The organism is Lysinibacillus sp. SGAir0095 (assembly GCF_005491425.1).
Taxonomy (GTDB): domain Bacteria; phylum Bacillota; class Bacilli; order Bacillales_A; family Planococcaceae; genus Ureibacillus.
Map to the genome: position 1 here is coordinate 3318529 of NZ_CP028083.1, position 57671 is coordinate 3376199.

Here is a 57671-nt window from a genome sequence, read left to right on the forward strand (position 1 = left end):
CGATATGACTAAAGATTACGCCTCCTAAAGGACGTATAAAGAAGGCTAAAGCTAACGAAGCGTAAGCTAGCAATAGTCCAACTGTAGGGTCTTCAGTTACAAAGAAAACCTGATTGAATACTAAAGCTGCCACTGTTCCATAAAGAAAATAATCAAACCACTCAATCGAACTACCTACTAAACTAGCTATCCAGACCTTCGTCATTTGACTTCTACTCATAAATTTTCCTCCTTTTCATTATTAAAGCACCACTTAAATTTATAAGTAAAAGATAATTGCCTTGAAAATAATTTAAGTGACACTTAAATTTAATAAATAAATTATTGCATACTTTGGAATTTTCAGTCAACAACTTTATTTCTTTGAGCATCTTCCTTTTCTAGAGTATAATTTTGGTAGCTTAGTATGAGGACGTGTTGCACATGAGCATTGGTGAACAACTGCGGAGAATAAGAAAAACAAAGAAGCTGACACTAAAAACCCTCTCTGAAAAGACCGGTGTTTCAATTAGTTTTTTATCTCAAGTTGAACGGGATAAATGTAATGTCACGCTCGAATCATTGAGGAAAATTAGTGATGCATTAAATGTTAATCCAAGTATATTTTTTTCTGATTCTAATAATGAAGCCTACGATGACAAAATTTTCCCATTCTATTATGAAGATCTTTCTAACAATATAAATCAAGCTTCCTTTCATCCCATTCTTGTTACATTAAAACCAAAGGAAAACCTGGGAAGTGAATTTTCTCATTACGGTCATGAATTTATCTATATCTTAAAAGGTACATTAACGATTTCACTGGAGGGGAAAACCTCTGAACTAAGTGTAAACGATTCCATGATGCTCGACTCTACCCGGAATCATTATTGGTGGAATAATAGTGATGAAGAGGTTCAGTTTCTGCTAGTTTCTACTATATAAAAAGAAAGGAGTACCAGAGCTAAATCTTTTGCTCTAGTACTCCTATTTTAGTATTCAGTCGAGGGATCCTTTGTCATCTGGAAGGTTATTTCACTTATTACAATAATCATAATGCCGGTTACAAAGAACATTGGTTGTCCCATGGAACAAAGCATTACGATGATAGCTTGAACTACCATAAAGAGACGCAATACTTTTCTTACGGCATTTTTTCTTTGTGAACTGTCAACCGGGTAAAGTCGATCCATACGGAAATCACCGGATGATAATAAAGCATATTTTAATTGAATGGTTGTAGCAAACGCCAAGGCAGCAGCAACAACCCATGTAACAATTGGTATATTAACGAATAGTGCGATTAAGCCAGAAATGGCCGTTAATCGTACCCATAAATAAAAATGATCATCTGTCCGTACAAATGTACGATACACTAAGTAGCTTTGTGTACTTTTTTGACTGTAAGGCACAATTGAATAGAGAGAATTCAACCAGCCTCTTCTTCTGATGGAACCATGTAAATGCGGTACATCTGTAAAATAATTAGCAAAACGATAAAAGCCCATCATTCGATTTTGTTCAACCTTAACAAAATGCTCATAAGGGATAGGCTGAGTCTTCACTCTTTTCGCTAATGTACGATTATAAACAAACAACAAAACAATAAAAATAATCACATAAGAATAGCCCTCTGTAAGAGCCGATTGAACAGTTAAGATTGAAAGAATCCCTCTTGTCATTTTATCAATAATCAAGCTAGCCCCACGATTTGCATAACGATAATTATACTCAATATGAACATTTAAATATTTTAAAGCAACAATGACCGCCAATGTTAACCAAATCTGTGCAGAAGTTAGTTCTGTTACAGCCTTCAGTAACGGAATCCCTACTATATAAATAATAGTAACAAGTCCAATCTGTGACCAGAATGTCCATTTGAGCGCCCTACTAAAATAGGTAGGCATCTTTGACTCTAATGGTAGTAAGTACACTTGATCGGGTTCTCTAAGTAAAGTAACTGGACGGCTAAGAGCTAAAATAATCCCTGTTACAATTGCTACAATCCACTCTGCAGGAAAAGTATTAGCTACTACTTTTAACCACTCGCTATACTGGTAACCCACAGCACCAACCACGAACACCAGCACCAAAGCCAAATGCCCTGTGAATACAAAGCGCATATATTTTTGCACTTCAGTCATATAGTGATTAAATCGTTTAGACCATACCTCCTGCAAATTATTCATTGTCTTGCTCCTTTGTCATGGCGATGTAGAGGTCATCCAAAGTAGCATTCGGCATTTGAAAGGCACGTCGAAGATCATTCATTGTCCCCTGAGCCCGTACTCTTCCTTCGTGCAGCAAAATAATCCGGTCACAATGTTTTTCCGCCGTTGATAGGATATGAGTAGACATAAGGATAGAGGCCCCCTCCCTTTTCTTCTCATCCATTTGGTCAAGCAATGATTGAATCCCTAATGGATCCAAACCGACAAAAGGTTCATCAATAATATATAATTGTGGATTTACTAAAAAGGCACACATAATCATTACCTTTTGACGCATGCCTTTAGAGAAATGAGAAGGAAACCAATTTAAACGCTTTTCCATGCGGAATTCCTTAAGTAGTCTTTGTGAGCGTTCTTCCAATGTATGTTGATCAATACCATAAGCCATTGCCGTTAATTCCAGGTGTTCTTTTAATGTAAGTTCGTCATATAAAACGGGTGTCTCTGGAATATAGGAAAATGAAGATCGATATTTATCAAGATTTTCATTTAAAGTCACACCATTTAAACGAATTTCCCCTTTTTGAGGCAGCAGTGTCCCGATAATGTGTTTAATCGTCGTACTTTTCCCAGCACCATTCAATCCGATTAACCCCACCAGTTCTCCTTCACCGATTGTAAAAGATAATTCTTTAATTACTGGTTTTCTTGTATACCCGCCTGTAATGTCTGTTAGTTGTAACACTGTCATAATTTTTTGTCACTCCTATTCTTTTTCCAGTTTACCAAAAAATGCGAATAGAATCAGTTCTCATATGTTAAAATGACTATAAAATGTTTTTCAATTCATTTTTGAAAGGATGATAATAATGAGCGATTGCATTTTCTGTAAAATTATTGATGGTTCCATTCCAAGTACAAAAGTATATGAAGATGAAAATGTTTATGCATTCATGGATGTTTTTCCACTTACAAAAGGCCATACATTACTTATTCCAAAGCAGCATGTAAAGGATTTATTTGAGATGCCGGAGGAAGTAGCAAAAAATCTTTACGCTGCTGCACCTAAAATTGCAAATGCCATTAAAGCTGCTTTTCAACCACAAGGTCTAAATACAGTAAACAATAATGGATCATTTGCTGGGCAAACGGTATTCCACTATCACTTACATTTTATCCCTCGTTATGATGAAACAGATGGTCTAAAGTTAAACTGGGAAACAAAGCAAAACGAATTCACACCAGAAGTACTTCAATCTGTTGCAACGCAAATTAAAGAGAATTTGAATCTATAAGCAATTAATAGATTGCAGCTTATATTTAGTATTCTATTATATGAGGTTGCAAAATATTTATATTGCATTTAAAATCAATGTAAGTTTCGCTAACGGCAATGAGTGCACGTTAGGAATCTAAGAGTATAGAATTGTAGAGGAGAGTTTAGAAATGAATACGAAAAATTTAGTTTTAATGGCGCTTTTAGTTGGTGTAGGTGCAGTACTTTATCTGGTGATTCCCGGCTTTGTGGAAGGCATGAAACCAGACTTTATGCTAACAATGATGTTTATAGGGATCTTGCTATTCCCTACATTTAAAGAAACATTTTTATTAGCAATAACAACAGGAGTTCTTTCAGGTTTATTTTCAACATTCCCTGGTGGGTTTTTCCCGAATATCATTGATAAATTGATTACAGGTTTTGTGTTCTTAGGCATTGTATTAGCGGTTGGGCACTTAATTCAAAAGGTGGCAACAGGAACAATTCTAGTAGCAATTTGTACAATTATTTCAGGAACAGTATTCCTATCAATGGCATTATTGTTAGTAGGCTTACCTGGTGGAGCTGCATTTGGTTTCTTATTCGTAACGGTCGTACTACCAGCTGTTGCACTCAATGCAATTGCCTTTATCATCATCTACCCAATCATTACGAACCTATTAAAACGAGCGAATTTCAACACATCTGTGTCACAGGCATAATTATTTAGTGTAGGCAAGGTTTCAACTAACTTTGTCTACACTTTTTTATTTTCTTTTTGAGCTATTCTTTGTGCGATGAATTCTTTTTTTAATGTTGAATTCATGGTTTAATATGGGTAAGAAAAGGAAAATTTATATAGAAGGACAAGCGACATACTATAAGGAGTGAAAAAAATGCGTACAAAACCATTTTTAATCGGACTATCTGCTGGAGTAATTGGAGGACTTACAACAATTATCTTCACAACCCCTCAATCTGGAAAACAAGTAAGATCTAGTATCTTACAAAATTCTAAAATTGCTAAATCGAATCTGGGGGAGATTAAACACCAATCAATTAGTGTAAAAGATTCAATTATTACATTAAAAAATGAAGTGAAAAATAATATCCCAGAAATAATGAATCAATTAAAACAGTCTATTTCTAAATTCACCCAGGAAATTGAGCCAGATACAGTGAAGTTAAAAGAAGAAATAGATGGTTTACAGAAATCTATTATAGAAATCGAGAATAATTTATCAGATTTAAAGAAAAACAAGAAGAATGATGATGCAACGGAGTAATCCTTTGTCCCTAAATATTGGGTATTATTTGAGTATTTATCAATGTTTATCTACTAATTTATAACATTTTTTCACCGTAATTCAATTATTTAATTTTTCTAACTTTAAACTTTTTTCTTTTACTGCTATAATAATTTCATAATGTAAATGAAAGAAGGTGTTTGCTTTGTCAGAAGATTCATACACAATGAAAGAGGCAATGCTTTATAGCCAACGAATTGCACAATTGTCAAAAGCATTATGGAAAGCAGTAGAAAAAGATTGGCAGCAATGGATTAAGCCTTACGATTTAAACATCAATGAACACCACATTCTATGGATTGCATTTCACTTAAAAGGCGCATCAATATCAGATGTTGCTAGATTTGGCGTTATGCACGTATCTACAGCTTTTAACTTCTCTAAAAAACTTGAGGAGCGAGGCTATTTAGAGTTCTCCAAACGTGATGACGACAAACGTAATACGTATGTTGAGCTTACTGAAAAAGGCTCTGATTTAATCTTGGAAATGTACGATCATTATTACGATACACATCATTCAATCCTTGAAGGATCTCTAGCATTAAAAGAATTATATGGTAGATTCCCAGAGTTCCTAGATGTCATGGCTGTTATTCGTAACATCTATGGTGAAGATTTTATCGAAATATTCGAACGCTCATTTAAAAATTTCAAAGACTCGATTGTTGAAAACGAAGATCAACAATTGATTGTCAAAAGATAAAATTTAAACAATTACGTATTGCTGTAAGTATGAATACAAAATTGAATGTCAAGGATTACTATGAGTGTAGCGATACACTCTTTTTCTTTTTCGAAATTTTCTAAAAAAGTATTATTTCATTAGGTTTTTCATAAATAGAGTAGCAATTCCCTTTCATATCATTTACAATATTTTCACTCACAATAGTAAAGTAAAAATTTGATTAGTCGTTCAAAATAAAACATATCCATTTTTACTTGCGAAAAATTGACTAAAACTTTTAAATAAATTCTGTACAAAAAAGGGGTCGTCCATCTTGCATTGTTGGAAAACAATTAACATAAAAAAAGAATATGGCTCAACATGGCTGACAATTATGGCTATTTCTTTATTTATTATTGTTTTTGCTCTATCGTTTATCCTATTTGGTCGTGTTCATCCAACTTTTTATCGAGATGATTATTTCTGGCTTTTTACACTTTGCTTCGTAATAATTTATCCAGTTCATAAACTTTTGCACTACTTTACATTATTTGAATATAGAAGATCAGTGAAATTAAGAGTAAAAATTGATTATAAATTTATTCCCATTATCAGACTGCGCATAAAATCAATTATTCCAAAGAACCGCTATGTGTTCACGCTTTTAATGCCGTTTATTGTCATTAATGGACTGCTCATATTTTTTGCTGCTTCTTATGAAGAATACGTTCATTACTTCTCTTTATTATTGGGATATCACTGCAGTATTTGCCTTATCGACTTTTTGTATATTAAAAATTTAATCCGTGCACCAAAAAACTCTGTTATTGAAGAAACACCTAAAGGATGCGAAATTTTAGTTCAATCAATTATTTAACCTGCGAGTTTGTGTTTTAGCATTCCAATTACTTGTTTTACATTGACATTTTTTGTATCCTTAAAGGAAGTGAAAGAGGGGAGGAATAGACTTGCTACTATTCATTGTAGTGCTATTCTCAGTATTTTATTTATTCCAAATTAATCGGATGACATATGCACTTGTCACACAGAAAGAAATACCAGAGGAAAAACACGAAAAGATTTTCCGAACTATAAATATATTAATCACAATTTTATTAGTGTCATTTTATGTAGAAGTATATGTGGCATTGTAAAAAGGAAGCTTAGTGGTTTGTTCCCTATTTGGTATGGGACACAAGGTACCGGAAAAGAACAATAAGGTTAAAAAAGAGCTAAAGGCCATTCACAGCCTTTAGCTCCCTATCTGTTTTGTTATATTGTTTTCATTATTAGTAGATAAACGCAGCACCTACAATAATTAATAGGATGAACAATACAACTAATAAAGCGAAACCATTTCCATATCCGCCACCGTAGCTATTTCCCATTACGACACCCCCTTTCAAGAACTATACTATGCTTGCCTGCAGACGCTGCTTAGGCAAACGAACATGCAACCATTTTGTTTTTGTAACGTTTATGATATAGTTACTATTGATTTCAATCGAAGTTAGGAGAGTAAATACACATGAAAAAACCATTTTTAGCACTTACACTAGCTACTTCTGTTTTTGCTTTAGCAGCTTGTAGTAACTCTGGCGATGAAGTAGTAGTATCCTCAACATATGGTGATATTACAAAAGATCAATTTTATGAAGAAATTAAATCACTTGCTGGTAAAGCATTACTTGAGCAAGTTGTAGTTGAACAAGTTTTAGAAAACAATTACAAAGTGACTGATGAAGAAATTGATGAACAATTTAATTCTGTAAAAGAACAATATGGTGAATCTTTTGAGGCGATCTTAGCTCAAAATGGTTTAACTGAAGATGCATTTAGAGAAAATGTACGTTTCCAACTTTTACAAGAGAAAGCTACAAAAGATGTTGAAGTAACGGACGAAGAAATCGAAGAATATTACAACCAAGCTAAATATGAACTAAATGCTCGCCACATTTTAGTTGCAGACGAAGAAACTGCGTTTACTGTAGTTGAAAAATTAAAATCTGGCGGTGACTTTGCTGCTTTAGCAAAAGAGTACTCTTCAGATAGCTCTGCTTCAAATGGTGGAGAACTAGGATGGTTTACAGTAGGAACAATGGTTCCTGAATTCAATGATACTGCTTATGCACTAGAATTAAACCAAGTTAGCGAACCAGTTAAAAGTGAATTTGGTTACCATATTATCGAAGTTACGGACAAGCGTGAAGTTGAAGACTATGGTACTTTAGAAGAGAAAAAAGAAGAAATTAAAGAAGCAATTGCTGCGACAAAAGGTGATTTTGCAACAAAGATTTCATCTTTACTAAAAGAAGCAAAAGTTGATATTAAAGACGAAGATTTAAAAGCTGCTTTAGATACTTACTTAACAACTGAAACAGATGCTGATACTAAAGAAGCAACTGAAGAATAATAGGCAGGAACGCGTAAACAAATAGTTTACGCGTTTTTTGTTGATTAACTTAGGGCAGCTCTAAACAGATACTTACTTAGTTGGTTTTTCGACTAGATTTTTTTAACAAATTCCGATTTTAATTTCATCGCACCAAATCCATCAATCTTACAATCAATATTATGGTCGCCTTCAACAAGGCGGATATTTTTTACCTTGGTGCCAATTTTCAGGGTAGATGAACTCCCCTTTACCTTTAAATCTTTGATAATCGTTACCGTATCCCCATCCGTTAGACTATTTCCATTTGAATCCTTCACAACGAACGTATCATCTTCAATCTGTTCTTCCCTCCCTGTCCATTCGTGGGCACATACAGGGCACACGAATAAACCGCCATCTTCATATGTATATTCCGAATTACATTTTGGGCAATTTGGCAATTTCATCTCTTTTCCTCCACTCTACTTAGGTCAAGTGTTAAGTATATAGAATTATCGCTCTTACATCCATGATTTTTCTATATCATGGAATGAATTCGTTTTAAGGGACAAAATTTGCTGATTTTTGTACAATCTAAACTATAAAAATGAAAGTGAGTTTGTTATGAAAAAAATAAGATTTAATTGTGCATTTTTAGTTTTTATACTCATCCTTTCCGGATGTTCTTCTAGTGAATTTGAACCAGAACTCGATTTAAAAGTAATGGATTTCGAATACACAAATCAGCGGAATGAAGTAATATCATTAGAGAAGCTAAAGGGAACTCCGTGGCTCGCAATGTTTATTTATACGCGTTGTAATACAGTTTGCCCGCCCATGACTTCCAATATGGCGGATGTACATGCTGCCATTGAAAAAGAAGGGATTGAAAATTATAAAATTGTAGGCTTTTCTGTAGATCCTGCTTATGATTCTCCAGAAATTTTGAGTAATTATTTATCGTATTATCCAATAGAAAATGTTTCAAAATGGGAGCTGCTAACAGGTTATGAGCAAGCAGAAATAACCCAATTTGCACTGCAATCCTTTAATACTGTCGCAAAAAAACTAACGGGATCGGATGATGTCATCCATGATATTAAATATTTTCTAGTAGATCAAAACGGAATAGTCGTTAAATCCTATGATGGCTATACCGATGTCCCAATAGAAGAGATTGTTACTGATTTGAAGAGTGTGCAACGTTAATGTAGAATTTTTGAGAATGAAATCTATTTGTCCAATAGACCATCTTCAGAGTTAAACTCTAAAAAAGGCACTCTAATTTCGAGTGCCTTAAGACAAGTAACTTATTCAAATGTTGGTTTATAGAAAGAACGGTTATCGAGTGGGAATAATCTTTCTGTAAATTCTCCCGGCTTCGTTTTGGATAATGCTCTTGTTAGCATATTCATTTTCGCGTCGATATTATCGATATAGTGGAGAATTTCTGCCTCTTGAATCATCGGTTTCTTCGGACTACCCCACTCTTCTTTCCCGTGGTGGGATAATACTATATGCTTTAAGATTACTACTTCTTCTCCATCAATATTCAATTCTTTTGCTGCTTGTCCAATTTCATCCACCATAATGGAAATATGCCCCAGCAAATTCCCCTCTACTGTATAAGCAGTTGCAATTGGCCCTGTGAGCTCCTTGACTTTCCCGATATCATGCAAGATTACACCTGCATAAACTAAATCCCGATTTAAGGATGGATATAAATCACAAATAGCTTTTCCAAGACGCAGCATGGAGACAACATGATCAATCAAACCCGATGAATAGTCATGATGGTTTTTTGAAGCAGCTGGAAATACTGTAATTTCAGCTTGATATTTTTTCAGAATATATCTAGTTATGCGGGAAATACTCGGGTTTTTTATTTCAAAGAAAAATTGTGTTAGTTCTTCATACAATTCTTCTTTCGGCGTTGTTGCTGAAGGAAGTAGGTCGTTAATTTGTATCCCCTCTTCTGGTTTAACGACTCTAATTTGTTTAATCCGCAGCTGGTTTTTCCCTCTATAATCATGAATTTCCCCGCCAACTTGTACGATTACTTCAGGACGATACATTTTTTCATGGTCTTCATTTGTATCCCATAGCTTTGCCTCAATATCCCCACTCTTATCTTGTAGGATGAGTGTCATGAAAGGTTTTCCTACGGTTGTAACTCCTTTAGTAGCCTGTTTGATTAATAAAAATTGGTTGACTTGTTCACCCGCTTGGAGTTGTGTGATTCCTTTCATATAGAAAACACTCCTTTTTTATATACTTGTTCATTTTCGATACTACTATTGTAACATGCAAACCCGACTGATACGATTGAAATTCTTTTGAACTACTACGTTTAACTGCTTGCATTGGCAAATTTGATTTTTTCGAATTTTCTTTAATTCCGATGAATTATCCCAGTATATCTTGTATAATGTACTATATCTTCTATAAAAAGGGGTAGGGATGATATGGAAAACTTTCGATTCACAGCATTTGAAAAAACAGGGGAAATTTTATTTGATGAAGTGTGGACATTCGAAAATGAAGAAGCTGCAAAAGTTGAAGGTCAGAAACAAATCGAAGAAAAAGGAGTAGAGAGCAAAACTCACCGCCTTGTTAATTCTTCTGGCAAGCTTGTTTTATTCCATATTTAATTTTTAACAGTTTAAAGCTGGCCTATCGTCAAGCATTTCTGACGATAAATCTTAGTTGCACTAATGCAAATAAGAAAGTTTTAAACAGTCTTCATCGCTGACAAAAGGCGACTCGAATGTTGAATTCGAGACGCCTTTGTTTTATTTCCCTTTAAACTGTTGAGCCCTTTTTTCGATAAACGCTTTGATTCCTTCAAGGTGATCCTCTGTTTGGCGCATTTTTACTTGCCCTTTGGCTTCCCTTTTCAAAATGTTCGTTAGTTCAGGAATTTTTTCCGCGTGCAGAATCTCTTTTGTTTCAAGCATCGCTAGAATTGGAGAGGATAAAAACTTCCCGACAAGCTGATCGACAAAACTTTCTGCTTCCCCTTCTCCAACGTGGTGATCAATCAGCCCAAGTTGATATGCCTCTTTTGGACTCATCACATCGCCTGCCCAAATGAGTTGTTTTGCTTTTGGCGTGCCAACTCTTTCTTTCATAAAGAAATGGCCGGCACCGTCAGGAATTAACCCAATCCCTATAAAATTCATGGCTAATTTACTGTTCTCTTCGGCCACTATAACATCACAGCCTAATGCCAAACTATAGCCTAAACCTGCAGCAGCACCTCGGATTTGTGCTATAGTAATCATCGGTAATTGGTAAAGCGCTAAAATCATACGCGTAATGTAGCTCATTATGTCTCCGAAGTCATTTGGATCACCTGAGGTTACCATCATCTTAATGTCGCCACCAGCCGAGAAAATATTTCCTTCCCCTTTAATCACTAAAATTTGAACTTCTGGATTGTCCTTCAAAAATTCAAAACAATCCGCAAGTTCCTGCATCATCAATAGATTCATGGAATTTGCGACGTTCGGTCTGTTAAATGATAAAGTTGCACGTCGATCTGCAATCTCTACCTTAATTGTTTCATATGCCATTCGTTTACCCCCAAGTTTTTAATGAACATCCATTCAGTTAATATATTCTATTTTTCGCTATCTTTTTCCTTTATTTACTTAAATATTTCCCAACTATCCTTCCAGTAAACAGACATCCTCCAACAAATGTCCCCTCCAATGATCGATAACCATGGACACCCCCGCCACCGAAGCCGCTTACTTCACCGGCAGCATACAATCCTTGAATCGGTTCTCCATTGTCAGCAAGTACCTGTCCGTTCAAATTCGTCTGCAGACCACCTAGAGTTTTTCTCGATAAAATGTTCAACCTTACCGCAATAAGTCGGCCAGCTTTTGAGTCCAAAATTTTATGCGGCTTTGCTACACGTATTAATTTATCGCCCAAATATTGTCTTGCACTTTGTATCGCCATCACTTGCATATCCTTAGTAAACTTATTATCCAGTTCACGGTCTTTTGCCAAAATTTGATCTTTAATTTTCATAAAATCCAGCAACTCATTTCCAGCTAATTGATTCATGCCATCAACTAAATCTTTCAAGCTTTCTGCGATAATAAAGTCTTCCCCATTATCCATAAAAGCTTTTACTGGCGCAGGTGGACCCGGTAACACGCGTTTTAATATTTGTTGGATACTTTTATTGGTGATATCGGGATTTTGTTCAGATCCAGATAGAGCAAATTCCTTTTCAATCATTTTTTCGGTTAAGATAAACCAAGAATAATCGTACCCAGTTTTCATAATGGCTTCTAATGTACTTAATGTATCGAAACCAGGAAAGTTCGGAGCGTTAAAGCGATTTCCCAATGCGTCAAACCATAAAGAAGATGGTCCTGGTAATATTCTAATTCCATGATTATTCCATATAGGACTCCAGTTTTTAAGTCCCTCTGTGTAGTGCCACATCCGGTCTTTGTTCACAATAGAAGCACCTATATTCTCAGAAATCTCCAGCATTCGCCCATCCACATAAGCCGGTACTCCTGTAACCATATTTTTTGGTGGTTGCCCGAGTCTAGTTGGCCAATTTTCACGAACGAGTTCTAGATTTGCCCCAATACCTCCACTTGCAACAATCACAGCATCCCCATAATATTCAAAATCAGCAATTTCTAATCTTGAGCTTTCTTGTCCACGCTCTATTGAACTTTCTTCAAGGATTTTCCCTTTTATGCCGATAACAGCGCCATTAGCAGTAAGAAGTTCATCTACTTTGTGTCGAGGTTTATAATCGATTTTACCCTCGTGAGCAGCTTGCTTCACTTTTTTCGCAAAAGGCTCAACGATGCCCGGACCTGTTCCCCAAACAATATGAAAACGCGGTACCGAGTTTCCGTGTCCACCAGCCAGCGAGCCTCCCCTTTCTGCCCAACCTACAACCGGGAAAAATTTAATGCCAAGAGATTTCAACCATTCATATTTTTCTTCGGCTGCAAACTCCACATAGGCTTTTGCCCATTGATAGCCCCACTTATCTTGATCTTCCAATCGATCAAATCCTGCAGTTCCCAGCCAATCCTGCCATGCTAATTCCTTTGAGTCCTTTATACCCAGTCTTCTTTGTTCCGGAGAGTCTACTAAAAATAAACCCCCGAACGACCAAAAAGCTTGCCCACCAATAGAATTTGCAGGTTCCTGATCAACCAGCAATATTTTTTTATTGGCGTCGATTAATTCGCAGGCTGCTGTTAATCCTGCAAGTCCTGCACCAACAATCACAACATCATACTTCACATTCCCACCCCTTTTGATTAATAGCCTATGTAAACATTTCTTGATTCAAATTTTTTTCCCTTTAAACTTTAAAATTTAAATTTTAAAAAGAAATCGAATTATTCGCTTTATCGCGTTAATAGTATAAATTGTTTCAATCATATTCTGACATACTTTGTTAGCCTAATCGCAATAATATTCAGTCATTTATAAGGGTGGAATTAAATTTCACGGTGATTTTACATTAGAAGAAAGGAAGTTTAAATACGAACATTATTAATTTTAAATGAATAAACGTTCGTATTAATGCATTTAAAGTAAGCCTTTTCATTGATATTTTTATATTTTTTTAGAAATTATGTTGACAGAACTGAACAATAGGGATTATGATGTTAACAATTAAATCAACGAAAAATATTAAGACGGAGACATGCTCGTTCGTTCTGAAATCTTTAGAGAGCTGATGGTTGGTGAAAATCAGCGTTTTCTACGATTGTAGTTCCACTCCTGAATAGATAGGCTGAAAACTTTAGTATGCTTATCCGTTTCATGCACGTTACGCAGATGCTTAGAGGTTGCTCATATTTTTTGTGCAACGAATAAGGGTGGTACCGCGTGAGTATGTTAATTTTGCCTTTCGCCCCTTACATGAATATGTAGGGTGTGGAAGGCTTTTTATTTTTAGCAAAATTTAAGCTTAAATTTAACATCCAGTATCAAAAAAGTTTTCGAAATTATTTGTAAAATCACATTTAAAGGAGAGTATTGTCATGGTAACAAAAAATGTAACTGCAACGAACTTAATCAATGTATTTATTGCTGATCCACTTAGTGAGGATGGGATTTTCCCACTGCGTCAAGAAACAGAATTAAATCTAAACGTCGTGATTGAGACAGGTCTTGCACCAGAAGAACTTATTTCAAGAATTGAAGATGTTCATGTACTTCTAGTACGTAGCCAAACAAAAGTTACTCGCGAAATCATTGCGGCTGCTAAAAACTTAAAATTAATCGGTCGTGCCGGTGTTGGTGTTGATAACATTGACTTAGCTGCTGCTACTGAGCATGGGGTGATTGTGGTCAATGCACCAGACGGCAATACAAACTCTGCAGCAGAACATTCAATTGCCATGATGACTTCACTAGCTCGTCATATTCCACAAGCCTATAATGCTTTAAAAAATGGTATCTGGGATCGTAAATCTTATGTTGGTGTTGAACTAAAGAATAAAACTTTAGGTGTCGTTGGTTTTGGACGTATTGGAACAGAAGTAGCTTATCGTGCTAAAGGTCAACGTATGAATGTTATTGCATATGACCCATTCCTAACTGAAGAACGTGCAAAAGAGCTTGGTGTTACGAAAGGGACAGTAGATGAAGTTGTTCAGGCTGCTGACTTTATCACAGTACATACGCCATTACTTCCAGAGACACGTAACTTAATTAATAAAGATAAATTTGCAATCATGAAAAATGATGTACGCATTATTAACTGTGCACGTGGCGGTATTATTGATGAAGATGATTTATATGATGCAATCGTTGAAGGTAAAGTTGCTGGAGCCGCACTTGACGTTTTCGTTGAAGAGCCAGCGACAAATCATAAATTATTAACTTTACCACAGGTTATTGCTACACCACACTTGGGTGCATCAACAATTGAAGCACAAGAATCTGTAGCAGTTGACGTTTCTAACGATATTATTAAATTCTTTAAAACGGGGACGGTTACAAACCCAGTTAACATGCCGTCAATTCCAAAAGAATTACTTGCTCAAGTAGAGCCGTTCTTTGAGCTTGCTGAAAAATTAGGAACATTCCTATCTCAAGTAACAACCGAGCCAGTTAAGGAAATCAATATTTCTTATGCTGGTGAAGTGGCAAACTATGATGTACGCCCATTAACTTCAAATAACTTAAAAGGGTTATTGCAAAAAAACCATGGTGAACATGTAAATGATGTGAATGCTCGTTATTTATCTGAGCGTATCGGCATTAAAATTAACGAACATAAAACAACCACTGCTAAAGGCTTTACAAACCTAATAACAGTAGAAGTGAAAACAGAAAACGAGGTTCACTCTGTTGCGGGAACACTTCTTAATGGTTTAGGTGCACGTATCGTAAAAGTCGAAAACTATGTTGTTGACGTTATTCCACAAGGTCACCTTCTATACATCAAAAACACTGACAAACCAGGTGCGATTGGTCGCGTAGCCACAAAACTTGCTGAAAAAGATATCAATATTGCAACCATGCAAGTAGGTCGTGATCAAGTCGGCGGAACAGCTGTTATGATGCTTACAATCGATAACGATGTAACAACGGAAGACTTAAACTTTGTCGCACAGCTTGAAAATATTGATGAAGTAAAAGCAATTACACTTTAATAGATACTTAAAGGATGTCTCACAATTTGTTGTGAGACATTCTTTTAATTTTTTGTAACAATAGACGGGGCATATTCTACCTTTCACTTTCACGAGTGCTATATTTCGTCTTATAACCCGGCTCCCTTGGACGGTTCAGCTAAACTTTAAACTCCTATCGTCGAATAGAAACCGTGCGCATCTTATAGGTTCCCCTCATTATTACAACAATAGAAGAAACAGGTGAAGAAAACGAATCATTTTCCCCACCTGTTAGGTTAGCTGCATTTATATTCTTTTTAATAGCTCCAATAACTCCGTTAACGAGGTTACTTCATATGTTGGCGTAACTTCTGAATCATTCTGTTTGCCTTCTCGATTGATCCATACGTTTTTCATGCCGACACTTGCAGATCCTTTAATATCAGTATTCAAGTTGTCGCCTACCATAATTCCTTCACTCGCTGTTATCCCTACTTTTTCCATCATATATTCAAATAACTGTGCATCTGGCTTTCCTTTGCCAAAATCACCTGAAATGATGACAAAATCGAAATAAGGACGAATCTCTGGCGTAATTTCCAGCTTTAAATTTTGCAGGCTTGGTGCTCCATTTGTTAGTAACACCAGTTGATATTCATCCTTTAGTACATCTAACACTGCATATGTATCTTCATAAACAAAAGGAGATTTTTTACGTTCTTCTACAAATCGTTCACCTAATTCAGCACCGAGTGTTGGATTATCAATTCCTAAAAGCTTTAAGCCATTTGTCCAGGCTTCTTTACGGTAGGTCGGAATAATTTCTTTCATTTTCTGAAATGAATCTGTTGGATCATCAAAAGTACCCCATAGACCTTCAAAGGGGTTAATTCCGATTAGGACCGTGTAATCGTAAGTTTCATAGCGTTCATATAACTTTCTTGCTTCAATTCGTACTGCTTCTTCTAGTTTTTCAGAATCCACATCATATTTTTCCTGTGCATATGTACATGTTTTTTCAAAAGCGGTTTTGATACTATGGTTATCCCATAATAATGTGTCGTCTAAATCAAAAATAATGGTTTTTAATGACATGTTTGATCTCCTATTTACCTGATTTATACTCTCTTTATTCATACAGTTTCCTTTATTATTTTACCATGTTTTCAGAATTATTAGGATAATAGATTTCAACTTAGGCTCAAATAATGCATACACTCTTGCTAAGAAAATCCGAACTCGAAATAGGAGTTATACAAGCCGTAGCAATCGCATATGTTCATTTAAACACCAATTAGCTACTAGAAGAGGGAGAGAGACGATGATTAAAAAGTTTGCATCTGACGCTCTAGGACTATCGGATATTGGAAAAATGTTTGAACCTTACGACTATGATAAAACAGAATCGGATGACTATCTTCTTTATGAAAAAGGGGAGCATATTTATTTTCTTATTAAAACAAGGACCGATGAATATTGTTTTACAAATTTAGCATTAATTCATGTTGACGGAGATTCTGCTGTCAGTAAAAAACGTACATTAAAACGATATGACTATAAATTTAATACATTACGTCAAGTTTCGTTTGAAACCACAGGAACTCTGGATCTCGATATAGAGCTTAAATTTACTATTGGCGAAACAGCTTTTAATATTGAGGTCCATAAGAAATTTTCTGAGAAGGCAAAAGATTTATATAAATGCTTAGTCACAATGGAACGGATTATGAGGGAAAATGAGAAACATCGTAACTATATGTTCGATAGTTTGGAATATGCAACAAGAAGTCTTGCTTCTTCAGGACATGGCCAAACCTCTCCTGCTGAGTCCTTTAAATCGATTGCTGAATTTACTAATCATTGGTTACAGGAAAGCAATCGAAATTATTCTAAGGAAGATTATAGCGATGTCTTTGAGCTTTTTATAAGAAACTAAATTTAAAACCCGTACTAGCCTTTCTATTAGTACGGGTTTACCAACTTACTGGCTAGCTTTTTCGATTTTTCAGTCGGTCTATTAAACCTTGCACAGTTTTCTTTTATTCCTCTGTTTGATCTTTCCAAAGCGTAATGAGATAGTTTTCTCCATTATCAATTATTTCTACGATATCTCCTTCTTTTACTGGCGTAGCAATCTCTGAACGATGAATCAATAATTGGTCTGTTTCTTTAAGTCTTTTTAGAAAAATAGCATACATTCCTTCGAAACGATCTAATGTATAAGCATTATCTTTCACTTACAATCTCCCCTTTCGGATTTAGTAACAGAGCAGTGTACTTAATCTATTAAGTACCCTTTTTTGAACAAAATAAAAAGAATAGCCTATTTGCTATTCCTTTTAACTATTCACTGTATACTGGTTACGTCCATTACGTTTTGATTCGTACAGGGCATCATCTGCCAATTTAAAGATTTCTTTATATTCAGAAACCATCCCATTAACGTTTGTACTCACACCTAAGCTAATACTAGTAGATATCTTCTCATCATCGACTTCTATGATTCTATTGGAAATGTGGTTATATAAATTATCAATAATCTCCACTAATTCATCCTTTGATGGAACCTTAACCATTGCAACAAATTCATCCCCGCCATACCTAGCAAAAATACTTTCATATGCCGATAAATAATCATTCGTCATACTTGCCACAGACTTTAAGACATCATCGCCTATAAGATGACCGTATCGATCATTAATTTGTTTAAAATAATCAACATCCAGTATGAAAAAGCCGACTAACTGAGCAGAGATTTTTGCTTCCATTAACCATTTTTTTATATTTTTTTCAAAGTAACGGCGATTATAGCAAGATGTTAAAGGGTCTTTGGTTGAGATGGATTCATATTGTTTTTCATTTTGAGTTAATTCAATTTGAAGTAAATTTTGGTTTAGATTTATTTCTTTAATTTTAAGAAGGATATCAATATAATCTTTTTGAATCGCAATAAGGCGGTCTTTATCGTTTAATTCTGTTATAACCTCTACTAGAATATTATTTAATTCTTCTAATAGGATTAAATCATTATTTTTTGATGCAAAATCCTTCGCTTTCCCTAAGATCTCATTTGCTTCTTCATAAAGTTTTTGGGCTTTAAACCATAATCCTTTATATTGTAGTACGTATATGGATGTTTTCATCATTTGCTTGCCTTCAATATAAGAAAATAAAAAGTCAAATAGCTCCTCAGCTTTTTCAAATTCCCCTAAATCCGTATAGGCCTTGGATAAATTTAGTTTTAATAACACCATTAACTCTTCTTCATTTTCTTCATCAAGCTTTTTCGATAATTCAAGCCCTTTTTGTAAATGAGATACTGCGTTTGCTGGTTCTCCTTCAACTAAATAATAGACTCCTAAGTTGTTGTATATCTTGCAAAGAGTAAGAAAATCGTCTAATTTCATAGCCAAGGCTTTTGCCTTGTTTAAATACTCAAGGTTTTTCTTTTGGTTTCCTAGTTCTCCACAAACTGTAGCATACATATTTAAATAAGTTGTTCTTTGACCATCAGTACCATGCTCGTCAATCCACTCCGTTATCTTCTTTAAGTCTGCAATACAAGATTGGATATCTCCAATATTAAAAAATATCTTGCTGCGCTTTAAATATAAATCTATTAATAAATTGTAATTGTTTTCTTGTAATGCAAGACTTGCTGTTGGATCAAATAAGTTAAAAAATTCGTTAAACCGATCTTCTCTAACTAGAGCGTTCATGGTAATTTTTAATTCTTCTAGTTCTTGCAACTCATCACTCCCTAACCAACTTACATTACTTTTCTCATAACTATATATTTAAGTTATACATGATTTATAGCTCATTTACAATAAATGTAATTCAAAAATCTTGCAAAAGAGAAAATTCAGTCTTTTTTATCATAAAACATTTTAACTAGTTTTTAAAATATTAGTTTAATATTTTTATATTAAAAAAGGCAAAGTATAACTTTGCCCCTAAAATTATTGCTTAGTTTGCATTGGATACAATTCATTCAACATCTCTATTTTTTTCTCAATTGCTTCTTCGAAAGTCATAATGTACGCTGCCGGGTCCTTTGGATTATGAAACTGTGTAATTTTTCCGGTAATAGGGTTCACAAATTTTGTAGAGGCACCACAACCAATCCCAAGTATCGTTTGAACTTCTTCCATAATGACAATATTATAGATACTTTCTTCTCCCGGCTTACAATATCCTACATTTTCTAAGTTACCTAGGATATTTTTCTGACGGTATAAGTAATAAGGTACATAACTGTTTTCTTTAGTCCAATTACTTGCCATCTCCATCATCTTCGTAACCGTTTCACGATCAGCCACTTTATATTTATCTTTATTGTGCGTCATTTCCGAAGCACGTTTGAAGGACAAAGTATGAACAGTTAAGGATTCAGGCTGCATTTTTGCACTTTCATCTAATGAATGCTGGAACTCCTCTATCCCTTCATTTGGAAGACCAATGATTAAATCCATGTTGATATTATTCATTCCAGATTCTCTAGACAACCAGAATTTATCGATTGTTTCCTGAACTGTATGGTGACGACCAATCGCTTTTAAGGTTTCGTCTGTATAGCTTTGCGGATTAACCGAGATTCGATCTATGCCCCATTTTTTCAATACTTCAATCTTTTCAGGCGTGATTGTGTCTGGTCTTCCGGCTTCTACAGTAATTTCGCGAATTTGCTCAGGATTTGGGAAGGATTCAAACATTGTTTTATATAAAGAATCCATTTCATCGGCTTCGATGGATGTTGGTGTTCCCCCACCCCAATAGACAGAAGTGATATTCATGTTATTGTCCTTTAGCCATTTTCCCATTGCACGGATTTCAATATGCAATCCATCAATAAAGGATTCAACACGACCTGCTTTTCGGTTACTTTGAATCGCGTATGCCGGGAAAGTACAATAAGCACATTTTGTCGGGCAGAATGGTACACCAATATAAACAGAAATCTCTTTGCCTAATTCGTCTAAATCAGGGATTGTGATAAGCTGTCGTTTTACGATTTCATGCATCAAGGCAATTTTGGAGTCCGAAATTCGGAAGTCTTTCTTTAAAATTGCATAGATTTCTTCATCACTCCTACCTTGTTTACGGTAGTTGTGGTATAGCTTTGTCGGACGAACACCCGTTAAAATCCCCCATTGCTGGGTCATTCCTGTAAATTGCTCAAGGACATCAAGCATAACGTGGGATAAGGCGCGTTTCATACGAATCCCCTGTTCTTTTTCTGTACCTTCAGTTTCATATTGAATTGAGTAATTGCTTGTATATGTTAGTCCATCTGCAGTTAATTCACAGGCAGTGTGGATTGTAAAGTCATCATCAATTGAGTGTTGGAAACGAAAAGAAAGCTCTGCATCCTCAGCAGATACGACAATCTTAGAATCTTCATAAAATAAATTGGCAATATGATTTAATACTCGATTCCAATCCTCTTTAAACACTTTATTTATTTCAATTTTTTTCATCACTTATGTCTCTCTTCCCTATTAATTTCAGGCATTACCGTTAACAACAAAGGAGAAATTACTCGTATGTGAGTAATTAGTTTAAATTTCAAACGTTAATTATAACACGTCTCTTAAATATAACAAATGATGTGGGGTAAATGATAATTTTTTTTGCTTTTGGCCTGCTCACAATATTTTTTACTTCTAAATCTTCTATATATGTTGCGCATCTTACATTGTAGGCTGTTATTTTAAATATAGACACTTTCTGTACCAAATAAAAAAACCCAAAAGCTTAGATTAAGCTAAGCTCTTGGGTTTTTGTTTACATGATTACAGTCCATCGTATAAAGATTGAATAGGTTGAACCAGTATGCGATTTACTTCTTCGATTACTTTACTTAGTGCCATTTCAGCTTCTAGCATTGCTAGGATTACTGGGCTTGATTGTGCCAGTTGAGCAGTTTTCTGCGCGTATAGCAATTCGTCTTCAAGCAATTGTTCACCGTTCATTTGTTTTTGTTGAAGCTTCATTTGTACATCACGGAAATTTGCAAATAAAACTCTTGCCTCTTCGTCAGCACGAACTGCTTCTACAGCATCCTTCAACACTTTAAATTCGTCTGTTTGACGCATTGTTGCTTCTAATTTGTTGATGTCATTGTAAATGTTGATCAAAATTTTTCCCACTCTCATTTTTAATTTAATAGATACACAATTAATCCTTGTACAATACCGATTGCACCACCTAAAACAGCACCTAAGATGGTAATCATTTTCAACTCTTTGGAGGCAATGCTTAGCACAAGTTCTTCTAATTTCTCTAATGGGAAAGAGTCTACTTGTTCACGGACTACTTCGTCGAGATTTAAACGATTGACTACATCTTCCAGTTTGTTTTCAGCTTCCTTAAAGCCTCTATCAACTAATTTTGGCAATAGTTCATGTTTTGCATAATCATTACCTTGTGGCCAATAGTAGCTAATCGGCTGATTTAAATGCTCACGAATCTTCAGTTCTTTTTTCGCGTAACCTTGGATGTTTTTTAAGATTGAATCAAAATCAACTTCTTCCAGGAAATTCATAATTGATTGCTGCTTAAATTTATCCCATTCCTGAGAGATAATAGTAACTAATAAAATCTTTGTTCCAGGTGCTTTTAGGAAATTAATTAGTTCTCGCTGAATTTTCGAAACAATGGATGCAGAATCTCCTAAGAACATTTGAATCATTCCACCGAAAGAGCCTTTGGAACCAAGGAAATCATCCATCATATTTTTAATCGTTATTTCACCTTTTGGAGAAAGGAAGTACTCCTCTCCTTTTTCTAAAATATAAGTAACGACTTCAGGGATTTTTTTATCAATCACCTGATGGACATTGCTTGGCAGTAAAGCATCGATAGATTTTGTTGATAAAGTATTTTTGATTGAAAGGAATTGCTTTTCAATCATCACATCTACTCGTTGCTCAATCGTATCTGGTAATTGTTCAAAGCCACCCTGCTTTAGCCAATCATAAATTGTTTTATCATTCGTAAAGATTGTGTCTTCCACTTTCCTCCTAGCAAATGTTAAAACAGTGGATTTGATTTCGTCATTAAAAAGCTTTTTTTGAAAAACCTCAGGTGTTAATAAATAATTTTTTACTGTGACACCAATTTGTTTCGATAATTCCTGACGCCGTTTAGGAATTAAACCAGGTGTAAATGGCAAACGCCACTTTTTAATATAGAGTGCATTGTATGGTCGGAATAACATTTTAATGGCTAAAAAATTTGTAAAGCCACCAATGACTGCACCAACTACTGCCATAAAAATAATGGTAATCACTGCATTTTCCATTTAAATCCTCTCATTTCTTTCAAACTCGTACCTATTATATCAGAGTCAGGTCTTATAAAGAAATATTAGCCATTCTTCTTAACTTTTAGTACGATTAGCTTATGTTGAAAGTTTCAGGAGGGGGATATGTATGATTCAACATTTTCATTTTAAGCCTTTATTCGAAAACAATATACTGCCGGGGTGGGCGATTTCGTTTTATTACAAACAACAATTATATAAAGGTGAATACAAAAAAGATGGACAAATCGTTTGGATAGGAGACAAACCTGCAAACAACGAGCTTCCAACTGTTGAAAAAATGATTCACGAGTTAATGTTATTCCATGTCTATGATTGATTAAGATGAGGAAAATCAAAAAATAGAGTTTGTTATGATGCAGCATCTTTCTTGAGATTTCCTAGACATTTAATTTCCTATGCCAAAAAGCGAGCTCATCCGAAGTGGACTCGCTTTTAATCTTACTCTTCCTTCACCTTGTACTTCCTACTAAAAACCAGATAGAAATACGTAGAAGCTATTAAATACAGACAGCCTGTAATTGAAAATGTATAAGCATAGCCCCAATAATTTCCATAGGTTGTTACAAGCCAAGCAGCCGGCAGACCCATTGTCGCCCATCCAACGTTAAATACCATCTGACTTACAGAATTCGCAAGCCCCTTATATTTGTTATGAACGACATCCATCGCTATTGCACTTTGGATTGGATTTCCTGCATTCATTAAAGCTTGGCGCATTAAAAAACCTATTGAAGCAATAAGCAAAGAATTCGTAAAGGCTGTTAAAAAGAGAAACGGAATGGATAATAACTGAAAAATTACTAATGCCCGAACCTTTCCTACTCTTTTTACAAGTAAAGGCCCAATTAGCATTGCAACAGCTGTCATCGCAGAACCCAATGCAATTATTAGTCCTACATAGGAATTTGAAGCATCAAATCGATTTGCAAAGTACAAATTTAAATATGGAATGACTAATCCTGAGCCTGTTCCAATTAATAAGTTGGCAACCCCAAATAGGAGTATCATTACAAAATTCTTCTTAAAACTACTATCCTCCAAATCATCTGACTCTTTAGTTGAGGTTAATCGACGCCCTTGTTTTTGATTTTCAGACTTTGAAGAGCTTAATGATAATAAAGGAATCAAACCAAATGCGAAGATAGCCGCTCCCAAAAGCAGAGAGATACGAATGCTCTCCACTTCCCCATACTGGAATAATAGTTGAGATCCATCTGCCACAAATCCCCCCAGCAAGTTTCCGATGACATTGGCAACTGTCGTAATCGCAAAGTGAATGCTGAACAAATTCATTCTTTCAACAGGCTTTGAATTCTCGGCTAAAAAAGGAACACCAGAAACTTGAACAAACGCCCATACAAACCCAGTCAAAAAGGCAAACATTAAAATCGGCTGTTCAACAGAAACAATACTCCTCCCAAAAAGCATGAATGCTGAAATAAATGTTCCAACTAATAAAATGGATTTTCGGCCAATACGATCGCTTATTATTCCAGCTGGTACTAGCATTAAAGCAGTTGCTAATGAAGTAATTGAAATGACACTACCATTTACTGCTTCCGAATAACCTAACTCCTGAATGTAAAGATTGTACATTACACCAAAAACACCCATACCAATTTGTATGAGAATATTCGATAGCATGAACAACCTTATATTTCGATCAAAAGACATGATATTCGAAAATCCTTCTTTAAGCCGTTTATACATGGCGCACCCACCACTTCCCGCACATATTTCGTTACCCTAAATATACGGTTTACGTTATAGATAGGCAATAGTATTTTCGATATATTAAAAAATTTCTTACATATTCATGATAAGAAAAAGAGTTGGTCCAGATCTCTGGACCAACTCCATACTTTAATTTAATGCTCCTGCTTGCAATCGATACATAGTTTCGTAACGTCCACCTAACGCAACTAACTCTTCATGAGTTCCTCTTTCAACTATTTCTCCCTTATCTAATACGAGAATTTGATCGGCATTCTTAATAGTAGACAAACGGTGTGCAATAATGAAAGTTGTTCTTCCTTTTTTCAATACTTCCATTGCATGCTGGATAATTTCTTCTGTTTCTGTGTCAATATTTGATGTGGCTTCATCTAATATCAAAATGGCAGGGTCGAACGCCAATGCTCTTGCAAAGGAAATTAATTGACGCTGCCCTGAAGAAAGTGTACTTCCCTTCTCAATAACAGGCTCATCAATGCCCTTCTCAAGATTCTTTAATACTCGCTCTCCACCAACTGCTTCAAGGGCTTTTTCTACTGTTTCCCTCGAAATTCTTGGATCTCTTAAACTAACATTCGTTTCAATTGTTCCTGTGAATAAATAAGGATCCTGTAGCACAATGCCCATATGCTCACGGAAGGATTGACGTGGAATAGATAAAATGTTTTTCCCATCAATAATGATTTTTCCCTTTTGAGGGTCATAAAAGCGGAACAATAAATTCATTATCGAGCTTTTCCCTGAACCTGTATGACCAACAAGGGCAATCGTTTCGCCTTTTTTAGCTGAAAAGTTGATATTCTTTAATACATAATCATCCTCTTTATAGGCAAAGGATACATTCTCAAACACAACATTTCCTTCATATCTTGGAATCGATTCCTCGCTAACTGGCTCACCCTTGCGATCAAGCAGCTCAAACACGCGAGAACCTGCTACAAGAGAACGTTCTAATTGTGAAAATTGATTGACGATATTTACTATTGGACCAAATAAACGTGTAATATAGTCCACAAACGCATAAAGAGTCCCTGCTGTAATAACTTCAACTGTTGTCATCGATTGTGTACCGAAATAATAAATAAAGATGACAAAGAAGACTAATCTTAAAACATGTACTAAATTGAACGATGTTGCTGAATCTAAGAATAATAGCTTTCTTTGATATTCATAATGTTCATTATTCATTTCAGCAAATTCATCCTTCATTTGCTTTTCACGCTTGAACGCTTGAATAATCGTCATACCTTGAATAGATTCGTTAATCATTGCATTAATATCGGCAATTTTTGTGCGTACCACATGATTATACCTAGAAGCATATTTTCGATAAGCAACCATCCAAATATAGATAATTGGCACAACAACCAATGCGACAAGGGCCATTTTCACATTTAAGATAAAGAGTGCTACATAAACTCCTAGAATCGATATGAAGCTTGTTACAAATTGCGATAGCACTTGAACATACAAATTATGAATTGCCTCAGTATCATTTGTTACACGCGCAACAATTTTTCCAGCCGGTAAATTATCGAAGTAATCAATCGACATCGTTTGAATATGGCCAAAGACATCCTTGCGCAGCTTTTGAATAATACGGTTCGCACCGATTTGTAAATAGATAAACATAAAATATCGCAGAATCGCCGTTGCAATCGATAAAACGAAAAACACAATAAGCAACTTCACAATCGGCTGAAGTTCAATTGAACCAGGCGTCATATAATGATCAATAATATGCTTTGCAATAAACGGTCCAGCTAAATCTGTGAAAACAGCAATTGTCAACAACGCTAATCCAATATAGATTGGTTTTTTGAAATACATTGCATATTTAAATAAACGTTTACTAGTACTCATTCGCTAGGCACCTCCTCTAGCTGTTGGCGATCATATTGTTCCTTGTACCAGCCTTGTTTTTGAAGAAGCTCCTCATGTGTCCCTTCTTCGATTATTTGCCCTTCGTCCAATACGATTATTTGATCCGCATGCTGAACAGCCGATAAACGATGGGTCGTAATAATGGTCGTTTTCCCTTTTCTCACTCGGCCAATATTTTCAATGATTTTCGCTTCCGTTTTTGCATCTACAGCGGAAAGTGAATCATCTAAAATGAGGATTTCTGGATTTTTAATCATGGCACGAGAAATCGAAACGCGTTGCTTTTGACCTCCTGAAAGAGATATTCCCTTTTCTCCCACTAGAGTTTCAAGACCCAAAGCTAGATTTTTCAAATCATTTTCAAAGTAGGCAAGACGAACTGCTTCATCAATTTCCTCTTTTGTTGCATCTTCTTTTCCAAATAAAATGTTTTCTCGGATGGTTCTTGAGAATAATACATGATCTTGCGGAACATAGCCGATCCACTCAAGTAGCTGTTCTTTAGTTAACTTTGCAATATCAACGTTTCCAATGGTAAATTGACCTTCCGCTATTGGGTACTCTTTTAATAATTGCTTTACAAAGGTTGTTTTACCTGCACCAGTCTTCCCAACGATACCAAGTGTTTGACCTTGTTTTACATGTAAGGAAATATTGTGTAAGTTTTTCATTTGAGACATAGGATATTGGAATGAAAATTCATTAAACCCTAGAGATGTCGGATTTTTAACATCCTGTGGGGCGTTTGGATTTTTTACATCCTGCTCATAATCTAACGTTTCTTGAACTCGGTCCAGAGATGCATTCCCTTGCTGCATGACATTAATCAATTCACCGATTGCTATCATTGGCCAAACAGCTAAACCTAAATAAACATTAAATGTTACAAGCTGCCCAACTGTCATTTCTCCATTAGATACAAGAAAAGCACCTAGCCCTAGTGCTACAACATAACTAATACCAGTACCAACCTTTGTGATTGGACCAAATAGCGCATTAATTTTGGCAACATGGATATTTTTCTGATACACTTCTTCACTCATATCGGCAAAACGGTTTTCATCCTTCTTTTCTTGTACATAGGCGCGAATTACTCGAACACCTGAAACTGATTCAAGAACATTATCGTTCAGTTCACCAAAAGAATCTTGCGCCTTCATATAGCGTTCGTGCACCATTTTCCCATAATACTGCATGAGTACAGCCATAATTGGGATTGGAAGCATTGAGAAAATCGTTAGCTTCCATGAAATCAAGAATCCCATCGCCAAAATAATGGCCCCCATATAGATGGTAGAATCAAATAACGTCATAATCCCGAACCCTGCAGTTAACGAAACTGCATTTAAATCATTCGTAGCACGGGCCATTAAATCCCCAGTACGATTTTTTTCATAAAAGGTTGGCGTCATCTTTAAAAATTGGTGCATTAGTTTTTTTCGCAAAATTCTTTCTAAAGAAAGTGCTCCACCAAATAATTGATACTGCCATGTAAAGTTAATCATATAACCGAATACTACAATCAACCCAAGCCATAATAGATAATTTCTTAAAGAATCCTCAGTCATTGTCCCAAGTGCAATATCATCAATTGCCACCCCTATTATCCAAGGTGGGACAACTTCAATGACATTTGCAATGGTTAGTAAAACAACTGCGATCAAATATCTTTTCCAATAAGCCTTAAAAAACCACTTTAATTTAACTAATAATTCAAACATTTATGCACCTTCTCCTAATTTGCTGTCCAATCCTAACTATCCACTATCCGTACACTCACTTTTTAACAACTTTCTTGTGTAACGACTTTTCATAATCCTCTCTCCTCTTCCATAATTTTCTATGCATGCACAAAAAAAGGCACCTATCCTCCTGTGAGATAGGTGCTCATAGAAAAAGGATACAAGTATCCAATACCTGTATCCCCTCTTTAATTTATGCGCGTCCTTCATAAATATAAGAAAGCTTGAGGCAGGTTTGGATTAACGTATTTAATTGCTGGCGGCAATGTGTTTTTAATTTTCATAATCCTAACCTCCTTTTCTTATATTTATAATTACAGTTAAAGCGTAGCATATCCATTTTTTGAAAGTCAACAATTTTTAGAAAATAGAAATACTTTTGATATCATCTACACATTAACCGTCTATTCTATGATTTTCCATAAGTCAAAATGTCATAGATTAGTAAAATATTCTTTGGGACAATATATAGCCACTATTTGTATTTTCCCAGTAAATATTTTATCATTGTATTATTCAATTATTTTTTATTATAGGAGGTGTACTCTTTGTTCGCACCCCTCATTCGGGCGAGGAGCAAAGAAAGTATTTGGACGTAGACATAGTAGAGTTAACCATTAAGTTGGCAGCATTTTTCTTGTTAATTGCTGCTACGGCATTTTTCGTTGCAACTGAGTTTGCAATCGTAAAAGTAAGAACAACTCGTATTGATCAATTAGTTGCAGAGGGCAACAAAAAAGCAATGAAAGCTAAAAAGGTTGTTTCGAATTTAGATGAGTATCTATCAGCCTGTCAATTAGGGATTACCATCACTGCCCTTGGTCTAGGTTGGTTAGGTGAACCGACATTTGAGATGATTCTACATCCCTTATTTGAATTGATGAATTTAGATGCAACGCTAGCTTCCCTGCTTTCATTTATTATTGCGTTTATGTTTGTTACGTATTTACACGTAGTCGTAGGAGAGTTAACACCAAAAACGTTTGCCATTGTAAAATCAGAAGAACTTACATTGCGCCTTTCAGGGCCATTAATTGTATTTTATAAGGTCATGTATCCATTTATCCGTACTCTAAACGGTTCAGCTCGAGCATTATCAGGCTTATTTGGATATAAAATGGCATCTGAATCCGAAGTAGCTCATTCTGAAGAAGAACTTCGTATTATCTTAACAGATAGTTATAAAGGTGGAGAAATCAATCATTCTGAATACGAGTACGTAAATAGTATTTTCGAATTCTCTGACCGTACAGCGAAGGAAATTATGGTACCTCGAACTGAAATTGTTGGTCTTGAAAAAGACTTAACAGTTAAAGAAGTATTTGAAGTAATGGGGGTTGAACAATATACTCGTTACCCTATCATTGATGGAGACAAAGACCATGTAATCGGCCTAGTAAATCTAAAGCATTTACTTACTGCGTATATAAAAGATCCTGCAAACGGTAACAAGCCGGTAATTGATTATATGCAACCGATTATTCGAATTTTTGAAACGGTTCCGATTAGTGATTTATTACTGAAAATACAAAGTGAACGAATTCATATGGCTATCCTAATGGACGAATATGGTGGAACTTCAGGTTTAGTCACAATTGAAGACATTATCGAAGAAATCGTCGGTGATATTCAAGATGAATTTGACGATGACGAAATACCAGAAGTACAAGAAATTAGTGATAATCACTACATTATAGATGCTAAATTGTTAGTTGACGAAGTAAATAATATGTTGGGGATTACGATCGATGATGAAGATGTAGATACGATTGGCGGTTGGTTCTTAACTCAACGATTCGATGCCGTTGAAGGCGATAGCTTCGAATATGAAGGTTACGAATTCAAAATTAAAGAATCTGACGGCCACCATATCCTTTACATTGAAGTAACAAAATTACCTGAACCAGAAGAGTCTGATGATGATTTAAAAGAATCAGAAGAATAATTCTAACAGCAGCAATGAAGTATGTCTCAAAAGTTTAATCAGTCAACTTTTGGGACATAACTTTTCATGAAAACAAAAAACTGATTTTTGTACTACCTAAAATTTAGGCTGCAAAAAACAGAGCCGTCTCATTCCAGAAGAGACGGCTCTGTTTTGTCATGTTCTAAAGTTTTGCCAGGAGGAAACATTGTGGAGCTATATACAAATTTACGAGCCGGGGAAAAAGGTGCTTGGCTTTCAATAGGCACTTACTTAATCCTTAGTTCGATTAAACTAACAATTGGATATGTTGGAGAATCAGAGGCGTTAAAAGCGGATGGATTAAATAATACAACAGATATTATTGCTTCCATTGCTGTCTTAATCGGTTTGCGAATATCTCAGAGACCACCTGATTCCAATCACGCTTACGGACATCTGCGTGCGGAAACAATTGCTTCACTCATTGCATCTTTTATCATGATGATGGTAGGCTTACAGGTCCTCTTAAGTTCGGTAATGAATTTATGGAACCCTGTTCGAGAAACGCCTTCTTCCTTAACTGCGTATGTAGCGATAGGGAGTGCAGCTGTTATGTATGGTGTATATCGGTACAATTTAGCTCTTTCAAAAAAAATCAATAGTTCTGCCGTAAAAGCTGCTGCATACGATAACCGTTCTGATGCACTTGTCAGTATTGGTACGGCCATCGGGATATTTGGGGCGATTATTGGCTTCCCTATTATCGATACACTCACAGCTTTAGTTGTTGCCATCATTATCATAAAAACGGCAATCGAAATCTTCTGGGACTCGGTTCAAACATTAACAGACAGCTTTGATATTGAAGAAGCCGAAACACTATCTGTCCTTATACACAATGTTTCTGGCGTGATTGATTTAGTCGACTTTAAAGGTAGATCCCATGGAAATGTGAGTTTTATAGATGTTACAGTAACAGTGAATCCCCATTTAGATGTCCGCCAAAGTCATCAAATCACTGAGAAAATCGAATCAACGGTTAAAAAATTTAATCCATTCTGTATGGTGCTTGTCCATATAGAACCGCATGAGCTTACAATAGCGACTGATGAGGATTATCATTTTTAGGTTTTGAAGGTAATGATAGCGCGCAGCCTTACATTTGTAGGCTGCGGTTACTTATACTACTATTTAATTTTTCTACTTTTAGTTTGGCGAGAGGATTTTTTTAATCTCGCCACTTTTGCTGAAAATCCCGACACTTTCATCAATAATCCCGACACATCAAAATTTCAACTACAGCTTCAACTATTATCTATACATTTAACTCAATAACTTTCCAAAACAAACAAAAAAAAGCTCAATCTCCTCTGTTCAAAGACCAAGCTTTTGATAAATAATTTAATGACAACACATTATGGCGTTTCGCTTCCTTCAGTTAGTCCATGTTTTACTGCGTAAAGGGCAGCTTGCGTTCGATCTTGAACATCGAGCTTTGAGAATATATTTGAAATATGAGTCTTTACTGTTTTCTCAGTAACAAATAAGGACGAGGCAATTTCCCGGTTGCTTTTCCCTTTTGTTAATTCGGCTAATACATCTCTTTCCCTTGGAGTTAAAGCGTTTTTCACATGAGGAAGGTTTTCTTCTTCCCGAAGTGTCTCTTCTAATTGAATTGTTGCAACCGGGTGTATGATATTTTCGCCACGAATAATTTCGCGAATGGAGTTCACCAATTCGTCCGGTTCAATATCCTTTAATTGATACCCTGCAGCACCTGCTTCGATGGCAGGTAAAACATGATCTTTATCTGAAAAGCTTGTTAACATTAAGATATGAACGTCCGGCCATTTATCTTTTATCTTTTTCGTTGCTTGAATGCCGTCCATTTCAGGCATGACAAGATCCATTAATACAATATCGGGTTGTAGAGATTCAACAAGCTCAACAGCCTCTATTCCATTTTTTGCTTCCCCAATTACTTCGATATCCTTTTGTGTTTTTAGAAAAAATAGTAAACCACGTCGTACAACATGATGGTCATCTGCTATTAAAACTCGAATCATGTGATCCCCCCCTAATATGGTAAACGGATTAATAATTCCGTTCCCTTTCCAATTTGGCTAACCCAATCTGCAGACCCTCCAAGTGCAATAGTACGGTCCTGAATGGATTGTAAGCCGATAGAAGGAAGTCTTTTCTCCTGATCAATGACAAACCCTCTTCCTTCATCCTTAATGACAAGCAATATATCTGTTGGCGTTACAGTTAAATAGATAATCGCCTCTTGTACTCCAGCATGTTTGCGTATATTGTTCAAGGCTTCCTGCGTAATACGAAATAGCGTTTCTTCTACCCTTGATGGAAACTGAATAACTCCTGAGACATTGACCGTTAAATTAATGTTTAACATTTCTGAATAGGCTTTAATTGCCTCGAGTAATCCACTTTCCAAACCTTTTGGGCGTAATTGCCAAATTAGTGCCCTCATTTCAGTTAAGGCTGATTTTGTTAGCTGCTGGATCTCTTTGAATGTTTCCTTGATTTCTGCAGTTTCACTCATTTCAATTCCAGCTCGAGCTGTTAGTGTTACGGAAAATAACAATTGGTTTACGGAATCATGTAAATCTCGTGCCAATCGATTTCTTTCCTGCACCAAGGCAATTTCTTGCTCTTGCTTTGTTAAATTAATGCGTTTAATAGCTGAACCCATTTGAAAAGCTACAGATTCTAGTAATTCTAATTCTTCTTCCGTAAATTTTGCTGTTTTAGGAGAAGCAACATTTAAAATTCCAAACCGTTCGTCTCCCGATTGCAATGGTACTGTCGCATGGTGCGTAATATCCGCATTATCTCCTGTATTCGATTCAATCGCTGCTTCAATTCTTTGGCATTCTATAATATTGGAGGCTTTTTTTAACTCATTTTTTCGATATCTAGATACACACCAACAGCCACCCTTTTGCAAATGATGGCAGTTATTATACTCGAGTGCCTCCGGTAAATTTTCTTGAGCAATCAACTCGGTTTTCCCTTTTTCATTGATAAAGAAAATCCATCCGGTTTCAAAATTTGTCCCGTTTAAAAATTTACTTAAAGCACCTTTTAACATCGGGATTAAATCTGTTTCTTCATTTAATAGCTCTGCAATTTCTTTTAGGATTGTTATATTCGAATGATCATTGACTGACAAGCTTTGAACACCTCACACTATACACTTTCAGCAAGAGTAACTTTTATTTTCGAACAAGCTATCCTCACTTTTTTATTTACTAATCATATCATTAGACTGTACCCCATCGCATTTGTATGGTTCTCATACTTTTGGATGAAATTTTTTCTTGAATTGAGATAAAAGTTTATGGAATACCACTAATATTGTGTGACTTTAAGTGTATAATATAATCGTATTACGTTTTACTAGGGGGAGTAAGAATGCAAGTTGTAAATCCAAATAACTCTAATGCTTATCGATTAGCCTATGAATCAATACGAAATATGATTATAAGTGGTGAGTTAAATGGTGGTATTAAGCTTGTCGAGGAACGATTAGCTGAAAAAATCGGGGTAAGTCGAACGCCCGTAAGAGAAGCCATTCGCCATCTTGAACAAGAAGGTTTAATCAAAAACAAACGAGTTTACAAACCCACAAAGGAAGACTTACTCTACTCATCGGAGTTAATCACGTTAATTGAAAGCTATGCTGCCAAAAAAGCAGCTGAAAACATGACAAAGGAAAAATTAAGCCAATTAAAGCAGGCGTTGAAAGAATCAAAAAAAGGTACATTCGATGAAATTGTAAGCGTAAACATGAAATTTCACGAGCTGATTATTGCAGAGTGCAATAACCCTGTGATGATCGAGGAAATACAAAAAGTGAATACGGTTTATAATTTATATCGCCGGCTGCTTATAAAAAATAAACGACCTTTATTATACGAAGAGCATCAGGAAATATACGAGGCAATCGCATCAAAGAACGGTGATTTAGCTTCCGAATTAATGCGCAAACATCTAAAATTAGACTTAAAATACATGCTTCGATACTCAAATATTTTCTAGTAACTTTCTTTTAGTTTAATGATTCATATAATCGTCAAAAACACTCTTATTTTAATTATTTCTAATTCAAAATAATTTACTTCTATTTAGCAACAAATTATAATCAAGCTACAATAGAAAATGATTACTAGGAGATGCTAAATGAATAAAAAACTAGAGAATAGTTTGCTCTCTATATGGCTTGTGTCATTATTAGCAACACTTGGTTCCCTCTATTTTTCCGAAATACGCAGCTACGAACCTTGCGAGTTATGCTGGTATCAACGAATACTTATGTACCCGATACTATTAATGACAACGATAGCTTACATACAAAAAAATGCTCGAATTGCCGTAACAACGGCAGTGTTTTCATGTATAGGTGGTATCATCTCTCTTTATCATTATGGTATTCAAAAGCTGGACTTCTTAGCTGATTCTGCGCCTGCATGTGGACGAGTTCCATGTACTGGACAATATATTAATATGTTAGGCTTTATTACCATACCATTTCTAGCTGGTGTTGCGTTTATATTAATCGCTATTACTAGTTTCTACATGATAAAAGTACTGAAGGGAGAAAAACAATGAAAAAATTAGGAATTCTCGGTGCAATTGTCGTTGTACTTTTTGCAGCCATTATTATACTTACAAACTTAGCAAATGAAGATAAATTAAAAGACAACCCTTATGATACTGATAATTTAAATCAAGCAACAATTGATCTACTAGATAATGAAAATTATCAAAATATCATCCTACCTGAAGCTCTAAAAGAAAAAATTGACTCTGGGGAACCTGTAGTTGCTTATATGTTCAGTCCAACATGTGTACACTGTCAAGCTATGACACCAGCGCTGATGCCAATCGCAGAGGAAGTAGATGTTCAAGTCGACCAATATAACCTTTTAGAATATGAAAAAGGTTGGGATGATTATACCATTGAAGCAACGCCAACTTTAATCTATTTTAAAGATGGGAAAGAAGTAAACCGTATTGTCGGAGATTACTCTAAAGATACAGAAGTGATTTATGATTTCTTAGAGCAGGCTAAATCGTAATGTCGGCAAAAATTATATTAAGTTGATGAATAATCGTGTTCATTTTTGGACACGATTATTCTTATTTTGGAGGTAGAATATGTTCCCATATGAAATTATTCAAGAAGGATTAACAGTAGAAGAATTATTGCGTGAAAAATGGCGCCTTGGTAAAAAAATTGTACACGAATTACGTATGGCAAAAGCAGTGACTTTATCAGATGGAACTCCTGTATTGTGGAAGGACCCTCTAAAAAAGGGGACGATTCTGCATTTTGAATTCGAAGCACCTGCTTCGAATTACAAGCCAACTGCAAAATGTGAGTTGTCGATTCGATACGAGGATGAGCATTGTCTTATTGTTTCAAAACCAAAAGGGATGGCCACCCATCCAAATGACGAACAGGATATCAACACTTGTTTGAATCATGTGATGGCTCATATTAAAGAAAACGGTGGCCACTATGCTGAGCATGTTCATCGTCTTGACCTTGGGACAAAAGGGTTATTATTAGTAGCCAAACACCCGATTGCAAAATCAATATTTGACCGCATGATTGAGGAAAAATCCATTATCCGAACTTATGAAGCAGAAGTTCAAGGAAACATTCGCCAAGAAAATGGAACGATTAATGCTTCTATTGGAAAAGATCGCCACCATGCAACTCGTCGTGTGGTTTCATCATCCGGTCAACATGCGATCACTCATTTTGAAGTTGTAAAACGTTTTAAAGGTACATGTCTGGTCCATCTAGTTCTTGAAACTGGACGTACACATCAGATACGAGTTCACATGGCCCACATAGGTCACCCAATTGTTGGAGACACAATGTATAACGCGCGTCAAACCGCTTCTGGGGACTACGAATTACATGCGATTCAATTAGAATTTGAGCACCCTTTTTTAAATAAACAAGTCGTTGTAGCTGATAAATAATGTAAAAAAAGAGTTCCTTGTTCTTTGTAGACAAGGGACTCTTTTATATTCTTTATATTTCTTCTGGTTTTATAAGTTCCATATATTGTTTGACCATCGTTTCGTTCATTTCTCCTGTTATGATTTTTACAATCTCTCCATTTGGATTAATCAAGAAAGTCGTAGGCAATGGATTGATATTATATGCGGTCATCACGCTTTTTTCTTTATCGATTACAACAGGGAAAGTTAGCCCTTTACTCTCGATATAATTGCGAACTGCAAAATCCGATTCCGCAATATTTACCGCTAAGACTTGTACACCCTGCTTTTGATATTCGTGATATTGCCGATCAATGATAGGGAATTCTTTTTTACATGGTTCACACCATGTTCCCCAGAAATTTAAGAAGAGCCCTTGTCCTTCATACTCGGATAATCGATGTTTTTCCCCATTTAAGTCAGTTAACTCAAAATCTGGAGCTTCATCTCCTACTTGTAACACCTGTACTTTTTCTTTCGTTAAGCTAGTGTATACGGTAAAAACAATTGCAGCAAACAACACGAATAATATTGAGAATCTGACAATAGACCTTTTTTTCTTTTTATCGTTCATACTCACAATCCTTTCTAACTCCTATCAAACAGGAGCTATTTACGTTTCCATAAAACAATCATTGAGACTGTTATGATGACAAATGCTATAAGTGATAAGAATGGTATCGTTACAAAACCAAACCAATTAATGTATTGACCAGAGCAAGGGACACCACTTGTACATGCGCTAAACTCACTCATTGAAGGGATTTTTTGTACAGCATAATGATAGCTGGACATAATGATTCCAATCACTGAAATTGGCAATACATATCTATATATCCCTTTATCATTTCGATAGAATGCTATTCCCAGCAAAATAACCAGTGGGTACATTAAAATTCGCTGATACCAGCAAAGTGTACAAGGAATAAACTTCATTTGTTCACTGAAAAATAAGCTGCCACTCATAGCAATAATAGATGTAATCCATGCAAGCATTAATGGTTTATTGATCATTTGAGGCTTCCTCTACCATTTCTGCAAAATCATCTGTTGTCATTCCCTCAAATTTCTTCCCGCCAATAAATATTGTAGGGGTTGAATTGACACCTAGATTATTAGCCATTTCCATATCTTTATCCAGAGAAGCATCACCCTGGTTGTCACTAAATGCCTGAACAACTTGTTCAACCTCTTCTTCACTTGCTACTTTTGATAAGACTGCTTTTAAAAAGGTTTCATCCATAAAATTTTCTTTTCCATCCGCAGTTGTTTGGTTGGCAAACAACAAGTCATGGAACTCCCAGAATACTTCGTTACCAAGCTCTTGATATACTGTTTCTGCAAAGAGAGCTGCTGTTGTAGAGTCCACAGCTATAAAAGAATAGTTCATAAAATAAAACTTTGCCTTGCCAGTATCGATAAATTCCTCTTTAATATAAGGCACCATTGAACTATTAAATTCACCACAATGAGGACATTTATAGTCTCCAAATTCAATGATTTCAACAGGGGCATTTTCATCTCCCATAAACGGTTGATTTTCATAATCAATTTCCGCTGTTTCTTGACTAACATCTGTTAATAAAATAATCCCTATAATACATACAGCTATTATTCCAACAATCCAAAATATTTTCTTTGACATAATAAACTCTCCTTTTAAAACTACATTATGTAGTGTAACTGGTTAAAAAATTTACGCTAATGCGTAAATAAAAAAGATACTGATCAAACTGAATACAAGAATCGACCACATTGTGATGATTACCGGTACCTTGATATGTGTATTTTTTAATGGATTTAATATATGCTCAATTCGATAATTTACAGATGTCTCCGCAAAAGAAGCATAGGCAAAAGATTTTGTCTCAAGCTTCCCTACTTTTAACATCTTCATTAGTGCACTGCCAATATGGAGTGCTGTCTCTTGTTTTTCTATCGCTAATTCATCTGCCATCACTTCTTGAATTACACGATACTTTTCATTAAACCATTTTAATATTGGAATATAAGGCAATGTAACAGAATTAATTGACAGTAAAAAGATTTTTAATGGATCATGATTGTTTAGATGGTACGTTTCATGATAAATAACCGCTTCTAACTCTTCTTCGCTCAGCAAGTTTAATAGACCCGTTGACAGAACAATTTTAGGTGATATAAAACCCATTGTAATAGCAACTGGAACTGGATAAGAAATAATGATAAATTCTTTCTTTCTATTTTTGAATTGGTCATTAAATTCCTTTGTTAAACTTTCACAACTATATTGTTGTAATCGGCGTCTCATTTTCACTGTTTGGATAATCTGGGTACTAATTTTCCAAAGAGCAAATAAAAAAGTACCTATTACCAAAATATCTACTGCATATGTTAATGAGGTTAAACCGATCAATTTTAGAGTATTATGACACACTTCAAAAATATTAAATCGTAAATTTGAACCCGAAATTAGGGATATTAAGTAGAGGCCCATCTGAACAAAAATAGATCCCGAAATTAATATAGACAAGGTAAACATAGATTTCGACTGACGTTTACTCATCTTTTTTATCCTTTTTTAATTCTCTAATTTTCAATTCAAGTTTCTTTACCAGCTCATCGTCTACATCCTCTAGTGCATCCAGCATATGACTTACAACAACGCTTCCAAACTCGTCCATTAGTTCATGAGTCATTTCTTTGGATTGGTTATTTATAAACTCTTCTCTCGATTGAATGGGTTTATAATAGGAGGATCTGCCAACAGGTTTCTTTTGAAGGATTCCTTTTTCAACTAAACGATTCATCACTGTCATGACTGTATTAAAATTGGTTGGTTTTTCTTTCTCTAGCAAAGTCTGTACTTCCTTAATGGTCATTTCTTCTTGATACCAAAGAATGTCCATAATTTTTGCCTCAAGTGGTCCAAAAAATCGATTTAATCCACTCTCTAGCATATTAAATTTTCGAATTTTCATGGTTAACCCACCTCACATTACTCATTGTAGTGTTAGTTTATTTATACGTCAACTACATAATTCACTCTCTTTAAAAATGAAAAGAACTGCCAGTAGAGTCTTAGAGATAAGACATTCCTGGCAGTAGATCTTAGAAATCGAAGTTAAAGTTATCCGGGTTCTTACCGAAGCGTTGATTTTTATTTAATTGGTCAAGACGAGTCATTTGTTCTTTGGAAAGCTCAAAATCAAAAACTTGAGCATTTTCCTTAATGCGACATGGTGTAACAGACTTCGGTATCGAAATACTATCATGTTGATAATGCCAACGAAGGATTACTTGTGCTGTAGACTTCCCGACTTTTTCAGCAATCGCCAAAATTGTTTCATCCTGAAGAATCACTCCACGACCTAGTGGTGACCATGCAGTAAGTGCCATCTCATTTTCTTTACAAAATGCGCTTAGCTGTTCTTGTGATAAATAGGGATGCATTTCAACTTGATTGACCATTGGTTTTACATTTGCTTTTAAAAATACTTTCTCAAGATGGTGTATATGGTGGTTTGATACACCTGGTACGCGAATTAGCCGTTCTTCATAAAGGCGCTCAATTGCACGATACGTATCCACGAACTTCTCCTCTACTGGCCAATGCGTTAAATATAAATCTATATAGTCAAGACCTAATTTTTTCATTGAGGTTTCAAATGCACGTAATGTTTCATCGTAGCCCTGATCTGTGTTCCAAACCTTCGTTGTGACAAAAATTTCTTCTCGCGGAACTTCCGAAGCCCGAATCGCTTCCCCAACCTCTTCCTCATTGTAATAAAGTGCAGCAGTATCGATGGCACGATAACCAAACTCAAGGGCCTTACTCATAGCCTGGATTGCTTCTTCACGATTTGTCATTTTGTAAACGCCCAAGCCTAAATAGGGCATGTTTACTCCATTTGCTAATATTTTTGATGGGATTACTACCGTCAATTTACTCACTCCTATCTTTTCTATCTTCATTATATGATGGATTTCAATCATACCAAAACAATCGCTTTAATCATTTAATCTCATTACTATTTATCTCTATAGCTTGCTATATTAAAATCTCACATAACAATTATTTTTACATATTTCATCGTTCTAACTATCAACTTCTATAAATATAAATAATAAAGGACTATTTTCTTATCCTAACGTCCGTTTACTATGTAATTTAGGGAGGTTACTATTTATGATGGATACACCGTTATTGTTAACTAGCTTTTTAGATCGGGTTGAAAGATATTTTCCACAGAAATTAATTATTTCGAGAACTAGCTCAGATACCATTCATCGCATTACCTATAAAGAATATGTCAAGCGTACTCGAAAACTAGCAAATGCATTAACTAAACTAGGCATGAAACAAGGAACGAAAGTGGGTTCTTTTGCATGGAATCATCATCGACATCTAGAAGCTTATTTTGCTGTTCCTTGCGCTGGTGCTATTTTGCATATGATTAATATTCGTTTATCCCCTGAACATATTATTTACGTTATTAATCATGCTGAAGATGAAATTCTATTAATTGATGGTGATCTACTCCCATTATTTGAAAAAGCAATTCCATATCTAAAAACGGTGAAACATATTGTCGTGATGCAAGATAATATGGACGTTCCTGAATCCAGCTTCCCAAATATTCACTCCTATGAAAAATTACTGGCTGAAACTGATGATACATTTGATTTCCCTAAAGATTTAGATGAAAATGCCCCTGCTGGAATGTGTTATACAAGTGCAACAACAGGCATGCCAAAAGGGGTGGTCTATTCACACCGTGGTCTAGTGCTACACAGTCTAGCACTCGGTTTAGCAGACAGTATGGGCGTACGTGAACAAGATGTCGTTTTACCTATTGTTCCAATGTTCCATGCAAATGCTTGGGGCTTACCCTTTGCAGGTGTTGCTTATGGTTCAACTCAAGTGTTACCAGGTCCGGCCTTCACACCTTCCTTAATACTCGACTTAGTCGAACAAGAAAAAGTGACCTTAACAGCAGGAGTACCAACAATTTGGTTAGGCGTTGCCCAGGAACAACAGAAAAATCCTCGCAACATTTCGTCTTTGCGTGCTGTTGTGTGTGGAGGATCAGCTTCACCAAAAGGATTAATCAAAACCTTCGAGGAGACATTTAAGGTTCCATATATTGTTGGCTACGGGATGACGGAAACTTCACCGATTGTTTCGTTATCTAATTACACATCTGCTATGGACGATTGGACTCCTGAAGAGAAATTAGATATTCGTGCTTCACAAGGATTAACCGTTCCTCTACTTGATACGGAGGTAGTGAATGAGACGGGCGTTGTTCCATGGGATGGTAGAACTATGGGTGAACTTCGCATACGCGGACCTTGGATTGCAAATGAGTATTATAAAGATGAAAGATCGATAGACGCATTCAAGGATGGATGGCTTTACACGGGAGATATTGCCGTTGTAACTCCTGAAGGGTATATAAAAATTACAGATCGTACGAAAGATTTAATCAAAAGTGGCGGTGAATGGATTTCTTCGGTTGAAATAGAAAATGCTTTAATGACACATGAAGCAATTTTTGAAGCAGCTGTTATTGCCATTCCCCACGAGAAATGGCTGGAACGCCCATTAGCCTGCGTTGTTTTAAAAGAAGGAAAAGAAGCTACAAAAGAGGCATTAATCAGTTACTTAGAAGGACAATTCGCAAAATGGTGGCTACCGGATGATATTGTCTTCCTAAACGAAATTCCAAAAACATCTGTTGGTAAATTCTTAAAAGCAAAATTAAGAGAAGATTTAAAAGATTATCAAGTGAAGATTTAAGAGAAGAGGGGTATCTCCATTTTATAGGGGAAACCCCCTTTTTTTCGAGAGTAGAAGTTTACGGTATAATACGCTGTATATTGGGAATTGATCTATTAATTTTTTCGTTTTAGACTTTCTTTTTCATCATTATCATTATCGAGCTCATCAAATTGAATAGGATCCGGGAAACGTTCATCTTCCTCCAATTGTGCACCATCACGCATCCGTTCCATTTGCTTTCCTAAAAAAATTAAGTCTTCCATATTATTTGCCATAGTTCCGCTTAAAATAGATTTATCTTGTTCCACAATCATCAGCCTCCTTTCTTTATTATTACCCAATAATGAGAATTGAACCTCTTTTTGATATAAGAAATTAATGTAGTAAAGTTTTTTTATTTGAGCTATACTTAGTAGAGAGATTTTATATACACAAGGAGGATACTTCCATGGGTTTAGTATTAATTCTTGGTGTTACAGTAGCATTCTTAATCGCTATCTTTACAGCTGGTTATGAAGGCGATTACACATCAAACAAATAATCATAGTACAAAAGAAGCTAGGGTAACATAAGTTATCCTAGCTTCTTTTTTTAATACACTTTCCTCTTGATAGCCTCTTGACTTTTACTACTATCAAAAATATACTTAGTTACATAAAGTAAGTTGATTATCTAAAGGAGGCAAATTCTATGCCGACACACTTTCATAAAAAACCCAATATGTATGTTTCACATGTTCAGTTAAAGGTTTCAAACCTTGAACGTTCAATTGATTATTATAAATCCATCATTGGATTTGATGTCTTGGAGCAAACACAGACATCCGCAGTCCTAACATTTGATGGGTCTACAAGTTTGTTATCATTAGAAGAAGTACCGAATGCCCTTCCATTAAGACGTGGTCAAGCTGGGCTATATCACTTTGCTCTTTTACTACCCACTCGTAAAGACTTAGGTAACTTTATTCAAAATATTATTCAGCAAAATGTACGAGTAGGAGCAGGTGACCATCATGTAAGTGAAGCGTTTTACTTAAACGATCCTGATGGAAACGGTATTGAGGTATACTCTGATCGACCTGAACAAGAGTGGATTTGGCAAGAGGATGGTAAAGTCTACATGACAACTGAGCAAGTCGATGTACAATCTGTACTCCGAGATGCTGACGGGACATGGAGTGGTCTGCCTAATGGAACAGTCATGGGTCATATCCACTTATCTGTTGCAAATTTAGCGGAGAGCGAAAAATTCTACACACAAGCTTTAGGCTACGAAATTGTAACCCGTTACGGGGATCAAGCATTATTTATCTCAACTGGGAAGTATCACCATCATATCGGTCTAAATACTTGGGAAAGCTTAAACGGTACCCCAGTTCCGGAGAATGGTATAGGCCTTAAATCGTTTACTATCGTGTTAGACAATGAAGCACAAGCTGATCAAATTAAGAGTAATCTGGCTTCAATGGGTGCAAAAGTAGAAGTTTTCGAAGGTGCATCTGATTTCGGCGGCGTGCAAAACTTCTCAACCCTTGACCCATCTGGAATTCGTATTGTTTTTACTTTTGATGGGGTATAAAAAAGAAGCAACTTAGGAAGCCGCTATTGATTGTCCTGCACTCAGAGACTTTCCTTATAAGTTAACGACAATTTTTTCTTAGTCCTGCGATTTTTGTCCTCGAGTGTGCTTATCGAGGGCAATTTTTTCTTATTTCTTGGATTTGTGTCCACGAGACTGCTTATCAGGGACAAATTTTCCTTAGTCCTGCAATTTTTGTCCTCGAGACTGTATATCAGGGACAACTTTTTCTTAGTCCTGCAATTTTTGTCCTCGAGACTGCTTATCAGGGACAACTTTTTCTTAGTCCTGCAATTTTTGTCCTCGAGACTGCTTATCAGGGACAATTTTTTCTTAGTCCTGCAATTTTTGTCCTCGAGATTGCTTTTCGGGGACAATTTTTTCTTATTTCTTGGATTTTTGTCCACGAGACTGTATATCAATGACAACTTTTTTTACTTCTTCGATTTTGGGCTACGAGTTGCACCCTCGCTTCCCATAATCAATCAAATCAAACTCCTTTGAACATTGAGAAGCAATCTCTCTCGCTTATTTGCCCCAATCCAATACCAGTTAGGAAGCACTGTCTCTCGTACCTACTTTTACTTTTTGCACCAATATTTATTTCGAAGATTCCTCAATCTCTTCATAAAAAAAAGACCCCTGTTCCCAACCAAATTCAGTCAAATGGCGAATGTATGACCATTAATAGTCCCTTTAAAATGAACGAAAGGGGGAATTTTTGTGGAAAAACGATGGCCAACTGAATTGCCTGTGGTACAAGTACGTGTTGCCCGGCCTACAGATCAAATTGAAGTGCTGGAAAGGTTTTATTGTGAGGGAGTGGGCTTAGAGAAAATTGGATCTTTTAGTGGGCACCGAGGCTATACTGGTCTATTAATTGGCATGCCTGATGCTAGCTATCATTTGGAATTTACACAGCATATTGAGGGTAGCCCATGTCCTGCACCAAGTAAGGATAACCTACTTGTATTTTATATCCCGAATCAAGCATCTATTGATGCTATTGCAAAAAGACTAAAGGAAATGGGTTATCCAGAAGTAGCTCCTGAAAACCCTTATTGGGAAGAAAAAGGGGTTACAATTGAGGATCCAGATGGCTGGCGAATTGTTTTAATGAACACAAACGGAATATAAAATAAAGCTCCATTGTGTGGCATTTACACTACACAATGGAGCTTTATACTATTTTAATCCAGGGAAATTTTGTTGACGTAATGCTTCGTAAATGATGATGGCTGCCGTGTTCGATAAATTTAGCGAGCGTACATGATCACTCTGGGGTATACGCAAACATTTATCGCGGCGTTCATAGGCAAAATCCTTTGGCAAACCCGTCGTCTCTTTCCCAAACATGAAATAAATATCTTTTTCTTTATCGCTAAAGTCATGGTTGGAGTATGGTTCATCACTGTAAGTTTCAATAAGAAATAGCTCGCCATCATTTGAATACTGGATAAAGTCTTCTAAACTATCGTGATAGACAATATTGACTGAGTGCCAATAATCTAATCCCGCACGTTTAAGCATTTTATCATCTGTCGAAAACCCTAGTGGGCGGATTAAATGTAAAGATGTCTTTGTTCCTGCACAAGTACGAGCAATGTTTCCCGTATTGGCTGGAATTTCAGGTTGATATAATACGATATGCAATGGCAAATCAGGACACTTCCCTCACTATATTTCTACTACAATTATATTATTGAAGAAAAGTACTTTCTTCAACATTAAATAACCTCTTCATTTACTGGCTATTATGCTTAGTTATCGGCAACTAGCAAATTCACTAGCCACCCAATGTTATCTTACTTAAGCATTCAATAACTTAAGCCCCTTCTCGATCTCGCGAAGAACTTCTTCATCTTTTTCAACATCCATGGCCTTTTGTAATGCTTCTTTTGCACTTGGACCACCGATTTTCCCTATAGCCCATGCAGCTGTTCCACGCATCACTGGACGTTCATCTTTAGACATAATAGTGATTAAATCTGGTATAGCTGATTGTTCTTTAAAGTGCGCCAGTGCAATAATGGCATTACGCTGTATGGGCTTCTTGCCTCTCCAGGAGCCAGACATATAGCCAAACTTGGCTTTAAATTCTTTATTCGACATTTGAAGCAGCGGTTGTAAAAGGGGTTTTGCCAACTCTGGATCTGGCTTAAACTCATCATGAATCCAGTTGCTTTTCCCTTTATTTTTAGGGCAAACTGTTTGGCATGTATCACAGCCATAAATACGATTTCCCAGTTCTTTCCGAAACTCATCCGGTAAAAAGTCTTTCGTTTGCGTTAGGAATGCCACACAACGCTTTGAATTTAGCTGCCCGCCCTCGACCAATGCTCCTGTTGGACAAACATCTAAACACAGTCGGCAATCCCCACATTCATCCTCAATTGGTGTATCTGGTTTAAAAGGAATATTGGTGATCATTTCTCCTAAGTATACGTATGAACCAAACTCCGGAGTAATAATCGAACAGTTCTTGCCACTCCAACCAATACCCGCTCGCTCTGCAACTGCTCGGTCCACCAGCTCACCAGTGTCTACCATCGACTTGGTTTGAGCATTAGGAATGCGCTTTTTCAACCATTCTTCAATTAAGTTTAAACGCTCCCGCATAGCAACGTGGTAATCGATGCCCCATGAGGCTCTAGCAAAAATCCCACGACGTTCACCCTTCTTACCTGTTGGGGCATCTTGCATTCTCGATGGGTATGCTAGAGCAATGGCGATAATACTTTCTGCGCTATCTAAAAGAAGCAGGGGCTCGGTCCTTTTCTCAATATCCGATTCTTCAAAACCCGATTGATAGCCCAACTCCTGCTGACGTTTTAATCGATTTTTCATCTCATGAAAGGGAGAGGCATGCGTAAAACCGATTTTGTCCACGCCAATGGACTTTGCGTATTCAACTAACTCTGTTTGCAATTGTTCGATTTTCATTTTCGCATTCAACTCCTTTTTTTGGTAAAATATATTTTAACCGCAAGTATTCGGTGAAATCTAAAAATTGTAGGTGATTTGCTTGAACATCTCCTTAGACAAATCAATTCTTCAAACAAACGACCAAGTCAAAATCGGCATTATCCATTATACCAAAATTGTTGTGTCAGAATCTCCTCAAATGATAAAAGGACGCACACAACTTTATCAGGAAAACTTGTATTTGGAACTTCAAGAAAATCCTGTAACTCAAAGAGAAGGAATTGCGGAATGGCGGACTGTTTGGAAGTCATTTGGCGCTGATCCCAATCGCTATCGACATTCTGCTGAAAGCTTGATGCGCCGAATTGCAAAACAAAACTATTTAACCCCATTCCATTCAGCAGTTGATATCAATAATTTTTTCTCCCTTCAATATGAGATTCCAATTGGTATCTATGATATTGAAAAACTAGTCGGAGATATTGAGATTACCCTGGGGACTGAGCAAACTGGATACGATGGGCTAAACGGACGTTTTAATTCTTTGAATCATATTTTATATAGTAAAGATCAAGAAGGGGCTTTTGGTAGTCCATTTGTTGATTCTGTTCGAACTGCTGTTACAGAGGAAACTTCACACGCATTACAAATTTTCTATTTAAGACCATCATTGGATGAGGCACAATGTCATCAATTATTAGCAACTGCCGGCAAAATGTTTACACAAGTAAATGGCGGTGACTATGAAAGTTTCTTATTAAACCAGGATAATCTTGTACTTTCAATATAGGGGTGAATGCTATGAAGAAGATACCATTAGCAGAAGGGGTTAAGTTAAAAAGTATTTTAACGAAAAAAATCCAAGAACTTATCAGTGAAATCCATCATGTCTCACATGCTGTTGTGGAAAAAGGGCAAGAACCAAAAACATCTGGTCGATCAATCAGTGAAGTAGAAACGGAACTTGCACAAGTGCGGAAAGACTCCAGGTTACTGGACAAGCTTATTTACCGAGCAAATATTGATAATACGGTTTCTTTTAAAGGCGAAGAATTGCCAATTGTTGAAGCAATTGAACTAGCATCGCAATTGCGTGCTGAAGCTAGTCTATATAAACACCTTGGCCAGTCCGAAAAAGAAGCACTTTACCATAGTGCCAGTGAATCTGTCATTTTCTATAACGTTGCCATGTACGACCCTGCGGAATACCGAAAACGTGCAATTGAAATAGAAAAAGAGGCACATCGTTTATCGAATTTAATTAATGCAAAGAATTACCAAGTCGAAATTGAATTTGATGATTCCAAATATATCTAATCTCGGTGCGGTGAGACTCCAAACCGAGGCGTATGTACTGTCGCACGCTTTTTGAAGCATTTAACCAAACCGATTACCTGTAACCAGTTACCCTGTGACCTTTAACTAATAACCAACTATAGTCAAAGTTACAAAACTCAATTATAGGAATCTTGAATTGACGGTACATACGTTACAAAACCACGATTTCTTGCTAATTTAGCGAAAATCGTGGTTTTCCTTTTTGAACTTATTGAATTACTCCACACCAGGCAAGATTCGAAGAACCTTTAAATCAGCATCCAAAATGGCTTCGACACCTAATGGAATTGCAATATTAGGTTCACAATGACCAATCATAAATCCAGCAACAGTCGGTTTTCCAAATGGTTTTAAATACTCTTCAAAAAGTGCCCATACCTCTTCCAATGTTCCATCATTTATAGCAGTAAAGTTTCCAATAACAAATCCAGCTGCCTCTTCTAATTTTCGGGATAGACGAAGCTGATTTAACATGCTATCAATATTTTCCATGGACTCTCCAATATCCTCAAGCAACACTATTTTATTTTTCGTAACTACTTCAAATTTAGTTCCTAATGTACTCACTAAACGGTTTAAATTTCCACCTGTTATTTCCCCTCGTGCATTGCCAGGAATAAGAGTTTTTAAAGGAGTTAGATTTTCGTCGTACTGTATTTCAAAAGGGGTGAAAAGCTGTTGGAACATTCTTCTCGAAAGATCTGAAAGTTCATTTGACCCTGTAGATGAAAGCATCGGGCCATGAAAAGTAACGATATTTGAGAACTCTTGAAAGGCAGTATGGAAATAAGTAACATCTGAGAACCCCCAAAAGATTTTCGGATTTTCCGTTAACGCTTGATAATCAATTCGATTTGCAATCCGTGCTGCTCCGTAACCACCTTTTAAACAGAAGATGCCTCTTATTTCTGGATCTTGAATCATTTTATGTAAGTCATTCAGTCGTTCATCATCCGTACCAGCTAAATATTTCTTTGTAAGCCCCACTGTTTCTCCTAATTTAACTTTCAAACCAAGACTTTCAAGAAGTGCTAACTTTTCCGGCAAGTACTCCATTTTAAGTGGTCCACTTAAAGCTAAAACTCCGACTGTATCGCCTTGTTTTAATCGTTGCGGTCTAATTTTCATGTTTCTTCCTCCAGACTTTTTAATAATGAATCTACTTAAAACTCTTCCAATTTTTCCAATATACGTCTACATTTTAATATTCTCCAGCTATAATAGATATAGTATCTAAAATTAATTGGACGTGCCGTTAGTGGAGAAATCCCTCCATTTACACTTACTTTTTTAAGATGGTACCTCGCCTTCCCAGTCCTTTTCCAAATTGCTATCAAACATGTGAAAGTCGACTGGCCAAAATTAATAGACAATTGGAAGATTATTCTTGCCCCTTCATTCACCGGGGTTTTGCTTTTAATACACTTATTTATATAGGAGTTTATTATACTACTTCTATTAATGCTTCCTTGATGAATCCCGCTACACCTATATTTATTTTTATTCTATCATTTATCTTCTTAAAATAACGTTTAATACGCTACCAACTAATTGGTACAGCAACTTCTTAAACCTGGATTGTATTAGCAGGTATTGTAGTGATCGATGGCGTCATTTTAAAACCGAAAATCCCAAATACCCAGTAACAATCTTATCTTTCTTTCGATTCTAGTAGTAGTAATAGACTATTTTCTATTCAGGGTAAAAAATTTGTGAGAAAGATGTTTATAGCTATGAAGAAAAGGGTATTAGAAAGAGATACTATCTGTCTTATTCGTGTTTTTTGATAAAATACTTGTTTTTTCGACTTAATCTATTTAAATTATGCAATATTTATAATAAGATAATATTAAATCATTGGAAAAGGTAGGAAACGTAAAAATGAAAAGTAGAATTCGCTTGGGCATACGTTCGAAAATTACCTTTGGATATGTAATAATCGTTCTTGCCTTAATATTTTCTGCAATATTTTTAAATAATCAGATGCGCTCACTACAAGATGAACGCAACCAAATTATTAAGTATGATTCCCAGATTCTAGGACTGTCTAATAATATTGAAAAAAATATACTGGAAATGCAGGCTGGCAAACGAGGATATATTATTACAGGAGATGATGGCTATTTAGAGAGCTATTATCAAGCCACTGAGAACTGGGAAAAGGATTATAATAATCTGTATTCCCTTTTAAAAGATAATCCGGAACAGCAGGAAAAACTGTCGCTTATTAAAGCAACCATAAACCATTGGATCAGTACATCCGGAGACCCTGTTATCGCTATGAAACGTGATGGAAACACTGGAGAGCTTGCAGAACATTTCAGAGTAGATGAGGGTCGTGCTGATCTTGACTATATGGGTCAGCAATTTGAGGAATTTAGAATTGCTGAAAGTGAAGCCATTACAGCCATTACATCAGAATTAGATAATCAAAATAATAGAATTAGTATTGCTATTATTGCGTTTCTCATTATTGTTACCTTAACAGCTATAACTATCGCAACAACAGTATCGAGCTCTATTATCAAGACTGTGCAGAATGTTACAAATTCAATACATAGAATTAGTGCATCTAAAGGTGATTATGGAGAACGCATTCAAGTAAATACAAATGACGAAATTAAAGAATTAGCAATGGCAACAAATGAATTATTAGATAGCGTAGAGAATCGAGAATGGTTGCAATCCAACCTCGCTTCCCTTTTGACAAAATACCAAGGTATTTCATCAATCAATAAATTATCTGAGATTTTCCTAACTGAAATAACGAAGATTACAGATGCTACTTATGGTGCATTTTATATAGCTAATAAAGATCTTGACTCAACAGATTTTATAAAAACAGCATCCTTTTCTGGTTCAGGTCAAGATATTGGACGAGAATCATTTAAGCTTGGTGAAGGACTAATTGGACAAGTAGCCATAAAGCAACAAGTCTTCCATTCCAATAACTTGCCAAAAGATTACCGTCTTATTAATACCGGGCTTGGCGAAATACCGCCTCAAAGCCTATTAATCGTTCCTGTTAAATTTGAAGAGAATACAATTGCAGTAATTGAACTTGCGTCTATTGAAAATTTCAATACATTAGAAATTGAACTGGTTGAAAACGTGCTGGAGTCCTTTGGGTTAACAGTTAATAGTATTATGGATCGAATGGAAATTGTTCGCTTATTAAACGAATCCAGAGCGATGACAGAAGAACTGCAAGCTCAATCTGAAGAATTGCAATCACAGTCAGAAGAATTACAATCTCAATCTGAAGAATTGCAAATGCAAACAGAAGAATTAACTATTATCAATGAACAACTTGAAGAAAGAACAAAAGATGCTGAGGCGAAATCGAAAGAACTAGAGGTAGCGAAGAAAGAGCTGGAAGCAACTGCAGGACAGCTTATCTTAAGCTCTAATTATAAATCCGAATTCCTAGCCAATATGTCACATGAACTGCGTACGCCACTTAACAGTATATTAATATTATCTGAAATGCTTGGTGAGAATGACACGAACAACTTAACAGATGAGCAAGCTGAATTTGCTAAAGTGATTCACTCTTCCGGACAAGATTTATTGGCATTGATAAATGATATTTTAGATTTATCTAAGGTTGAAGCAGGTAAACTGGATATCCTATTCGGTGAAGTCAACATGGACGAACTTCCACATTTATTGGAGCAGACCTTTACACCAATTGCTAAACAAAAAGAGCTTGAATTTAATATTATTAAAGCTTCAAATGTAAATGATATCTTCCATACGGATGAAAAACGTTTTAATCAAATTTTGAAAAACCTTTTATCGAATGCCTTTAAATTTACAGAACAAGGATCCGTTACATTAGCAATAAAACAATTAGAAGAACAACAGATATCCACAAATATGCAACAATTGAGCAAAGATTGGCTGGAAGTAGCCATTATAGATACCGGGATTGGTATATCAAAAGAAAAACACCAGCTTATTTTCGAATCGTTCCAACAGGCAGACGGTGCAACAGTCCGTAAATACGGAGGCACAGGGCTTGGTTTATCCATTAGTAAAGAGTTTTCAAAACTCCTTGGAGGCTGGATAGATCTAAAAAGTGAAGAAGGAAAAGGCAGTACTTTTACTTTGATTCTTCCGAGCTTGCCAAATGGTTTAAGTGAAGAATGCCTAAAAGAAATAAATGAAGATTTTACAAATATTGGACATGAAGAAGTTGCAGCTACTCAAATAATGAATGACAACCCTATTGAAGTAGAAATTGTAGAGCAGCCAGAGCCAGATGTAATCTTAAAACCTACTACTCTTACAGCAGAATTTGATATTTTAGAAGGAAAAAATGTGCTAATAGTGGATGATGACAATCGCAATATCTTTGCACTTAAAACAGCACTTGAGCACAATGGCGTCAATATACTAGTAGCAAAACATGGCTTAGAATGTCTAGAAATCATGCAAACAAATAAAGAGATAGACTTAGTATTAATGGATATTATGATGCCAGTTATGGATGGTTATGAAACTATGACCAAGATTCGAAAAGAATTAAAATTAACTGAAATTCCAATTATCGCCATCACTGCAAAAGCAATGAAAAACGACCGAGATAAATGTATTGAGGCCGGTGCATCAGATTACATCAGTAAGCCTATTAACTTAGAGCAATTATTTTCTGTTTTGCGTGTATGGTTAGTTTCTCAAGGGAGTATGAATAACGATGACTCATCTATCTGACTTTGAACATCATGACCTGAGTACTGAATTTACGGATTTAGAAGTTGATTTATTACTAAAAGCGATTTTTCGTTTATCCGGTTACGATTTTCGGTTATATAATCGTTCGTCCATAACAAGAAGGATTCATAATCGAATGCGAGTAAGTAATCTTTCTACGATTACTCAGCTAACAAATTTAGTCATTCACGACCAAGATTATTTACATCAGATTTTGAATGATTTCTCGATCAACGTAACTGAAATGTTCCGAAACCCTTCATTCTTCAGGGCATTTAGAAATGAAGTTATTCCAAAGCTACGTGATTATCCTGAAATTCGAATATGGCATGCAGGATGTGCTACAGGCGAAGAGGTATTTTCCATGGCTATTTTAATGGAAGAAGAAGGATTAATGGATAAAACGACTATTTTTGCAACCGATATGAATGAAGATGTACTTGAAAAGGCAAAAAATGGTGTTTTCCCTATCCATAAAATGCAGGCATATACCAAAAATTATCAGCTCGCTGGAGGAAAAGAATCTTTCTCTAAATATTATAAAACCGATAGACAAAATGCTTACTTTCACAACTCACTATTAAAGAATATAATCTTTGCACAACACAATTTAGTAACTGATCAATCGTTTAATGAGTTCCATGTGATCATTTGTCGTAATGTGCTTATCTACTTTACACAATTACTGCAAAATCAAGTACAGAATCTATTTTATGAAAGCTTGATGAATGGTGGATATCTCGGATTAGGCGATAAAGAAACCCTTCGCTTTGTTGATATTATGTCAAATTATCATGAAGTAAATGGCAATGAACGAATCTATCAAAAATTAAAATAGGAACTAAAAAACGGATACCGAGAGGGTATCCGTTTTTTATTAGGCTTGTACATTTAAAAGAACAAGACACATATCATCCTGTTGATTTGATTGTTTATCCTTTGGTAGAAGTTCATCTAAAAGTAATTGAGAATCACTCCATTTTTGCTGTGATAAATTTCTGATTCGTACTTCCGACATAGATTCATCTGGTGCGATAGCTTCAAGTAACCCATCAGTAAATAAAACGATTTGGGCTTCTTTTTCATAATGAATAATTTGTTTCTCAACTTTTATCTCTTCAAAGAATCCTATAGCACAGCTACCTTGATTTAACGGCTCAATGTGAGTTTCATCTAATAATACATAGCCATGAGGATGTCCTGCATTTACATACTCGATTGTTCTCTTCTCTGTATCTACTACTAAATAAATCGCTGTAAAATAGTATTGAATGGATTCCTTTTCATTATGTAATTGCGCCATATAACGATTTAGTTCTTTGACTACATCGACTGGATCAATTATCTGTTTGATTGCTTCTCTTAATACCGAGGTTATAAACATACATAATAGCGAAGCCGATATCCCATGACCCATCATATCTAGTAAAATAACCGCATAGCGATGATCATTTATTTTATACCAATAATACATATCACCCGCTAAATTAAATGAAGGTAAATAGGATACTTCCACCTGTAATTTTTCATCTTTTAAAGGGGGACTAAGTAGGCTTCTCTGTACATTTGTTGCAAGATCAAGTTCATATTGAATTTTCTTCTCGTGTTGTGTATGCCAATCTAACTCAGCCTTCAAGCGTAATGCTACTCGGATACGTGCCAGGAGTTCTACCTTATCAATTGGTTTTGTTATGTAGTCGATTCCACCTAAATCGAGTGCTTCTGCTAATTTATTTTTGTCGTCTAAAGCTGTGACAAAAATAATCGGAATATCTTTATATCGTTCATTAGCCTTAAGAATTTTACAAGCCTCAATCCCGTCGATTTCGGGCATCATAATATCCAAAAGTATTAAATCTACATGCTTAGGAGATGAATTCGGAGCATCAATTTGTAGATAGTCAAAAAGCTCATGTGCAGACGTTAAGGAAACACTATCATTATAACCTACACTATTTAATATTTTTTCGATGACAAATAAATTTACTTTATTATCATCTACTAGAAGAATTGTCACGTATATTTCCCCTATTCCAGTTATATTGTATCGATATTACTAATTTTCAGACTTAGTTTTTTAACTCCCGTAATCTAACCTTACTTCTTTCATTATACTAAAATGTTTACTGTTTCACGATTATATGAACCTACATGTGAAATAATAGATATATTCATATACTCCCTCTTAAGTTATTCCCCATAAAAGAAAATAAAAACCACTTGTTTAAAAAATCGACATTAGAGAAGTTCTTTAGTTTAAAATTAAACAAAAAATATTTTTATGATAAACTTAATAAGCTGTTTTAAAATAATCAAACTTAATAGGATGTATTTTATGGAAATTTTTTCAAAACGAAAATTTAAACTTACAACTTTGTTTATGACTCTTATTGCAACATCCGTTCTCCTAACTACTTTCATATTATTATTCGCCTCTTACCAATCTGAAAAGAAATCACTGACTAATACGTATCTATCTCTTAATTCTTCAAAGTCCGATAAATTAAGTAGTTCAGTTAATTTCTTATTTAAATCTATGCGGATAAGTTTGCAGGAAACCGCTAAATTTCTTAAAGAAAATCCTGATATGACAGATGAAGAAATTCAAGAGCACCTTGAGCTTTTGAGAAAAAATAGTCGATTCTTCAATTCTTTATCATGGATCGATGAAGCTGGTTTGGTTCGCGATATTGCGCCTATCACCGTCGGACTAAAGGGTGAATATATTTCAGGGATTACAAAAGATGTAGTTGATGCAAAAAAGCCGATGTTAACAGCACCATATAAGGCACCTAGTGGTCGAATGATTGTATTAATGAGTGAACCCTTTTTTGATAGTGATGGAAATTATAGAGGTATAATAGGTGGCTCGATTTACTTACACAAACAAAACGTTCTTAATGAAATTCTTGGGAACGATATCATTGATGAAAATGGTTCTTATTACTATGTAATCGGTCCGAACGGTGAACTATTGTTTCACCCTGATTCAAAACGAATCGGAGATATTATAACAGGCAATCCCATTATTTCGAAGCTTATACAGGGACAAAGTGGAATAGAAAGTGTGACAAATACTAAAGGTGTACCAATGTTGGCAGCATATAGCTATATTCCTGAAATTGGCTGGGGAGTAGTACAACAGACACCGGTTTCCTATGTGGATGGACTATTAAAAAAACATATTCAAAATCTTCTCTTAACAATTTTGTTCCCTTTTATCATTTTACTTGTTGTTTCTCTAAGTTTTGCTAGAAAGCTGGCTAAACCGTTTATCGATTTAGCAGATGTTGTCAATCAATTTAGTAGTGATCAGAAAATTCAACCTCCTGTTTTTAAATCACATTGGAATCGGGAAGCCGATCTTTTAACCAAGAGTCTGATTATTGCCATAGAAGCGGTTGAAAATAATAACAACTTATTAATAGAAGAAGCCATGACAGATGCATTAACTGGTTTGCCTAATCGAAAGAAACTTAATAAAGTAATGTCCTATATTGCTCATGACGGACAACTATTCTCTTTAGTTGCTATCGATATTGATCGTTTTAAAATCATCAACGATACTTATGGACATCAAGCCGGAGATGAAGTCCTAAAGTTTCTAGCGAAAACCGTTCAGTCATTACTACAAAAGAAAGACTGCTTTTTCCGTTTTGGCGGGGAAGAATTTATTCTATTACTTCCAGAAACCAAAGCTTTGGAAGCCTATTATCTTACAGAAAAAATTCGAACTACAATAGCCAATACCATAAGTCCGGTCGGTAAACCAATCACCATTTCCAGTGGAATATCCGAATTCCCATTCCATTCCGATTCATTAGACGAATTGTTTTTATTTGCAGATAAAGCCCTATATCTATCCAAAGAAAATGGCAGAAATAAAACAACAATATGGGAACACGATTAGGAACAAAGTTTTCCATTTTAAAAAAAGTAGCACTATTTCCCATTGGTAAGCCGTTTTCCCTTTACTAAAAAAGAAATAAGCCCTTGTTCTCTATATTGTTAAAAGCAGCCACGTATTGTGACTGCTTTCATTTTTTACAGTTTAAAATGCTGGATGCTGTGTTGTAATATTACTGCTTTTTCCCCTAAATCCTTCGATACACTATTGATTTCTTCGATTGTCGCTACTTGTTCTTGAACTGCTCCGCTCACTTCTGCTGCAATAGCAGCTGTACTTTGAGAATTCGTTGACACTTGACTTATAGATGCTGCAACTTGTTCTGCAGCTGCCGAGATTTCTTCGGTAACAGAAGAGATATCCGTTACTTGATCGGTGATATCGGTAATGGCCAAATGGATTTGCTCAAATGCGTCTCCCGCTTCTTTAATGAGCTCTACACCATCATGGGCATTCGCTAAGCTATAACCAACAGCTTGTTGAACTGTTTTTGCATCTCCTACAATTTCCTGTGTTAAGCCAACAATTTGAGTAGCCGATGCTTTTGATTCCTCTGCTAATTTACGAACCTCATCTGCTACAACAGCGAAGCCTTTCCCATGTTCTCCTGCACGTGCCGCTTCAATCGCTGCATTCAATGCCAGTAGATTTGTTTGCTCTGTGATGCCTGTAATGACAGTCGAGATATTACTAATTTCATTAATTTGAGTTGTCAGCTTGTTGATTAGCTTTGTGACTTGCTCTGAAGATTGGTAGATCACTTGCATCTGATTTCGCGCATCACCAACAGTTTGTCCACCGGATTTTGCAACAGCTTTCGTACTGATTGCTTTTTCTTGTAAAGTGGTTGTTGCCTCTGCAATACGTTGTACTCCACTTGCTGTCTCAGCCATAGCAGAAGCACTTTCATTTGAAGACAATGCATTATCTTCCACAGCTTGTGCAGTACTTTCAACATTCTTAGAAACAGACTGTGATAGATTATTTACTGCATCCGTGCTTGCTAATAATTCTTCTGCTGAAGATGCAAGTAATGTCGCATTATCATTCGTATTTTGAATAACAGAACGCAAAGAAGCTTTCATTTCGTTAAAGGAATCTACCAATGTTTTAATTTCATCTTTTGAATGAATTTTTATATCCTTTTGTGATAAATCCCCTTCCGAAACAACCTTAACCGCCTCTGAAACACGTTTTACTGGATATGTAATCATGCGGTTTAAAATTAACACGATCCCAACACTTACTAAAACTGAAATAATGATGACTGCAATAATGAAATTACTTCCCTTTTTCGCCTCATTCGCTGCCTCGTCTTTTACTGAATTAATAATCTCATATTCTCTCACTTGCATTTCTTCAATTGTGTTTACAAGTAATGTACTTGCATCATATGCTTCTACTAATACAATCTCTGTAGCTCTTTGTGT

General features: G+C 35.7%; 58 protein-coding genes and 1 other annotated feature (2 of these 59 only partly in view). Of the genes, 27 read left to right on the forward strand and 31 right to left on the reverse strand.

Annotated elements, in window-relative coordinates; translation table 11 throughout:
- Positions 1–220, reverse strand: partial view of an MFS transporter gene (locus tag C1N55_RS16460; protein ID WP_137729825.1) — the start only. The gene continues 1127 nt to the left of window position 1, outside the view; 220 of the gene's 1347 nt are visible here — the first part of the coding sequence; its start codon is at positions 218–220; its stop codon lies beyond the left edge, outside the window.
- A gap of 203 nt (positions 221–423) precedes the next feature.
- Here C1N55_RS16460 and C1N55_RS16465 point away from each other — a divergent pair, with 203 nt between their 5' ends.
- Positions 424–924, forward strand: coding sequence for a helix-turn-helix domain-containing protein (locus tag C1N55_RS16465; RefSeq protein ID WP_137729826.1), 501 nt, complete (start codon positions 424–426; stop codon positions 922–924).
- A 47-nt stretch (positions 925–971) separates the two neighbouring features.
- Here the strand turns inward: C1N55_RS16465 and C1N55_RS16470 are convergent, their stop codons facing one another.
- Complete coding sequence (locus C1N55_RS16470) at positions 972–2171, reverse strand: ABC transporter permease (protein ID WP_137729827.1); 1200 nt, start codon at positions 2169–2171, stop codon at positions 972–974.
- Positions 2164–2904, reverse strand: coding sequence for an ABC transporter ATP-binding protein (locus tag C1N55_RS16475; RefSeq protein WP_137729828.1), 741 nt, complete (start codon positions 2902–2904; stop codon positions 2164–2166). Before C1N55_RS16475 ends, C1N55_RS16470 begins: the two co-directional genes overlap by 8 nt.
- A 118-nt stretch (positions 2905–3022) precedes the next feature.
- On the opposite strand from C1N55_RS16475, the gene C1N55_RS16480 reads away from it, so the two are divergent.
- The 6 genes from C1N55_RS16480 (at position 3023) to C1N55_RS16505 (ending at position 6536) form a co-directional block, all read left to right on the forward strand.
- Positions 3023–3448, forward strand: coding sequence for an HIT family protein (locus tag C1N55_RS16480; RefSeq protein ID WP_137729829.1), 426 nt, complete (start codon positions 3023–3025; stop codon positions 3446–3448).
- 151 nt (positions 3449–3599) lie between these two features.
- Positions 3600–4133 (forward strand): tryptophan transporter, encoded by a 534-nt coding sequence (locus tag C1N55_RS16485; protein ID WP_137729830.1) that lies wholly within the window; start codon positions 3600–3602, stop codon positions 4131–4133.
- A gap of 174 nt (positions 4134–4307) precedes the next feature.
- Positions 4308–4697, forward strand: coding sequence for a YtxH domain-containing protein (locus C1N55_RS16490; RefSeq protein ID WP_137729831.1), 390 nt, complete (start codon positions 4308–4310; stop codon positions 4695–4697).
- A 166-nt stretch (positions 4698–4863) separates the two neighbouring features.
- A complete protein-coding gene (locus C1N55_RS16495) occupies positions 4864–5421 on the forward strand; it encodes an HTH-type transcriptional regulator Hpr (protein ID WP_137729832.1) in 558 nt (185 codons plus the stop codon).
- Between the two features lie 295 nt (positions 5422–5716).
- Entirely contained in the window at positions 5717–6259 is a 543-nt protein-coding gene (locus C1N55_RS16500) for a DUF3267 domain-containing protein (protein ID WP_137729833.1), read from the forward strand.
- 91 nt (positions 6260–6350) lie between these two features.
- Positions 6351–6536 (forward strand): hypothetical protein, encoded by a 186-nt coding sequence (locus C1N55_RS16505; RefSeq protein ID WP_137729834.1) that lies wholly within the window; start codon positions 6351–6353, stop codon positions 6534–6536.
- A 135-nt stretch (positions 6537–6671) separates the two neighbouring features.
- On the opposite strand, the gene C1N55_RS16510 is transcribed toward C1N55_RS16505, so the two are convergent.
- Complete coding sequence (locus tag C1N55_RS16510; protein ID WP_137729835.1) at positions 6672–6770, reverse strand: YjcZ family sporulation protein; 99 nt, start codon at positions 6768–6770, stop codon at positions 6672–6674.
- 140 nt (positions 6771–6910) lie between these two features.
- On the opposite strand from C1N55_RS16510, the gene C1N55_RS16515 reads away from it, so the two are divergent.
- Entirely contained in the window at positions 6911–7795 is an 885-nt protein-coding gene (locus C1N55_RS16515; protein WP_137729836.1) for a peptidylprolyl isomerase, read from the forward strand.
- A 92-nt stretch (positions 7796–7887) separates the two neighbouring features.
- On the opposite strand, the gene C1N55_RS16520 is transcribed toward C1N55_RS16515, so the two are convergent.
- Positions 7888–8223, reverse strand: coding sequence for a zinc ribbon domain-containing protein YjdM (locus tag C1N55_RS16520; RefSeq protein ID WP_137729837.1), 336 nt, complete (start codon positions 8221–8223; stop codon positions 7888–7890).
- A gap of 157 nt (positions 8224–8380) precedes the next feature.
- Between C1N55_RS16520 and C1N55_RS16525 the strand changes: the two genes are divergently transcribed.
- Positions 8381–8965 (forward strand): SCO family protein, encoded by a 585-nt coding sequence (locus C1N55_RS16525; RefSeq protein ID WP_137729838.1) that lies wholly within the window; start codon positions 8381–8383, stop codon positions 8963–8965.
- A gap of 101 nt (positions 8966–9066) precedes the next feature.
- Here the strand turns inward: C1N55_RS16525 and yhaM are convergent, their stop codons facing one another.
- Positions 9067–10005: a 3'-5' exoribonuclease YhaM gene (yhaM, locus tag C1N55_RS16530; RefSeq protein WP_137729839.1), complete on the reverse strand. Its 939-nt coding sequence runs from the start codon at positions 10003–10005 to the stop codon at positions 9067–9069.
- 216 nt (positions 10006–10221) lie between these two features.
- On the opposite strand from yhaM, the gene C1N55_RS16535 reads away from it, so the two are divergent.
- A complete protein-coding gene (locus C1N55_RS16535) occupies positions 10222–10407 on the forward strand; it encodes a YhzD family protein (RefSeq protein ID WP_137729840.1) in 186 nt (61 codons plus the stop codon).
- A 141-nt stretch (positions 10408–10548) separates the two neighbouring features.
- Here the strand turns inward: C1N55_RS16535 and C1N55_RS16540 are convergent, their stop codons facing one another.
- Both C1N55_RS16540 and C1N55_RS16545 read right to left on the reverse strand, forming a co-directional pair.
- Positions 10549–11331 carry an enoyl-CoA hydratase gene (locus C1N55_RS16540; protein WP_137729841.1) on the reverse strand — a complete coding sequence of 261 codons (783 nt, stop codon included), beginning with the start codon at positions 11329–11331 and terminating at the stop codon, positions 10549–10551.
- 70 nt (positions 11332–11401) lie between these two features.
- Complete coding sequence (locus C1N55_RS16545; RefSeq protein WP_137729842.1) at positions 11402–13048, reverse strand: FAD-binding dehydrogenase; 1647 nt, start codon at positions 13046–13048, stop codon at positions 11402–11404.
- A gap of 389 nt (positions 13049–13437) precedes the next feature.
- Positions 13438–13675, forward strand: a binding site (T-box leader).
- A 122-nt stretch (positions 13676–13797) separates the two neighbouring features.
- Between C1N55_RS16545 and serA the strand changes: the two genes are divergently transcribed.
- A complete protein-coding gene (serA, locus tag C1N55_RS16550) occupies positions 13798–15417 on the forward strand; it encodes a phosphoglycerate dehydrogenase (protein WP_137729843.1) in 1620 nt (539 codons plus the stop codon).
- A 267-nt stretch (positions 15418–15684) separates the two neighbouring features.
- Here serA and C1N55_RS16555 read toward each other — a convergent pair whose 3' ends face one another.
- Positions 15685–16473: an HAD family hydrolase gene (locus C1N55_RS16555; RefSeq protein ID WP_137729844.1), complete on the reverse strand. Its 789-nt coding sequence runs from the start codon at positions 16471–16473 to the stop codon at positions 15685–15687.
- Positions 16474–16699: 226 nt separating this feature from the next.
- On the opposite strand from C1N55_RS16555, the gene C1N55_RS16560 reads away from it, so the two are divergent.
- Positions 16700–17314 carry a PH domain-containing protein gene (locus C1N55_RS16560; RefSeq protein WP_137729845.1) on the forward strand — a complete coding sequence of 205 codons (615 nt, stop codon included), beginning with the start codon at positions 16700–16702 and terminating at the stop codon, positions 17312–17314.
- Positions 17315–17417: 103 nt separating this feature from the next.
- Here the strand turns inward: C1N55_RS16560 and C1N55_RS16565 are convergent, their stop codons facing one another.
- From C1N55_RS16565 to C1N55_RS16585, 5 genes are all read right to left on the reverse strand, one after another.
- Complete coding sequence (locus tag C1N55_RS16565) at positions 17418–17615, reverse strand: DUF3006 domain-containing protein (RefSeq protein ID WP_137729846.1); 198 nt, start codon at positions 17613–17615, stop codon at positions 17418–17420.
- A 102-nt stretch (positions 17616–17717) separates the two neighbouring features.
- Positions 17718–19127, reverse strand: coding sequence for a tetratricopeptide repeat-containing diguanylate cyclase (locus C1N55_RS16570; protein WP_137729847.1), 1410 nt, complete (start codon positions 19125–19127; stop codon positions 17718–17720).
- A 213-nt stretch (positions 19128–19340) separates the two neighbouring features.
- Positions 19341–20858, reverse strand: coding sequence for a coproporphyrinogen III oxidase (locus C1N55_RS16575; RefSeq protein WP_137729848.1), 1518 nt, complete (start codon positions 20856–20858; stop codon positions 19341–19343).
- A 315-nt stretch (positions 20859–21173) separates the two neighbouring features.
- Positions 21174–21518, reverse strand: coding sequence for a YlbF family regulator (locus C1N55_RS16580; RefSeq protein ID WP_137729849.1), 345 nt, complete (start codon positions 21516–21518; stop codon positions 21174–21176).
- Between the two features lie 20 nt (positions 21519–21538).
- The gene (locus C1N55_RS16585; protein WP_137729850.1) at positions 21539–22684 is read right to left on the reverse strand and encodes a DUF445 domain-containing protein; all 1146 of its coding nucleotides are present in this window, start codon (positions 22682–22684) and stop codon (positions 21539–21541) included.
- Between the two features lie 130 nt (positions 22685–22814).
- On the opposite strand from C1N55_RS16585, the gene C1N55_RS16590 reads away from it, so the two are divergent.
- Positions 22815–23024, forward strand: coding sequence for a YheE family protein (locus C1N55_RS16590; RefSeq protein ID WP_137729851.1), 210 nt, complete (start codon positions 22815–22817; stop codon positions 23022–23024).
- 122 nt (positions 23025–23146) lie between these two features.
- On the opposite strand, the gene C1N55_RS16595 is transcribed toward C1N55_RS16590, so the two are convergent.
- The 3 genes from C1N55_RS16595 to C1N55_RS16605 all read right to left on the reverse strand — a co-directional run bounded on the left by C1N55_RS16595 (position 23147) and on the right by C1N55_RS16605 (position 28047).
- Entirely contained in the window at positions 23147–24418 is a 1272-nt protein-coding gene (locus C1N55_RS16595; RefSeq protein ID WP_137729852.1) for an MFS transporter, read from the reverse strand.
- Between the two features lie 153 nt (positions 24419–24571).
- Positions 24572–26305 (reverse strand): ABC transporter ATP-binding protein, encoded by a 1734-nt coding sequence (locus C1N55_RS16600; protein WP_137729853.1) that lies wholly within the window; start codon positions 26303–26305, stop codon positions 24572–24574.
- Complete coding sequence (locus C1N55_RS16605) at positions 26302–28047, reverse strand: ABC transporter ATP-binding protein (protein WP_137729854.1); 1746 nt, start codon at positions 28045–28047, stop codon at positions 26302–26304. Before C1N55_RS16605 ends, C1N55_RS16600 begins: the two co-directional genes overlap by 4 nt.
- A 643-nt stretch (positions 28048–28690) precedes the next feature.
- On the opposite strand from C1N55_RS16605, the gene C1N55_RS16610 reads away from it, so the two are divergent.
- Entirely contained in the window at positions 28691–30013 is a 1323-nt protein-coding gene (locus C1N55_RS16610) for a hemolysin family protein (protein WP_205758553.1), read from the forward strand.
- Between the two features lie 189 nt (positions 30014–30202).
- Positions 30203–31102 carry a cation diffusion facilitator family transporter gene (locus tag C1N55_RS16615; RefSeq protein ID WP_137729856.1) on the forward strand — a complete coding sequence of 300 codons (900 nt, stop codon included), beginning with the start codon at positions 30203–30205 and terminating at the stop codon, positions 31100–31102.
- A gap of 287 nt (positions 31103–31389) precedes the next feature.
- On the opposite strand, the gene C1N55_RS16620 is transcribed toward C1N55_RS16615, so the two are convergent.
- Together C1N55_RS16620 and C1N55_RS16625 are read right to left on the reverse strand one after the other, a co-directional pair.
- Positions 31390–32040 carry a response regulator gene (locus C1N55_RS16620; protein ID WP_137729857.1) on the reverse strand — a complete coding sequence of 217 codons (651 nt, stop codon included), beginning with the start codon at positions 32038–32040 and terminating at the stop codon, positions 31390–31392.
- Between the two features lie 11 nt (positions 32041–32051).
- Positions 32052–33167, reverse strand: coding sequence for a GAF domain-containing sensor histidine kinase (locus C1N55_RS16625; RefSeq protein WP_137729858.1), 1116 nt, complete (start codon positions 33165–33167; stop codon positions 32052–32054).
- Between the two features lie 242 nt (positions 33168–33409).
- Here C1N55_RS16625 and C1N55_RS16630 point away from each other — a divergent pair, with 242 nt between their 5' ends.
- From C1N55_RS16630 to C1N55_RS16645, 4 genes are all read left to right on the forward strand, one after another.
- A complete protein-coding gene (locus C1N55_RS16630) occupies positions 33410–34036 on the forward strand; it encodes a GntR family transcriptional regulator (RefSeq protein ID WP_137729859.1) in 627 nt (208 codons plus the stop codon).
- A gap of 141 nt (positions 34037–34177) precedes the next feature.
- Positions 34178–34606 carry a disulfide oxidoreductase gene (locus C1N55_RS16635; RefSeq protein ID WP_137729860.1) on the forward strand — a complete coding sequence of 143 codons (429 nt, stop codon included), beginning with the start codon at positions 34178–34180 and terminating at the stop codon, positions 34604–34606.
- A complete protein-coding gene (locus tag C1N55_RS16640) occupies positions 34603–35076 on the forward strand; it encodes a thioredoxin family protein (RefSeq protein ID WP_137729861.1) in 474 nt (157 codons plus the stop codon). Before C1N55_RS16635 ends, C1N55_RS16640 begins: the two co-directional genes overlap by 4 nt.
- 79 nt (positions 35077–35155) lie before the next feature.
- On the forward strand, positions 35156–35992 hold the full coding sequence (locus tag C1N55_RS16645) for an RluA family pseudouridine synthase (RefSeq protein ID WP_137729862.1): 837 nt from the start codon (positions 35156–35158) through the stop codon (positions 35990–35992).
- 52 nt (positions 35993–36044) lie between these two features.
- Here the strand turns inward: C1N55_RS16645 and resA are convergent, their stop codons facing one another.
- From resA to C1N55_RS16675, 6 genes are all read right to left on the reverse strand, one after another.
- A complete protein-coding gene (resA, locus tag C1N55_RS16650) occupies positions 36045–36587 on the reverse strand; it encodes a thiol-disulfide oxidoreductase ResA (protein WP_137730671.1) in 543 nt (180 codons plus the stop codon).
- Positions 36588–36622: 35 nt separating this feature from the next.
- Positions 36623–37024 carry a disulfide oxidoreductase gene (locus C1N55_RS16655; protein ID WP_137730672.1) on the reverse strand — a complete coding sequence of 134 codons (402 nt, stop codon included), beginning with the start codon at positions 37022–37024 and terminating at the stop codon, positions 36623–36625.
- A complete protein-coding gene (locus C1N55_RS16660) occupies positions 37017–37658 on the reverse strand; it encodes a DsbA family protein (protein ID WP_137729863.1) in 642 nt (213 codons plus the stop codon). The genes C1N55_RS16655 and C1N55_RS16660 overlap by 8 nt, the downstream gene beginning before the upstream one ends.
- Before the next feature lie 51 nt (positions 37659–37709).
- A complete protein-coding gene (locus tag C1N55_RS16665; protein WP_137729864.1) occupies positions 37710–38558 on the reverse strand; it encodes a M56 family metallopeptidase in 849 nt (282 codons plus the stop codon).
- Positions 38551–38973 (reverse strand): BlaI/MecI/CopY family transcriptional regulator, encoded by a 423-nt coding sequence (locus C1N55_RS16670; RefSeq protein ID WP_137729865.1) that lies wholly within the window; start codon positions 38971–38973, stop codon positions 38551–38553. The genes C1N55_RS16665 and C1N55_RS16670 overlap by 8 nt, the downstream gene beginning before the upstream one ends.
- A gap of 130 nt (positions 38974–39103) precedes the next feature.
- Positions 39104–39967 carry an aldo/keto reductase gene (locus C1N55_RS16675; protein WP_137730673.1) on the reverse strand — a complete coding sequence of 288 codons (864 nt, stop codon included), beginning with the start codon at positions 39965–39967 and terminating at the stop codon, positions 39104–39106.
- A 214-nt stretch (positions 39968–40181) separates the two neighbouring features.
- Between C1N55_RS16675 and C1N55_RS16680 the strand changes: the two genes are divergently transcribed.
- The gene (locus C1N55_RS16680; protein ID WP_137729866.1) at positions 40182–41795 is read left to right on the forward strand and encodes a long-chain fatty acid--CoA ligase; all 1614 of its coding nucleotides are present in this window, start codon (positions 40182–40184) and stop codon (positions 41793–41795) included.
- Between the two features lie 95 nt (positions 41796–41890).
- Here C1N55_RS16680 and C1N55_RS16685 read toward each other — a convergent pair whose 3' ends face one another.
- The gene (locus C1N55_RS16685) at positions 41891–42085 is read right to left on the reverse strand and encodes a hypothetical protein (RefSeq protein WP_240758320.1); all 195 of its coding nucleotides are present in this window, start codon (positions 42083–42085) and stop codon (positions 41891–41893) included.
- 382 nt (positions 42086–42467) lie between these two features.
- Between C1N55_RS16685 and C1N55_RS16690 the strand changes: the two genes are divergently transcribed.
- Together C1N55_RS16690 and C1N55_RS16695 are read left to right on the forward strand one after the other, a co-directional pair.
- Positions 42468–43355, forward strand: coding sequence for a VOC family protein (locus C1N55_RS16690; RefSeq protein ID WP_137729867.1), 888 nt, complete (start codon positions 42468–42470; stop codon positions 43353–43355).
- 723 nt (positions 43356–44078) lie between these two features.
- A complete protein-coding gene (locus tag C1N55_RS16695) occupies positions 44079–44492 on the forward strand; it encodes a VOC family protein (RefSeq protein WP_137729868.1) in 414 nt (137 codons plus the stop codon).
- Between the two features lie 48 nt (positions 44493–44540).
- Here the strand turns inward: C1N55_RS16695 and trmL are convergent, their stop codons facing one another.
- The gene (trmL, locus tag C1N55_RS16700; protein WP_137729869.1) at positions 44541–45014 is read right to left on the reverse strand and encodes a tRNA (uridine(34)/cytosine(34)/5-carboxymethylaminomethyluridine(34)-2'-O)-methyltransferase TrmL; all 474 of its coding nucleotides are present in this window, start codon (positions 45012–45014) and stop codon (positions 44541–44543) included.
- A gap of 150 nt (positions 45015–45164) precedes the next feature.
- Positions 45165–46298, reverse strand: coding sequence for a tRNA epoxyqueuosine(34) reductase QueG (gene queG / locus C1N55_RS16705; RefSeq protein ID WP_137729870.1), 1134 nt, complete (start codon positions 46296–46298; stop codon positions 45165–45167).
- An 82-nt stretch (positions 46299–46380) separates the two neighbouring features.
- Here queG and C1N55_RS16710 point away from each other — a divergent pair, with 82 nt between their 5' ends.
- Positions 46381–47070 (forward strand): B3/B4 domain-containing protein, encoded by a 690-nt coding sequence (locus tag C1N55_RS16710; protein ID WP_137729871.1) that lies wholly within the window; start codon positions 46381–46383, stop codon positions 47068–47070.
- A gap of 11 nt (positions 47071–47081) precedes the next feature.
- On the forward strand, positions 47082–47597 hold the full coding sequence (locus C1N55_RS16715) for a DIP1984 family protein (RefSeq protein WP_137729872.1): 516 nt from the start codon (positions 47082–47084) through the stop codon (positions 47595–47597).
- A 237-nt stretch (positions 47598–47834) separates the two neighbouring features.
- Here C1N55_RS16715 and C1N55_RS16720 read toward each other — a convergent pair whose 3' ends face one another.
- On the reverse strand, positions 47835–48746 hold the full coding sequence (locus C1N55_RS16720; protein ID WP_137729873.1) for a S66 peptidase family protein: 912 nt from the start codon (positions 48744–48746) through the stop codon (positions 47835–47837).
- Positions 48747–49499: 753 nt separating this feature from the next.
- Here C1N55_RS16720 and C1N55_RS16725 point away from each other — a divergent pair.
- On the forward strand, positions 49500–52334 hold the full coding sequence (locus C1N55_RS16725) for a response regulator (RefSeq protein ID WP_137729874.1): 2835 nt from the start codon (positions 49500–49502) through the stop codon (positions 52332–52334).
- Positions 52318–53172 carry a CheR family methyltransferase gene (locus tag C1N55_RS16730; protein ID WP_137729875.1) on the forward strand — a complete coding sequence of 285 codons (855 nt, stop codon included), beginning with the start codon at positions 52318–52320 and terminating at the stop codon, positions 53170–53172. The genes C1N55_RS16725 and C1N55_RS16730 overlap by 17 nt, the downstream gene beginning before the upstream one ends.
- A 39-nt stretch (positions 53173–53211) precedes the next feature.
- On the opposite strand, the gene C1N55_RS16735 is transcribed toward C1N55_RS16730, so the two are convergent.
- Positions 53212–54351, reverse strand: a complete 1140-nt coding sequence (locus tag C1N55_RS16735; RefSeq protein WP_137729876.1) for a SpoIIE family protein phosphatase — start codon at positions 54349–54351, stop codon at positions 53212–53214.
- Positions 54352–54669: 318 nt separating this feature from the next.
- Here C1N55_RS16735 and C1N55_RS16740 point away from each other — a divergent pair, with 318 nt between their 5' ends.
- Positions 54670–56244, forward strand: coding sequence for a sensor domain-containing diguanylate cyclase (locus C1N55_RS16740; protein ID WP_168193885.1), 1575 nt, complete (start codon positions 54670–54672; stop codon positions 56242–56244).
- A 134-nt stretch (positions 56245–56378) separates the two neighbouring features.
- Here C1N55_RS16740 and C1N55_RS16745 read toward each other — a convergent pair whose 3' ends face one another.
- Positions 56379–57671, reverse strand: partial view of a methyl-accepting chemotaxis protein gene (locus C1N55_RS16745; protein WP_137729878.1) — the 3' portion only. 393 nt of this gene lie beyond the right edge of the window; the window shows 1293 of its 1686 coding nt (coding positions 394–1686); its start codon lies beyond the right edge, outside the window — the gene reads right to left on this strand; it ends in the stop codon at positions 56379–56381.

Excerpts from the sequence above, each read along its gene's own strand:
- C1N55_RS16540 (WP_137729841.1), bottom strand. The coding sequence starts at position 11,331 with ATGGCATATGAAACAATTAAGGTAGAGATTGCAGATCGACGTGCAACT.
- C1N55_RS16740 (WP_168193885.1), top strand. The coding sequence starts at position 54,670 with ATGGAAATTTTTTCAAAACGAAAATTTAAACTTACAACTTTGTTTATG.
- C1N55_RS16725 (WP_137729874.1), top strand. The coding sequence starts at position 49,500 with ATGAAAAGTAGAATTCGCTTGGGCATACGTTCGAAAATTACCTTTGGA.
- C1N55_RS16490 (WP_137729831.1), top strand. The coding sequence starts at position 4,308 with ATGCGTACAAAACCATTTTTAATCGGACTATCTGCTGGAGTAATTGGA.
- C1N55_RS16640 (WP_137729861.1), top strand. The coding sequence starts at position 34,603 with ATGAAAAAATTAGGAATTCTCGGTGCAATTGTCGTTGTACTTTTTGCA.
- yhaM (WP_137729839.1), bottom strand. The coding sequence starts at position 10,005 with ATGAAAGGAATCACACAACTCCAAGCGGGTGAACAAGTCAACCAATTT.
- C1N55_RS16660 (WP_137729863.1), bottom strand. The coding sequence starts at position 37,658 with ATGTCAAAGAAAATATTTTGGATTGTTGGAATAATAGCTGTATGTATT.
- C1N55_RS16690 (WP_137729867.1), top strand. The coding sequence starts at position 42,468 with ATGCCGACACACTTTCATAAAAAACCCAATATGTATGTTTCACATGTT.
- C1N55_RS16635 (WP_137729860.1), top strand. The coding sequence starts at position 34,178 with ATGAATAAAAAACTAGAGAATAGTTTGCTCTCTATATGGCTTGTGTCA.
- resA (WP_137730671.1), bottom strand. The coding sequence starts at position 36,587 with ATGAACGATAAAAAGAAAAAAAGGTCTATTGTCAGATTCTCAATATTA.
- C1N55_RS16480 (WP_137729829.1), top strand. The coding sequence starts at position 3,023 with ATGAGCGATTGCATTTTCTGTAAAATTATTGATGGTTCCATTCCAAGT.
- C1N55_RS16605 (WP_137729854.1), bottom strand. The coding sequence starts at position 28,047 with ATGTTTGAATTATTAGTTAAATTAAAGTGGTTTTTTAAGGCTTATTGG.
- C1N55_RS16485 (WP_137729830.1), top strand. The coding sequence starts at position 3,600 with ATGAATACGAAAAATTTAGTTTTAATGGCGCTTTTAGTTGGTGTAGGT.
- C1N55_RS16470 (WP_137729827.1), bottom strand. The coding sequence starts at position 2,171 with ATGAATAATTTGCAGGAGGTATGGTCTAAACGATTTAATCACTATATG.
- C1N55_RS16525 (WP_137729838.1), top strand. The coding sequence starts at position 8,381 with ATGAAAAAAATAAGATTTAATTGTGCATTTTTAGTTTTTATACTCATC.
- C1N55_RS16665 (WP_137729864.1), bottom strand. The coding sequence starts at position 38,558 with ATGAGTAAACGTCAGTCGAAATCTATGTTTACCTTGTCTATATTAATT.
- C1N55_RS16585 (WP_137729850.1), bottom strand. The coding sequence starts at position 22,684 with ATGGAAAATGCAGTGATTACCATTATTTTTATGGCAGTAGTTGGTGCA.
- C1N55_RS16535 (WP_137729840.1), top strand. The coding sequence starts at position 10,222 with ATGGAAAACTTTCGATTCACAGCATTTGAAAAAACAGGGGAAATTTTA.
- C1N55_RS16675 (WP_137730673.1), bottom strand. The coding sequence starts at position 39,967 with ATGAAGATAGAAAAGATAGGAGTGAGTAAATTGACGGTAGTAATCCCA.
- C1N55_RS16560 (WP_137729845.1), top strand. The coding sequence starts at position 16,700 with ATGATTAAAAAGTTTGCATCTGACGCTCTAGGACTATCGGATATTGGA.
- serA (WP_137729843.1), top strand. The coding sequence starts at position 13,798 with ATGGTAACAAAAAATGTAACTGCAACGAACTTAATCAATGTATTTATT.
- C1N55_RS16720 (WP_137729873.1), bottom strand. The coding sequence starts at position 48,746 with ATGAAAATTAGACCGCAACGATTAAAACAAGGCGATACAGTCGGAGTT.
- C1N55_RS16730 (WP_137729875.1), top strand. The coding sequence starts at position 52,318 with ATGACTCATCTATCTGACTTTGAACATCATGACCTGAGTACTGAATTT.
- C1N55_RS16575 (WP_137729848.1), bottom strand. The coding sequence starts at position 20,858 with ATGAAAAAAATTGAAATAAATAAAGTGTTTAAAGAGGATTGGAATCGA.
- C1N55_RS16520 (WP_137729837.1), bottom strand. The coding sequence starts at position 8,223 with ATGAAATTGCCAAATTGCCCAAAATGTAATTCGGAATATACATATGAA.
- C1N55_RS16715 (WP_137729872.1), top strand. The coding sequence starts at position 47,082 with ATGAAGAAGATACCATTAGCAGAAGGGGTTAAGTTAAAAAGTATTTTA.
- queG (WP_137729870.1), bottom strand. The coding sequence starts at position 46,298 with ATGAAAATCGAACAATTGCAAACAGAGTTAGTTGAATACGCAAAGTCC.
- C1N55_RS16645 (WP_137729862.1), top strand. The coding sequence starts at position 35,156 with ATGTTCCCATATGAAATTATTCAAGAAGGATTAACAGTAGAAGAATTA.
- C1N55_RS16510 (WP_137729835.1), bottom strand. The coding sequence starts at position 6,770 with ATGGGAAATAGCTACGGTGGCGGATATGGAAATGGTTTCGCTTTATTA.
- C1N55_RS16670 (WP_137729865.1), bottom strand. The coding sequence starts at position 38,973 with ATGAAAATTCGAAAATTTAATATGCTAGAGAGTGGATTAAATCGATTT.
- C1N55_RS16515 (WP_137729836.1), top strand. The coding sequence starts at position 6,911 with ATGAAAAAACCATTTTTAGCACTTACACTAGCTACTTCTGTTTTTGCT.
- C1N55_RS16620 (WP_137729857.1), bottom strand. The coding sequence starts at position 32,040 with ATGATTCGAGTTTTAATAGCAGATGACCATCATGTTGTACGACGTGGT.
- C1N55_RS16555 (WP_137729844.1), bottom strand. The coding sequence starts at position 16,473 with ATGTCATTAAAAACCATTATTTTTGATTTAGACGACACATTATTATGG.
- C1N55_RS16465 (WP_137729826.1), top strand. The coding sequence starts at position 424 with ATGAGCATTGGTGAACAACTGCGGAGAATAAGAAAAACAAAGAAGCTG.
- C1N55_RS16630 (WP_137729859.1), top strand. The coding sequence starts at position 33,410 with ATGCAAGTTGTAAATCCAAATAACTCTAATGCTTATCGATTAGCCTAT.
- C1N55_RS16590 (WP_137729851.1), top strand. The coding sequence starts at position 22,815 with ATGATTCAACATTTTCATTTTAAGCCTTTATTCGAAAACAATATACTG.
- C1N55_RS16600 (WP_137729853.1), bottom strand. The coding sequence starts at position 26,305 with ATGAGTACTAGTAAACGTTTATTTAAATATGCAATGTATTTCAAAAAA.
- C1N55_RS16475 (WP_137729828.1), bottom strand. The coding sequence starts at position 2,904 with ATGACAGTGTTACAACTAACAGACATTACAGGCGGGTATACAAGAAAA.
- C1N55_RS16680 (WP_137729866.1), top strand. The coding sequence starts at position 40,182 with ATGATGGATACACCGTTATTGTTAACTAGCTTTTTAGATCGGGTTGAA.
- C1N55_RS16595 (WP_137729852.1), bottom strand. The coding sequence starts at position 24,418 with ATGTATAAACGGCTTAAAGAAGGATTTTCGAATATCATGTCTTTTGAT.